This is a genomic window from Methylobacterium sp. J-070 (assembly GCF_022829385.1).
In the GTDB taxonomy this organism is placed as follows: Bacteria; Pseudomonadota; Alphaproteobacteria; order Rhizobiales; family Beijerinckiaceae; genus Methylobacterium.
On sequence record NZ_JAKSXX010000123.1, the window covers coordinates 166099 to 221597 of the forward strand.

At 64.2% G+C, this 55499-nt stretch carries 59 protein-coding genes and 1 pseudogene (2 of these 60 only partly in view); 37 read left to right on the top strand and 23 right to left on the bottom strand.

All coding sequences use genetic code 11. From position 1 onward, the window contains the following. Positions 1-33, bottom strand: partial view of a nucleoid-associated protein gene (locus tag MKL01_RS11260; RefSeq protein WP_243905297.1) — the beginning only. The gene continues 963 nt to the left of window position 1, outside the view; 33 of the gene's 996 nt are visible here — the first part of the coding sequence; its start codon is at positions 31-33; its stop codon lies beyond the left edge, outside the window. Positions 34-549: 516 nt separating this feature from the next. Next, entirely contained in the window at positions 550-1650 is a 1101-nt protein-coding gene (locus MKL01_RS11265) for a DNA-binding protein (protein WP_243905298.1), read from the bottom strand. 481 nt (positions 1651-2131) lie between these two features. Between MKL01_RS11265 and MKL01_RS11270 the strand changes: the two genes are divergently transcribed. The 3 genes from MKL01_RS11270 to MKL01_RS11280 are packed head-to-tail and all read left to right on the top strand — an operon-like array spanning position 2132 to position 4335. Further along, positions 2132-3091: an ATP-binding protein gene (locus MKL01_RS11270; protein WP_243905299.1), complete on the top strand. Its 960-nt coding sequence runs from the start codon at positions 2132-2134 to the stop codon at positions 3089-3091. Continuing rightward, a complete protein-coding gene (locus tag MKL01_RS11275) occupies positions 3039-4100 on the top strand; it encodes an AAA family ATPase (RefSeq protein WP_243905300.1) in 1062 nt (353 codons plus the stop codon). The genes MKL01_RS11270 and MKL01_RS11275 overlap by 53 nt, the downstream gene beginning before the upstream one ends. Next, positions 4093-4335 carry a hypothetical protein gene (locus tag MKL01_RS11280; RefSeq protein WP_243905301.1) on the top strand — a complete coding sequence of 81 codons (243 nt, stop codon included), beginning with the start codon at positions 4093-4095 and terminating at the stop codon, positions 4333-4335. Before MKL01_RS11275 ends, MKL01_RS11280 begins: the two co-directional genes overlap by 8 nt. A gap of 1554 nt (positions 4336-5889) precedes the next feature. On the opposite strand, the gene MKL01_RS11285 is transcribed toward MKL01_RS11280, so the two are convergent. Further along, complete coding sequence (locus MKL01_RS11285; protein ID WP_243905302.1) at positions 5890-6363, bottom strand: Rrf2 family transcriptional regulator; 474 nt, start codon at positions 6361-6363, stop codon at positions 5890-5892. A gap of 94 nt (positions 6364-6457) precedes the next feature. On the opposite strand from MKL01_RS11285, the gene hmpA reads away from it, so the two are divergent. The 11 genes from hmpA (at position 6458) to MKL01_RS11335 (ending at position 16064) form a co-directional block, all read left to right on the top strand. Then, positions 6458-7669, top strand: coding sequence for an NO-inducible flavohemoprotein (hmpA, locus tag MKL01_RS11290; RefSeq protein WP_243905303.1), 1212 nt, complete (start codon positions 6458-6460; stop codon positions 7667-7669). A 16-nt stretch (positions 7670-7685) separates the two neighbouring features. After that, positions 7686-8105, top strand: coding sequence for a group III truncated hemoglobin (locus MKL01_RS11295; RefSeq protein ID WP_243905304.1), 420 nt, complete (start codon positions 7686-7688; stop codon positions 8103-8105). Between the two features lie 69 nt (positions 8106-8174). After that, positions 8175-8483, top strand: coding sequence for a DUF1971 domain-containing protein (locus MKL01_RS36185; protein WP_409566239.1), 309 nt, complete (start codon positions 8175-8177; stop codon positions 8481-8483). A 393-nt stretch (positions 8484-8876) separates the two neighbouring features. Then, positions 8877-9656, top strand: coding sequence for a helix-turn-helix domain-containing protein (locus MKL01_RS11300; protein WP_243905305.1), 780 nt, complete (start codon positions 8877-8879; stop codon positions 9654-9656). Between the two features lie 268 nt (positions 9657-9924). Then, positions 9925-11079 (top strand): hypothetical protein, encoded by a 1155-nt coding sequence (locus tag MKL01_RS11305; protein ID WP_243905306.1) that lies wholly within the window; start codon positions 9925-9927, stop codon positions 11077-11079. Positions 11080-11199: 120 nt separating this feature from the next. Continuing rightward, entirely contained in the window at positions 11200-11427 is a 228-nt protein-coding gene (locus MKL01_RS11310; RefSeq protein ID WP_243905307.1) for a hexameric tyrosine-coordinated heme protein, read from the top strand. Positions 11428-11528: 101 nt separating this feature from the next. Further along, positions 11529-12659 (top strand): cytochrome-c peroxidase, encoded by a 1131-nt coding sequence (locus tag MKL01_RS11315; protein WP_243905308.1) that lies wholly within the window; start codon positions 11529-11531, stop codon positions 12657-12659. Positions 12660-12712: 53 nt separating this feature from the next. Continuing rightward, a complete protein-coding gene (locus MKL01_RS11320) occupies positions 12713-12928 on the top strand; it encodes a ferredoxin (protein ID WP_243905309.1) in 216 nt (71 codons plus the stop codon). Further along, the gene (locus tag MKL01_RS11325) at positions 12925-14271 is read left to right on the top strand and encodes an NAD(P)/FAD-dependent oxidoreductase (RefSeq protein ID WP_243905310.1); all 1347 of its coding nucleotides are present in this window, start codon (positions 12925-12927) and stop codon (positions 14269-14271) included. The genes MKL01_RS11320 and MKL01_RS11325 overlap by 4 nt, the downstream gene beginning before the upstream one ends. After that, entirely contained in the window at positions 14264-15535 is a 1272-nt protein-coding gene (locus tag MKL01_RS11330; RefSeq protein ID WP_243905311.1) for a cytochrome P450, read from the top strand. The genes MKL01_RS11325 and MKL01_RS11330 overlap by 8 nt, the downstream gene beginning before the upstream one ends. Before the next feature lie 139 nt (positions 15536-15674). Beyond that, the gene (locus MKL01_RS11335; RefSeq protein WP_279604562.1) at positions 15675-16064 is read left to right on the top strand and encodes a cupin domain-containing protein; all 390 of its coding nucleotides are present in this window, start codon (positions 15675-15677) and stop codon (positions 16062-16064) included. Positions 16065-16103: 39 nt separating this feature from the next. On the opposite strand, the gene MKL01_RS11340 is transcribed toward MKL01_RS11335, so the two are convergent. Beyond that, positions 16104-17018: a LysR family transcriptional regulator gene (locus MKL01_RS11340; protein ID WP_243905313.1), complete on the bottom strand. Its 915-nt coding sequence runs from the start codon at positions 17016-17018 to the stop codon at positions 16104-16106. A 144-nt stretch (positions 17019-17162) separates the two neighbouring features. Here MKL01_RS11340 and MKL01_RS11345 point away from each other — a divergent pair, with 144 nt between their 5' ends. The 9 genes from MKL01_RS11345 (at position 17163) to MKL01_RS11385 (ending at position 26446) form a co-directional block, all read left to right on the top strand. Then, positions 17163-18317 carry an HlyD family secretion protein gene (locus MKL01_RS11345; protein ID WP_243905314.1) on the top strand — a complete coding sequence of 385 codons (1155 nt, stop codon included), beginning with the start codon at positions 17163-17165 and terminating at the stop codon, positions 18315-18317. A 108-nt stretch (positions 18318-18425) separates the two neighbouring features. Beyond that, a complete protein-coding gene (locus MKL01_RS11350) occupies positions 18426-20057 on the top strand; it encodes an MDR family MFS transporter (protein ID WP_409566240.1) in 1632 nt (543 codons plus the stop codon). A 73-nt stretch (positions 20058-20130) separates the two neighbouring features. After that, positions 20131-21117, top strand: a complete 987-nt coding sequence (locus MKL01_RS11355) for an NADP-dependent oxidoreductase (protein WP_243905315.1) — start codon at positions 20131-20133, stop codon at positions 21115-21117. 1315 nt (positions 21118-22432) lie between these two features. Continuing rightward, positions 22433-23170, top strand: coding sequence for a LuxR family transcriptional regulator (locus MKL01_RS11360; protein WP_243905316.1), 738 nt, complete (start codon positions 22433-22435; stop codon positions 23168-23170). Positions 23171-23260: 90 nt separating this feature from the next. Continuing rightward, positions 23261-23920 carry an acyl-homoserine-lactone synthase gene (locus MKL01_RS11365; protein WP_243905317.1) on the top strand — a complete coding sequence of 220 codons (660 nt, stop codon included), beginning with the start codon at positions 23261-23263 and terminating at the stop codon, positions 23918-23920. Positions 23921-23945: 25 nt separating this feature from the next. Continuing rightward, the gene (locus tag MKL01_RS11370) at positions 23946-24347 is read left to right on the top strand and encodes a hypothetical protein (protein ID WP_243905318.1); all 402 of its coding nucleotides are present in this window, start codon (positions 23946-23948) and stop codon (positions 24345-24347) included. 585 nt (positions 24348-24932) lie between these two features. Next, the gene (locus MKL01_RS11375) at positions 24933-25133 is read left to right on the top strand and encodes a hypothetical protein (protein ID WP_243905319.1); all 201 of its coding nucleotides are present in this window, start codon (positions 24933-24935) and stop codon (positions 25131-25133) included. A gap of 33 nt (positions 25134-25166) precedes the next feature. Continuing rightward, entirely contained in the window at positions 25167-25766 is a 600-nt protein-coding gene (locus MKL01_RS11380; protein WP_243905320.1) for a GIY-YIG nuclease family protein, read from the top strand. Continuing rightward, positions 25763-26446, top strand: a complete 684-nt coding sequence (locus MKL01_RS11385; RefSeq protein ID WP_243905321.1) for a hypothetical protein — start codon at positions 25763-25765, stop codon at positions 26444-26446. Before MKL01_RS11380 ends, MKL01_RS11385 begins: the two co-directional genes overlap by 4 nt. On the opposite strand, the gene MKL01_RS11390 is transcribed toward MKL01_RS11385, so the two are convergent. From MKL01_RS11390 to MKL01_RS11435, 10 genes are all read right to left on the bottom strand, one after another. Beyond that, entirely contained in the window at positions 26421-26861 is a 441-nt protein-coding gene (locus MKL01_RS11390) for a very short patch repair endonuclease (RefSeq protein ID WP_243905322.1), read from the bottom strand. The two genes, MKL01_RS11385 and MKL01_RS11390, sit on opposite strands and share 26 nt — an antisense overlap. Next, positions 26862-27608, bottom strand: coding sequence for a hypothetical protein (locus tag MKL01_RS11395; RefSeq protein ID WP_243905323.1), 747 nt, complete (start codon positions 27606-27608; stop codon positions 26862-26864). Between the two features lie 104 nt (positions 27609-27712). After that, positions 27713-28042 carry an FmdB family zinc ribbon protein gene (locus MKL01_RS11400; RefSeq protein WP_279604544.1) on the bottom strand — a complete coding sequence of 110 codons (330 nt, stop codon included), beginning with the start codon at positions 28040-28042 and terminating at the stop codon, positions 27713-27715. A gap of 68 nt (positions 28043-28110) precedes the next feature. Continuing rightward, entirely contained in the window at positions 28111-29265 is a 1155-nt protein-coding gene (locus MKL01_RS11405) for a glutathione-independent formaldehyde dehydrogenase (protein WP_243905324.1), read from the bottom strand. Between the two features lie 163 nt (positions 29266-29428). Then, complete coding sequence (locus MKL01_RS11410; protein WP_243905325.1) at positions 29429-30598, bottom strand: zinc-dependent alcohol dehydrogenase; 1170 nt, start codon at positions 30596-30598, stop codon at positions 29429-29431. 11 nt (positions 30599-30609) lie between these two features. Then, positions 30610-31206 (bottom strand): SRPBCC family protein, encoded by a 597-nt coding sequence (locus tag MKL01_RS11415; protein WP_243905326.1) that lies wholly within the window; start codon positions 31204-31206, stop codon positions 30610-30612. A gap of 814 nt (positions 31207-32020) precedes the next feature. Continuing rightward, positions 32021-33718, bottom strand: a complete 1698-nt coding sequence (locus MKL01_RS11420; protein ID WP_243905327.1) for a sensor histidine kinase — start codon at positions 33716-33718, stop codon at positions 32021-32023. A 330-nt stretch (positions 33719-34048) separates the two neighbouring features. Continuing rightward, positions 34049-35452, bottom strand: a complete 1404-nt coding sequence (locus MKL01_RS11425; protein WP_243905328.1) for an adenylate/guanylate cyclase domain-containing protein — start codon at positions 35450-35452, stop codon at positions 34049-34051. A gap of 244 nt (positions 35453-35696) precedes the next feature. Further along, positions 35697-36383 (bottom strand): antibiotic biosynthesis monooxygenase family protein, encoded by a 687-nt coding sequence (locus MKL01_RS11430; protein ID WP_243905329.1) that lies wholly within the window; start codon positions 36381-36383, stop codon positions 35697-35699. A 106-nt stretch (positions 36384-36489) separates the two neighbouring features. Further along, positions 36490-36882 carry a RidA family protein gene (locus MKL01_RS11435; RefSeq protein WP_243905330.1) on the bottom strand — a complete coding sequence of 131 codons (393 nt, stop codon included), beginning with the start codon at positions 36880-36882 and terminating at the stop codon, positions 36490-36492. Positions 36883-37038: 156 nt separating this feature from the next. On the opposite strand from MKL01_RS11435, the gene MKL01_RS11440 reads away from it, so the two are divergent. Further along, positions 37039-37725, top strand: a complete 687-nt coding sequence (locus MKL01_RS11440) for an ArsR/SmtB family transcription factor (protein WP_243905331.1) — start codon at positions 37039-37041, stop codon at positions 37723-37725. Between the two features lie 457 nt (positions 37726-38182). On the opposite strand, the gene MKL01_RS11445 is transcribed toward MKL01_RS11440, so the two are convergent. From MKL01_RS11445 to MKL01_RS11480, 8 genes are all read right to left on the bottom strand, one after another. Continuing rightward, positions 38183-38377 (bottom strand): hypothetical protein, encoded by a 195-nt coding sequence (locus MKL01_RS11445; RefSeq protein WP_243905332.1) that lies wholly within the window; start codon positions 38375-38377, stop codon positions 38183-38185. A gap of 996 nt (positions 38378-39373) precedes the next feature. After that, positions 39374-39655 carry a hypothetical protein gene (locus tag MKL01_RS11450; RefSeq protein ID WP_243905333.1) on the bottom strand — a complete coding sequence of 94 codons (282 nt, stop codon included), beginning with the start codon at positions 39653-39655 and terminating at the stop codon, positions 39374-39376. Positions 39656-39995: 340 nt separating this feature from the next. Further along, complete coding sequence (locus MKL01_RS11455) at positions 39996-40256, bottom strand: hypothetical protein (RefSeq protein WP_243905334.1); 261 nt, start codon at positions 40254-40256, stop codon at positions 39996-39998. A gap of 221 nt (positions 40257-40477) precedes the next feature. Then, positions 40478-40720: a hypothetical protein gene (locus tag MKL01_RS11460; RefSeq protein WP_243905335.1), complete on the bottom strand. Its 243-nt coding sequence runs from the start codon at positions 40718-40720 to the stop codon at positions 40478-40480. 51 nt (positions 40721-40771) lie between these two features. After that, complete coding sequence (locus MKL01_RS11465) at positions 40772-41341, bottom strand: hypothetical protein (protein ID WP_243905336.1); 570 nt, start codon at positions 41339-41341, stop codon at positions 40772-40774. 61 nt (positions 41342-41402) lie between these two features. After that, positions 41403-42284, bottom strand: coding sequence for a PRC-barrel domain-containing protein (locus tag MKL01_RS11470; protein WP_243905337.1), 882 nt, complete (start codon positions 42282-42284; stop codon positions 41403-41405). 40 nt (positions 42285-42324) lie between these two features. Continuing rightward, positions 42325-42975 carry a BON domain-containing protein gene (locus MKL01_RS11475; protein ID WP_243905338.1) on the bottom strand — a complete coding sequence of 217 codons (651 nt, stop codon included), beginning with the start codon at positions 42973-42975 and terminating at the stop codon, positions 42325-42327. A gap of 239 nt (positions 42976-43214) precedes the next feature. Then, a complete protein-coding gene (locus MKL01_RS11480) occupies positions 43215-44144 on the bottom strand; it encodes a LysR family transcriptional regulator (protein WP_243905339.1) in 930 nt (309 codons plus the stop codon). A 172-nt stretch (positions 44145-44316) separates the two neighbouring features. On the opposite strand from MKL01_RS11480, the gene MKL01_RS11485 reads away from it, so the two are divergent. The 8 genes from MKL01_RS11485 to MKL01_RS11520 all read left to right on the top strand — a co-directional run bounded on the left by MKL01_RS11485 (position 44317) and on the right by MKL01_RS11520 (position 51078). Then, positions 44317-44868 (top strand): OsmC family protein, encoded by a 552-nt coding sequence (locus MKL01_RS11485; protein WP_243905340.1) that lies wholly within the window; start codon positions 44317-44319, stop codon positions 44866-44868. A gap of 142 nt (positions 44869-45010) precedes the next feature. Beyond that, complete coding sequence (locus MKL01_RS11490) at positions 45011-45754, top strand: Crp/Fnr family transcriptional regulator (protein ID WP_279604546.1); 744 nt, start codon at positions 45011-45013, stop codon at positions 45752-45754. Between the two features lie 105 nt (positions 45755-45859). Continuing rightward, entirely contained in the window at positions 45860-46054 is a 195-nt protein-coding gene (locus MKL01_RS11495; RefSeq protein WP_243905341.1) for a hypothetical protein, read from the top strand. 383 nt (positions 46055-46437) lie between these two features. Further along, on the top strand, positions 46438-47085 hold the full coding sequence (locus MKL01_RS11500; RefSeq protein ID WP_243905342.1) for a BON domain-containing protein: 648 nt from the start codon (positions 46438-46440) through the stop codon (positions 47083-47085). An 82-nt stretch (positions 47086-47167) separates the two neighbouring features. Beyond that, positions 47168-47878: a hypothetical protein gene (locus MKL01_RS11505; RefSeq protein WP_243905343.1), complete on the top strand. Its 711-nt coding sequence runs from the start codon at positions 47168-47170 to the stop codon at positions 47876-47878. Further along, the gene (locus MKL01_RS11510; protein ID WP_243905344.1) at positions 47875-48333 is read left to right on the top strand and encodes a GlcG/HbpS family heme-binding protein; all 459 of its coding nucleotides are present in this window, start codon (positions 47875-47877) and stop codon (positions 48331-48333) included. Before MKL01_RS11505 ends, MKL01_RS11510 begins: the two co-directional genes overlap by 4 nt. A 394-nt stretch (positions 48334-48727) precedes the next feature. After that, positions 48728-50017 (top strand): NRAMP family divalent metal transporter, encoded by a 1290-nt coding sequence (locus MKL01_RS11515; protein WP_243905345.1) that lies wholly within the window; start codon positions 48728-48730, stop codon positions 50015-50017. Positions 50018-50427: 410 nt separating this feature from the next. Further along, positions 50428-51078 carry a BON domain-containing protein gene (locus tag MKL01_RS11520; protein ID WP_243905346.1) on the top strand — a complete coding sequence of 217 codons (651 nt, stop codon included), beginning with the start codon at positions 50428-50430 and terminating at the stop codon, positions 51076-51078. 62 nt (positions 51079-51140) lie between these two features. On the opposite strand, the gene MKL01_RS11525 is transcribed toward MKL01_RS11520, so the two are convergent. Next, positions 51141-51551, bottom strand: coding sequence for a hypothetical protein (locus MKL01_RS11525; RefSeq protein WP_243905347.1), 411 nt, complete (start codon positions 51549-51551; stop codon positions 51141-51143). A 597-nt stretch (positions 51552-52148) separates the two neighbouring features. On the opposite strand from MKL01_RS11525, the pseudogene MKL01_RS11530 reads away from it, so the two are divergent. From MKL01_RS11530 to MKL01_RS11550, 5 genes and pseudogenes are all read left to right on the top strand, one after another. Next, positions 52149-53420 (top strand): annotated as a pseudogene (locus MKL01_RS11530) (IS3 family transposase). Positions 53421-53747: 327 nt separating this feature from the next. Further along, entirely contained in the window at positions 53748-54200 is a 453-nt protein-coding gene (locus MKL01_RS11535; RefSeq protein ID WP_243905488.1) for a cupredoxin domain-containing protein, read from the top strand. Between the two features lie 22 nt (positions 54201-54222). Next, a complete protein-coding gene (locus tag MKL01_RS11540; protein WP_243905348.1) occupies positions 54223-54633 on the top strand; it encodes a thiol-disulfide oxidoreductase DCC family protein in 411 nt (136 codons plus the stop codon). 168 nt (positions 54634-54801) lie between these two features. Continuing rightward, positions 54802-55113, top strand: a complete 312-nt coding sequence (locus MKL01_RS11545) for a hypothetical protein (RefSeq protein WP_243905349.1) — start codon at positions 54802-54804, stop codon at positions 55111-55113. Between the two features lie 112 nt (positions 55114-55225). Beyond that, positions 55226-55499, top strand: the start of a protein-coding gene (locus tag MKL01_RS11550) for a TadE/TadG family type IV pilus assembly protein (protein WP_243905350.1). The gene runs 1145 nt beyond the window's last position; the window shows 274 of its 1419 coding nt (coding positions 1-274); its start codon is at positions 55226-55228; the stop codon falls past the right edge of the window.

The window sequence follows — 55499 nt, forward strand, 5'->3', positions numbered from 1 at the left end:
TTCGAGCGATTTCCCGACCACGTGGAAGATCATGCGTTTGATCGAAAGCGCATCCTTTTCCGCGTCCGTCAAAAAACTCATTGCGTCCTGCCGAACCCGCTGCTGGACTGGGAAAACCGAACCTTGGCTTTATAACACCAGCGAAAGCGTTTCCGATAAGCGCAACCTAGAGCGAACCCACCGAAAATGCCCACCCGCCAATCGCGGACTGCGGAAGGTAGGCCCACCAGCAGCAGTCTAGTCCCCGTGCCAGGTGCGTCAAGAACGAATCATGAACATTCGTGTGTCGTCTCGTCAATTCAGCCTGAGGCCAGGGCAGCCAACCTCGGACGCGTCGGCCTCCAAGTAGGCTCTGATGCGGTCTGCGACGACGGACACAAGGTGGCTTGAGACCACTTCGTCGTCGACGAACACGTAACTGGCGGCGCCCGTCTGCGGCATGGCTCACCGCACGTTGTCGTGCAGGCCGGCTAGGCAGAAGATCGGCAACCCACGAACCTGGCGATCGGGGCGCCCCGATTTCGAAATCGTAACTCGGTTGTCCCGCCGTTACGCCAACGGGGGCCGTATCCTTAAGATCGCTTTCCCGGCACCCAGCAAGCCGAACCGTCCTTCCCCGACCTCAACGAAGTGCTTCCCGGCCTTGATCCGGACCCGCATCTTCTCGGCAAGCTTGCCAGGCCTGATCTCCTCGAACCTCCGGGCCTCGGCGACTGTTTCTGGGGACAGCAGGTCGACGATCCCACGTGCCGTCAGCGGTCCCGTGCGTTCCAGGATCCCGGAGATCTCGATCATCACGCGCCGCCAGAATGCCGTTCCTTCCACGTTGCGACCGGACGACGGCTCAGCTTCCAGGGAACTGGGTTCCTCGGCAACCCAAGCGGTCCCGCCGGCGACTTGCGGGAGGAAGAGGCCTTCCTTGACCGTGCTGCCCATGCCGCCGGTGGCGGGATGGCGGAGACGGTGACTGAGCATCCCTTGTGTGATCGGGGGACCGACGCGGACGGCACTCTTGCGTATGGCCTCCGGCAAGGCGGACAGCAGCGCATCCGCACTCATCGGACCACGCTCGGCGAGGATGGCCTGCACCTCGACGGACACGGATGCCCAAAACGCGTCTGAGGGATCTTCAAGGACGGGTCCGGCCCCTGTTGCGAGAGGGAGCGTGTCCTCCACCTGCCGGTCCGACGGTATGCCCCTGGTCACTTCCTCGGTACCTAGGAGATTTCTCAGGAAGGCGACCTCAGCCTGGAGTTCGGCCACACGGGCTTCCAGCCTGTCCACGGTGGCGGATGCCTCCGCCGCCACCTCGCGGTAGGCACGGCGCTCCGCCTCGATGTTCCCCCGCTCGACGTCGACGGCTGCGGCCTCCTCGGCGCGAACCATCTCCAGCACCGAGGCGCCGAAGTCGATCAGGCGTTTCTGGAGCGTCTCCGGCAGCCCGGACAACTCGACGGTCGGACGGTAATCTTTCTTCGCCTTCCAGGCTGCGACCATCGGTGCGAGGTCCTCGAACGAACCTTTGCTTCCGAGCCCCCGCCAGACCGAACGAACCGTCACGGCGCCCGCCTTCGCCGCCCTTTGTTCATCGGCAATCTCCCAAACCCTTGCTACGTCCACCATCGATGCCCCCGTGCGCTTCGACGGCATGATGCTGTCCAGGGAATGAAGAAGGTCTCACTTCGTGCGCCCATTCCCGCCGGAAAGAGCGTCGCTGCCGCGTTGTCCCCCCAAGGCATCGACGAGCCGGCCCGTCGTTAACCGTCGCCGCCATTATCCACCGCTTCCGATCCGGCACTACTTGCGAAATCCTGCTTTCACCTTCAGTTAGACTTCCATGTTCGCCTCCTGGAAATATCCCGTGAGCCGGACGGGCGACGCCCGTTCGGTCTGCACTGATTCCTCCCACGGGTAGCCGACGCGTACCAACGCGCGACGCCGGGAGGACCCTTTTGATGGAACCCTCCCAATGACCGAACCGCATCGAGCTCTTCGAAAATCGACTGTCGTCAGCGCGGCGGGCCTTGCCTTGGCCGCGAGAAGTCACCGGCGCGCACAGCGCCGTCCCGACACCCGCGAGGGCTGACCCGGCGCCACGGAGCGCGCCCGGCTGCCTCGTGAGGAGGCAGTCATGATCAAGAACTTGAGGAAGACGACCGCGGCCGAGGCCTATCTCGCCGGTGACGACGGCAACGAGGAGGCGCACGCCTCCGGCGGAAGCCGGCAATCCCCGGCACAGGCCCTCGGCCGGCTCCTGCTGGAAGGGGCGCTGACGAACGCGACGCGGCGTCGCCTCGCAGGCAGGAACGGCCTGGCAATGCTGCTAGAAGCGCCCACCCCGGCCTGGGTCGCCCCGCTCAGGCATGCCCTGAATTCCTTGGGCTCCTGGTATCACCTGGAGAGCCGGGACGGGACGACGCGGCACAAGCGCAAGCCGGACGACGGAGGCGACGAACTCACGGCGATGCTGGCCGCGGGCAAGCGGGTCGCCGTGATCTGCCACGCGCCGGACCAGCACGTGCCGCCAGCGTTCATCGCCGCGGCGGAAATGCGGCTTCGGCCAGGCTCGCCGACGGACGAGATCGTCCGCGACGCCATCGAGGCGGTCACGGGCAAGGCGCCTCGAAAGCTGCCGGACGGTGTGGCACGCCTTGACCTGGGAGACCTGCAGGCGGCAATCCGCCAGGGCAGCACGGCCGCCCAATGCGTCCGGAGGCTCGCGTCCGCCTGCGCGTACAGGTTCGGCGCGCAGGCGGACGTCGGCAACGTGCCGGACGTTCGTGACCTCCATGGCTACGGCGCCGCAGGCGAGTGGGCCGGGCGCCTCGTGGATGACGTGAATGCCTGGCGCGCGGATCCCTTGACGACACCCTGGGCGGATATCGACGCCGCTGTTGTGTGGAGCGGACCACCCGGTGTAGGCAAGACCTCCCTTGCCGCAAGCGTGGCAAAGTCCTGTCAATTAAAGCTGATTTCGACATCCGTCACGGATTGGTTCTCCGGTACAGGCTATCTCGATAGCGTTATCAAGAATATGCATGCGGCTTTTGACGAAGCAAAGGCATTTGCACCGTGTGTTCTATTTTTTTAACGAAGCGGATGCCATTCCTAATCGTGCGAATATGGACGCACGGCACGTTGATTACTGGAGCCCTTTGATGGGCGCCCTGTTGGAACGTCTTTCGGATGCAGCTTCCGGCAACTCTCGTCTCGTCTTGATCGCCGCGACCAACCATCCCAGGCGGCTCGACCGCGCGCTCGTCCGTCCGGGGCGCTTCGGTCGGATCATCGAGATCGAGCCCCCGGATGCCGCCGGCCTGGAAGGCATCCTCAGGCAACACCTCGACGGCGACCTCGTCGATGCCGACCTTGGCGGCGTCGCCGCCGCGGGTGTCGGCGCGACCGGGGCGGTGGCCACGGTATGGGTCAAGGCGGCGCGGCGGACGGCACGGATGGCCGCGCGGCCCATGGAGCTCTCCGACCTCCTGGATCAGGTGCTGCCGCGTGACGACCGCTCTGAGGAGGCCCGATGGCGATGCGCGGTTCATGAGGCTGGGCACGCAGCGATCAGCCACGTCCTCGACGCGGGCGCCGTCCGCCGCGTCAGCATCGTGAGCGCGGGCCGGACAGGTGGGTACACCGTGACCGCGCCCCCCGCCGATGCGGTCATGTCGAAGGCGGACATGCAGGGCCTCGTCATGGTGGCCCTGGGGGGTCGCGCCGCCGAGGAGGTTCTCGGACTGGGGCACTCCACCGGCGCCCACCACGACCTGTCGCAGGCGACGGCAATCGCGGCGGCGATCCGGGCAAGCTTCGGGCTTTCGGGCTCCCTCCTGCATCGTGCGCCGATGGATAGGGCGGCGGAACTGCTTTCGGGAGACGAGGAACTGCGCAAGTCGGTCGAGCGGGACCTCGCTCGCCTTTACGAACGAACGCTCACGCTGGCACGTCGCCACGTGTCGCTGATCGAGGCCCTGGCCCGCCTTCTCGTCGAGGTGCGCGTCGTCGATGGCCCGGACTTCCTGCTCCTCGCCCAGGCCCACGAGCGGGCGGCCGTCGAGGCCGCCGCCAGGGATGCGGGAGGGCTCCATCATGGATGAGCGCATCCTCGCCCTTCTGGGGTCGTTTGCCGAGATCGAACGAGAGCTCGGCGCCGATGTCCTCGACAGCGCAATCGAGCGCGCCCGTTTGGCGGTGGCCGCCGAAGTCATGGTGAAGGCCGAGAGGCGCGCCCTGAAGACGCGTAGGGAGTTTGCTCGGACGGCACATAGCGACGGAAATGTCGTCCAGTTTCCAACCGTCCTTCGGAACTACCCGGATGGCGGATGCGCCTAGGCCCATGCCGCCATATGGCTTTATCGCACAAACGAAAGAAGTTATTTCTGATGCACTAATTTTTTGCAGGCAAATTTAGCAACACTACTCAAGTAAATGCGACTCTGAATCGACCGAGTTCGAAGAAACGAATCTTCGTCCTGGACGGCGAACAAAAACTGGGAGAAGCTGCACCTCATGAGCAACGTCATGCAACATCAGGCCGCCGCGGAGCGGGCCGAACGTCTGGCTGGATCCAAAGCCTGAGGTCGTTGCAGACCTTCGGCCAGGATCACTGGCCGACTTACGTCCCCCACGTCGGCCAACTTGGCCAAGTACCCCGCGGACTGGCGGGTCGGGAGGCGCACATGCTCTTAAATGCCCAAATAGAGTGATCAAAACGGTCACGCATTCCGTTGCGACGAGATGCGGACCCTAATCTTTCGATTTCCCACACAGCTCTGCGGGGCTGCATCTTTATGCCCACTCTGCACGCCTGGAGATATCCATGCCCGCTTCGCTGAACATGCATCTCACGAAAGGCCGCCGCACTTTCGCATCCGCTCGACCTTGCCCGTCGCCCCCTCGCGCGACAGGGCCGCCGAACCTGGGAGGCCGCTCCAATGGATACATTTCTTCCAAAGCGCCGAAAGTCGACTCTCGTTCAAGAGGTCGCCACGGCCAGATCAGTTCACTACACTTCCGTCGATCCTATTCCCTGCGACGCTACGTTCAACGTTGTGCGCTCCGCCCGCTCGTATTTGGTGAGCAGCAGGCACTTTCTGTCGAGTTGCGACGAGCATGGACGTTTCGGTTCAGCGGCAGTCGCGCTTCTTTGTTCGCTCGCCTTCAGCCCTCACGCTGAGGTCGCAAGCGGGACACAATATTCTGACCTGAGCCACCCTGAGCCAGGCCAGGCGCCCGTCACGGCACCTGACAGCGTCCGAGATTTCATTACGCGTCCGCTTCTCTCTGCGACGGTTCGTTCTCGTCCCGTTTGGAGCGGACGAATCAGGGAATTTTCAGCCTCGTTTGGGGGATTTTAGGCACCATTATGCGACCGCCATCAACGCACCCAGACCGTTCGCCGAACCTTGGCGTCTTCGACGACATTGGCTGCATTGACCGCGGGTAAGTGGACACGGTGCGCTGGTTCAGCGCGCCGAAATTGGTTAGCGGCGGCGTCAGCGTGAGAACCGAAACCACCCGGTCCGGCTCGTCTAGCAACACGTCGGTAGGTACGATGATGTCGAGATCAAGAGCTCGGCATGTCCAGCGAGACAACTATCTCGATAGTCGGATCGTGACGCGCCACCGACCAAGCCAGGGCAGCCGCGACAATGTCCAGGCCTTCCTTAAGGCCCTGGAAAACGACCTACGCCGGTTAACTCGACCAATGTAACGGGATACCAATTGCGTTACGACCAGTTAAACCTCGGACTGCTTAGCCAGGAGTTGCAGGGGTTGCTCTCCTCGTAGTGTGAGCGCCTGAGACTTTCGAACTCGGCTGACGTTGCGCGGTGACAGCCTATGCTGAGGATTGAACACCGGATGCAATTGGCATATGGCGCGAAGCTATGCCGATGGGAGGCTCTCAGTCTCCCCAACCTTTGGCGCAGGGAGATCCAGCAGCCTCGCGATCTCGACGCCTTCACGGCCAGCGATGAGATCCGCCAACGTGTAGCGGTCGAGCACAGCGAGGAATGCTCCTAACGCTTCTGACAGCGCGCGGCGCAGCTGACACGGCGCGGTGATCGCGCACGCATTACCAGCGAAGCACTCGACGAGCGCCAAGTCGTCCTCGGTCTGGCGCACCACTGCGCCCACGACGATGTCCGCGGGCGGCTTGGCCAGGCGTAGCCCACCCCCGCGACCGCGGATCGTCCGGATCAGCCCAAGGCGCCCCAGCTGATGCACGACCTTAGTCAGGTGGCTCTCCGAGATGCCGTAGGCGCGCGCTATCTCGGCGATGGAGCTCTGCCGAGGCTCGTGCAGCCCCACGTAAATCAGCACGCGTAGGGTGTAGTCGGTGTAGCGGGTCAGACGCATGAGGGCTCCACTCAGACAGAAGGTATATCAGGCTTGCATCTTTATGTCCTCCGGTTCATAAGATGCATTCTCGATGAACCTTTAAGGGTGCGCCATGCCAACCTCCCTCTCTCCGGCAACCATCGCTTTAGTGAAAGCCACAGCGCCGGCTCTCGTCGAACACGGGAAGGCGATCACTCTGGCCATGTATGCCCGGCTGTTCGAAGACGATGAAGTTGCAGCTCTATTTAATCATTCCAACCAAGGAGAGCATGGCGCCCAGGTCAACGCCCTTTCAGCTGCGATCCTCAGCTATGCGCAGAACATCGACAACTTAGGTGCTTTAACATCGGTCGTCGAACGCATCGCACAGAAGCATATCGGCTACCACATTCTGCCCGAGCACTACCCGCACGTGGCCGCAGCGCTCCTCGGCGCCATAAAAGATGTCCTCGCCGACGTGGCCACAGACGAGATCCTCGTCGCATGGGGCGAAGCCTACTGGTTCCTGGCTGGTATTATGACGGCCCGTGAGACCGCGATCAGGGGAGAGATCGAGAATGATCCAGGTGGCTGGCGCGGCTGGCGTCCGTTCGTTGTTGCAAAAAAAGTTCGAGAAAGTGCAATTATCACCTCGTTCCTCCTCCGCCCGCAGAATGGGGGCACAGTAGCGCCTCACAAAGCTGGCCAGTACCTGACTTTCCGCTTTGACGTGCCTGGTCAGGGGCCACTCAAACGCACATACAGCATATCCTCGGCTGCGAACGGTCGGACATACCGTATATCAGTGAAGCGAGAGACGTATGGGTTAGGCTCCGGCTGGCTACATGACAATATTACCGAGGGAGATGTCGTTCTAGCTACACCGCCGGCTGGCGACTTCTTCCTGCCCAAAAGCCCGGCGCGTCCAATAATACTCCTTAGCGGCGGAGTCGGATTGACCCCAATGGTGAGCATGTTGGAAACGATTGCGGAACTTCATCCTGGATTAGAAACACATTACGTACACGGCACGCTAAACAGCACCACTCACGCGATGAGCGCACACGTTCGTGAAGTGGCTGCACGTCATGGCACAGCGCGAGTCTCAACGTTTTATGAGGATCCCTGTGAAGCTGATGAGGAGGGACACACCCACGACGTGACTGGTCGGATCAGCCTCGAATGGCTCCGCAGACACACGTCGCTCGATGCGGCTGACGTTTACCTCTGCGGCCCAACGCCCTTTCTGCGCTTCTTCGTGAATGAACTCATAAAGGCGGGCGTCCCACAAGCACGGATCCACTACGAGTTCTTCGGACCGGCCGACTCGCTTCTCGCCGCATGATTGAGGGGAGGATATCATGAGCTTGAACGATCAGATTCGCCTCGCTCGCGCCAGTCCCGGCGAACTGGTCGGTGTCGATGAGGCGATGATACATGATGTCGTACACGCCTTCTACATACGCATCCGAGATGATCCATTATTAGCACCAGTATTCAAGCAAGTGATCGTCGCAGGCTGGAACCCACATCTCGCTCGCATGTGCGATTTCTGGTCTGCAGTTACATTGACGACTGGACGCTTCAAGGGATCACCGATTGAAGCGCACGCACGCATTTCTGAGATCAGCAGCGAACACTTCCGCCGTTGGCTATTACTCTTCAGTGAGACTGTGACCGAGATATGTCCTCCGGCAGCTGCCAGCCTCTTCGTCGCCAAATCCCAGGTCATAGCGCGCAGCCTTATGCTCGGTATAAAACTTGAGACTGACACAAACTGAGGGCTGCACCCGGAGTTGTTCGTTCCGAGAACGGCAACCGGTTAACTAGATAACACAGGAGAATCTCCGATGTTGAAAGTTTTGCCTGAGGGATTACAGTCGTACTTCAAATCCCCTGTCTTTACGGAAAGATCAATCCCGCCCGGGCTGTGCCGTGCTCATAAGACAAAGCCGTATGTTTGGGCTCTAATTCACGTTATAGAGGGGGAGTTAATATATCGAATTACAGATAAAAGTCAGGAAAAATCAGAGATCAGGTTGTTACCTGATCGGCCGCCAGGCCTCGTTGAGCCAACAATCCTGCACGAGGTCGAAGCTCGACAAGCAGTCAAATTCTATGTTGAGTTCTTTCGTTCGCACACATTGGAAAACGTCTAGGAGACCGAGTGATAATATTTCTGTCAGCGAGCAGGTCATTTTGTGAGTTTCAGAATTGATGGCGAGACTATATTTTCGCTATACCATTGCTTCCCGACACGACGACGTTAAATCATCTGCAGCGTTCATGGTAGCAATTGATGCCATGGCCGATCCGGCGCAGGCGAGGGTCAAATGGGTTGCCTATTAAATAGCTGGTCCCTCTTTGAAAGCGTATCAGCTACGAAGGGTAACTATTAAGGAGCCGAGTCAATGCGAGATAAATCTAGCGACTTGATCGGAGATGGACGGTGGAAGCTTCCGCAGGGCAATCTCCTGGTCTCATCGAACGGCAGGCGGTGGTCCGGAATAGCTGCGGAAAAACGTCGACATTCTGCCGGGGAGGTCCCGGAGATGATTTCGGACCGGACAGTAATCGCCCTTACCCTGCGTGGGACCTCCGAAGCGGTTATCCATCGCCGCGGAAACGGAGAGCGGCAGTCAGCCACGGCCGTCACGGGAACCTTCTGGCTTTGTCCTGAGGGTGTCGCAGAGGACTCGATCCGGATCACGGCCGACATCCCTGAAATGCTACACATTTACCTGCCGCGAAATCCATTCACTCAACTATCGCAGGAAGACAGCTACCCTGATCTCGACGCAACAACCATCTCGTATCACGCTGGTGCGTATGACACCTTGATTGCTGAAATCGGGCACATCATCGCCTCGGAGTTAACGCGGGAAACGTCATCGGGCAAGCTCTTAGTCGAGGCCGCGGGTGTAACCTTGGCGGCATTTCTTGCTCATGCATATTCGTGTATCGATTTACCTTACGGATGCCATGCGCAAGCCATTCATGCGCTCGACAAAAAGCGGCTGGATCGCGTCCGGGAATTTATAGACGCCAACTTAGACAACGACATCAGCGTCGACGAACTGGCTGGGGCCGCCTGCTTGAGCAAGTTTCATTTTATCAGGGCCTTCAAGGCAGCAACCGGGATATCGCCTCATAGTTACGTGAGTCATCTTCGTCTTGAGAGAGCCAAAATTCTCTTGAGGCTTGGGCAAATGTCGCTGCAAGATATAGCTGTAACGTGCAGATTTTCTTCACAGTCCAATTTTACGAAAGCGTTTAGGCGCGTGGTCGGGGTATCGCCCGGTCAATACCGTCAAAGGCGAGATAATCATTAACTAGCCCCGATAAGGAGGCCAGCAATTTTGGAGCTTAAAACCGCAATTTTGGAAAATACACAGCGTCCTCAATCGATCAAAGTTTTTACTGAGATGGACGCATCTGACCACGGCTTAAAATATATAATTGTAGGTAGCAAAATTGGTCGCTGTATTCCATTCTACTCAGGTTACGCATTTTATCTCCCAGGCAGACATTGAACAGTGCCGAAATCTCAAGCAGGTGAGTCGTGCTAGTTTACGCGAGAATTCTAAGGCGGGAATGAAGATGTCTTCTAGCCTGATTTCTCTCCCTGCATTCATGCTGGTTTTGTTCGGGTCAATAAGGCCCGCCACCGCTCACGTTAAATGGTTTGCTCCATACATCGTAGGCGCGCCTCCGAAGCCTATTAGCTATACGATAGCTGACGCTTGGTTCTGGTTCGGCATTTGTCTGGTCAGTGCTTTTTTTGCTGCGGCGAGAGCTCTTGAGGCAAGTGCCTATGGCCCGGTGGCGCTCGACAACCTTGATCGCTTGACACGACCACTTTGGGACCGCCTCGATGATTATATCAGGGCAATCGTCGCAGCTTTCTTCGTTGCGATATTTTCAGTTGGCGGCATTTATTTGACGCCTGACTTGAAAACGCCCGCAGAATGGGTTTCCTGGATGCAACTGGTTATCGCGGGCGCGATATTCTGGAAGCGTACGATGCCAATCGCTGCCGTCGGTATCGTGGCTCTCTGGCTATTGGCCCTGCGCGATTACGACCTTTTCCATCTTTTTGATTACCTCGCCTTAGGACTGGGCGTGGCTCTTTATCTCCTGCTTGCCTCTTCGGAACGCGAAAGTTGGCGAGTCCATCGCTTCGAGGCGCTGCGTTGGGGGCTTGCAATAGCCCTGATGTGGTCGAGCCTTGAAAAATTTGCCTACCCAGAGTGGTTCTATCCCCTTGTCGAGGAGAAGCCCTTCCTCACCTTCGGTCTGCCGCGCGATGGGTTCATACCGATGGCCGGCGTTGCCGAATTCACCATGGGGTTTGGCCTGATTTGGACGCCGCTCATCAGACGGCTCTCCGCACTTGCCCTGTTGGTGATCTTTACGTCCGCAGTCTGGCCGTTTGGTCGCATTGAGATCATTGGTCATGGGCTGATTATGGCCATCGTTTTAGCAGTGGCCGCAGATCACAGTCGTTCCTCGCATCTGTTTGCAAATTTCAAGGCGCGCTTATCAAATATTCCGATTGGATTGGGCGCGGCATTGACACTATTCGTAACAGGATACTGGAGTTTACATCTCGCGTTCTACGGCTTCGAGGGTTACGTCGGTCCGGCAACACAGGAGCGGGCGACGCACTCGCACAATCCTGATCAGCCGCATGGCCCGCAGGCGCCTGGCGGGATAGGTGCACCGCCGACACGCGGCCAAGAGGTAATTCAGTAGAATTCCGGACATCATCACGAAGAGTATTTCTATTTTGATGGAGGTTGGTTTCTATTCCAGGCCTATCGGCGCGATGCACTATGAACAGTAGTCGACTTCTAACATTCGAGGAGCATTTCAATGAGTGAACTTTGGCTGTCAACTTTGATCACCGCCACTCCTCAAGCGGGGTTCGATCTAGCCGTCAAACTTTCCCGGGTCGGCGTAAAAGTCACGCAGCCATCCGACGAAATTCGAACGCATCTACGCACGGTCTATGAGCGGGACAGCGAGCAACTCATCGCCACTTCTCAGGTCATCGCCCTTAACTTCCAGACGGTCGCAGCAGCCAACAATTGGTGGCGCTGACAGCTTCCGTTTTCATGTTGCTTCATTGCTTCAGTCAGGTCAAGGCTACTTAGATGCGCATGCGAACGGCTCTAACGTATCTACCGCGGACCGTAAGGATTATGCTCGCTGTCGGTTCGCTGGTCGTCGAATCGTTCCCGTTACAAATAGGCACGAAAGCTCTGGCGGCCGAACAATCCATCACCCTGAGCGATGGCGACACCTTGAATCTGTTTAACGCGGCCAACGAGACGTTCAAACCCATTCCATCCATCGTGCCTTCCGTAAAAGGTAATCCGATTACGCGGGAGAAAGTAGATCTCGGGCGGATGCTGTGGTTCGACTGGCGCCTCTCAGCCAGCGGGGTCATCAGTTGCAATTCCTGCCACAGCCTCGCGGCCGGTGGCAGCGACAACGTCGAGACCTCCATAGGACATGGCTGGCAAAAAGGTCCTCGAAACTCGCCTACAGTGCTCAACGCGATCTTCAATGCGGCGCAATTTTGGGATGGACGAGCCGATGATCTGCGTTCCCAGGCCCGTGGTCCGATTCAGGCCGCTGTGGAAATGGCTTCTACCCCGGACCACGTCATCGATGTACTAAAGAGCATCCCAGAGTACAGGGATAAGTTTGCGACCGCGTTCCCTGGAGAGCCGGACGCCGTCACGTTCGACAATGTCACCCGAGCCCTTGAAGATTTTGAGGCGACGCTGATCACGCCGGCTTCTCGCTTTGACCAATTCCTGGAGGGAAATCTCAATATCCTCACAGCGCAAGAAAAACGAGGCCTGAGGCTGTTCATGGATACCGGATGCTCAGGCTGCCACAACGGTGTCAATGTCGGCGGTCAGGATTATTTCCCGTTCGGAGTTGTAGAAAGACCGGGCAGTGATGTCCTCCCGCCGGAAGACAAGGGCCGTTTCGCGGTGACCAAGACTGCCACCGACGAGTATGTTTTCCGAGCTGTCCCCCTTCGCAACGTCGCGCTGACTGCCCCGTATTTCCATTCCGGCAAAGTTTGGAGCCTAGAACAGGCTGTTGCCATAATGGGTACGGCACAGCTCGGGAAGGAACTGACCGCTGTGGAGACGAGCGCCATCGCCGCATTTCTGAGGACACTTACCGGCCAGGCGCCTCGGATCGAGTTGCCGATCCTGCCGCCAAGTACAGCGCAAACCCCGCGACCGGAAACATTTTCCAGAAACGCCTTAAGAGCAGGCGACGCGTCTGAAAAAATCGAAATGAACAGATGAATCAGCAGGCCATTCGCGGCTCGGTTTAATTAACATCCGTGAGTTTTAGTCCCATGCGCGTCGTCGTTGATCTCAACCGTTGCCAAGGTTACGCGCAGTGCTGTTACGCGTCGCCCGAACATTTTGTTCTGCGCGGGCATGAGGTCCTTTTTTACGATCCGGAGCCGCCCCTGGAGAAAGCCGGAGAGATTGAGCGTGCCCTGCAAGCCTGTCCGGTCCGGGCAATCAGCGCTGAGTTCTCGGACACGACGGATGGAAGGGTGCCGTGAACGCCGCGGACGCGCCGAGGAGAATCGTCATTGTCGGCGCCTCGCTGGCAGGTTTGAGGGGCGCCGAGGCCTTGAGGCGCGAAGGCTTTATGGGTTCGCTCACCATCGTTGGAGACGAGCCGCACAGACCCTACGACCGGCCACCGCTGTCGAAGCATGTCCTGACCGGTGAATTGCGTGCAGGGGCCACTGGGCTGCCGAACCTCGTCCCGCTTCGGGCAGAATGGCGCCTGGGCCACGCTGCCGTCGCCCTCGACCGCGCTAGTCGGACCCTCCGGCTCGCCGATGGTGCTATCATACCATACGACCGCCTGCTGATTGCCACCGGTGCTCAGGCGCGCCCATGGCTGGATGGCGAGAGTTCCGGACCGTCCGGCGTGTTCACGTTGCGCGGTCGCGAAGACGCCGCAGCGCTGCGGGCGGCTCTGGCCGATGGCTTGCCCCGAGTGCTGATCGTCGGCGCTGGCCTCATCGGCTGCGAGGCGGCCTCGTGCTGCCGCGACATCGGCCTACCCGTTACGCTGGTCGATCCGAACCCGACCCCGCTCGCCCGAATCTTCGGCACTTTGGTCGGTGGCGCCATCACCGAGCGGCTCGGGCGCGCCGGAGTTGATTTCCGGCCGAGCGCGCAAGTCTCCGCCCTTGAAGGTGACAAGCGTGGGCGAGTACGGCGTGCCATCTTAGCGGACGGCAGCATGATCGATGCCGACGTCGTGATTGCTGCGCTCGGAGCCGTGCGCAACACAAGCTGGTTGAAGGGAGGCGGCCTTATGGCCGACGCCGGCGGCGTGACCTGCGACAGCGCCTGCCGGGCGCTCAGTACCGACGGGGTGCCAGCCTCCGGGATCTACGCCGCGGGCGATGTCGCGCGCTGGCCGAACCTGATCTTCGACGGACGCCTGATGTCCGTCGAGCACTGGGGCAACGCCGTTCAGCAGGCGGCGCATGCAGCACGCAACATGCTCGCCGGCCTTGGTGACCAGAGGTCCTACACCCATCTGCCGGCCTTTTGGTCGAGCCAGTTCGGCGTCAACATCAAGGCAGTCGGGCTGACCGAGGGGGCAGATGCGGTGGCGGTCGTGCAAGGCGCGCGCGCCTCGCACCGCTTCCTGGCGGTCTATGGCCTGGCCGGGCGCACGGTAGCGGCGGTCTCTTTCGACCAGGCACGCTGGTTGCCCGCATATGCGGACCGCATCCGTGCGCATGCGCCTTTTCCACCGATTCACGATGGCAGCGACCAAGGCAGGATCGAGTTGGCCCGGCCCGGCTTCCCGGAGCGACGCGGTGCGAGTGTACGACCGGAGCGTATGCACTCGAAAGGTGCGGGAGGCGTCTATGCTTGACCAGGTTTCCCGCGGCGTCCCGAGGCCGGACGACACCCTGTTCTCGCAGGTTATGGAGCCGGCCAACCGGGCCAACCCATACCCACTCTACGCGCGGCTTCGCGAGACGCCGATAGCCCGTCAACACGATGACGTTTACGTGGTGAGCAGTCACGCGGCGATCCGTAGCTTGATCTTCGATCCGCGCCTGAGTTCCGAGGACCTTCCGGCATCGCATCGCCCACGAACTGGCAACCCCCTCAAGGACTGGATCCTGAACCCGATCAAGGATCGGGTCGCCACTGCGCACCGTCCCTTCATCTTCCGCGATCCGCCCGATCACGACACCCTGCGGCGCTTCGTGATGGAGCAGTTCACGATAGCTAGGGTGCGTGGGGTACATGGGCGCATCAGCAGCATCGTGGATACCCTGATCGAGGCTTGCCGCGGCCGGGACACGGTCTGCCTCGTTGGTGATCTCTCCTATCCGCTTCCAGTCACCGTGATCTGCGATCTCCTCGGCGTACCGGAGGCTGACGAGCCACGCTTTCGTCATTGGTCGACGCAACTTGCCACCGCACTCGAACCGGACGCGCGACGAGACCAGCGTACCCGCCGTGCAAACGCTGCGAACTTCGATGCCATATCGAAGTACATGCGAGCCCTCATCAAGGAAAAGAAGCGTCATCCGGCCGACGACATGCTGAGTGGGCTCGCCAACCATGCCGACCCGACCACGCCGAAGATGGGCAATTACGACCTGATCTCGACGGCGATACTGCTCCTCGTCGCCGGCCACGAGACCACCGTGAACCTTATCACGAACGGTATGCTGACGCTGCTGCGTCACCCCGACGAGCTGGAGCGACTGCGCGAAGACCCAGAGCGAGCCCCGAGGGTGGTCGAGGAGGTTCTCCGCTATGAGCCGCCGGTACATTTCCGAAGCCGCAAGGCGCTCGGGGACATCTCGATTGGGGACGTGACAATCCCCAAGGGAAGTGCCGTAGTCTTACTTCTAGCTGCAGGCAGCCGCGATCCGGAACGCTTCACTGATCCTGAGCGGTTCGATCCTGACCGTGAGGATAACGAACACTTCGGTTTCGGCGGCGGTCTACACTATTGCGTCGGAGCTCCTCTAGCGCGCATCGAGGCGGAGGTTGCACTCGTTGCCCTATGCCAACGCCTCGTGGCGCCTCGGCTGATCGTCGATCCGCCCCCGTACAGGCATGGTGCCGCCTTGCGGGGTCCGGACAAACTTGAGATCGCCATCGCAGGGATAGAGTGACGGCGTACATTGTCAGATCTGATGCACCGCCGAGGTGCCCTGGCATATCTGCGGCCATCAGGCAGAACTTCAGTTCATCCTGGTGAATTTCGAAGGATCGATGATGAGGAACCAACGAGCGGTGTACTGGATCAAAGCCATGATAATAGCCGCACTTTTTCATGGTGCGCCGCTTCACGCGGAAACCTCGCAACACGAAACGGTGGCTCCCGCCTTCCAGAGCGCGATTCCGAATATCCCAGGCAAAAGCCTCGTCAGCGCCGTAGTCGAGTACCCACCGGGAGCCAAGTCGCCGAGCCACCATCACGCCTCGTCAGCCTTCGTATACGCCTACGTGCTCTCGGGTGCGGTTCGCAGTCAGGTCAACGAGGAGCCGGCGCGGGTTTATCGAGCCGGCGAGAGCTTCTCTGAGGCTCCCGGCGCTCATCACGTTATCAGTGAAAATGCGAGCGACACGGAGCCGGCGCGACTGTTGGCAGTGTTCATTCTCGACACCGGGGACCACCCCCTGACCACGCCCGACCGATAGCCTCGCATCTTGATCGTGTCGGATCAGCTCGGTTTAGGCCTACGTTGCAGCCGCATCGATCCAGCGGCGGTGTTCGGCGAAGCACTCCGCCAACAGGTCGAGAAAGCTTCGCACCTTCGTCGAGAGATGGCGCCGGTGCGGGTAGATTGCGTTGATGGCGAACTCGACCGGCCGGTGCTCCGGTAAGAGCCGCACCAAGCTCCCGGTCTCCAAATCCTGGCCAACCAGGAACATCGGGGCCAGGAAGACGCCGCCACCATCGAGCGTGAGCGCACGAAGGAGCGCGGCGCTGTTGCTGACCATGTTGCCGGCAACCTTGACCGACGCGGCCTTACCTTCCGGCGTCTCGAACCGCCACTCGTCGCCATAGGGGTAGAAGGCGTAACGGAGGCAATTGTGGTGCGCCAAGTCGCTGAGTTGCACCGGAGCTGGATGGGTATCGAGATAGGCTGGGGCACAGGTCAAGACGTGACGCCACGGTGTCAGCCGTCTCACGATCAGACCGGAGTCCGGCGGCGGCGTTGCTCGGATCGCGAGATCGTACCCATCCTCGATAAGGTCGACCATTCTGTCCCCGACGGTCAGATCGACCGTCACCGCCGGGTACAGCGTGAGGTACTCCCGCAGGACCGGCGCCATGAACGTCGAGATGTGGCCGGCTATGTGAAGCCTCAGCTGCCCACGCGGCGTTGCATGCAAGGCGCTCGCTACGCGATCCGCCTCGTCGAGCTCAGCCAGGATCTGGCTGGACCGCTCGTAGTAAGCGTGTCCGATTTCCGTAACACTGACCTTGCGGGTGGTGCGGTTCAGGAGCCGCGCGCCAAGACGGTCCTCCAGGGCCTGTACATGCTTGCTGACCATCGTGACGGACATGTTCAGGCGCCGTGCGGCCGCGGAGAAACCGCCGCCTTCGACGACCCGTCCGAAGACGATGAGGCTCGTCAGCCGATCCATTGGCGGTCGGACATTATCCGCTCCCGGTTTACAGTCCTTCCCATAGTCACAGGATTATCACTTCGGCATCGAAGTCGCACTCTCACGTCATGCAGAGAAGCCGTTCCTCAACAGGGAAGGGGCTTCGCAAGACAGGAGGATGTCATGTCCGAGATGCCCCGCTCCGAGACCTTTCAAAAGGCAGTCGACGCGGCCGAACGGACGCAGCCGGAAGGCGATACGTTAAGCCGAGTTCCGTCCCTGCGACGCGCGTTCAAGCGCATTGCACTCGTTCTCGCGTTGCTCGCGGGCACGGGCGCCGGAACGCTCTACGGCTACGATTATTGGACGACAGGGCAGTATCTCGTCTCAACCGACGACGCCTACGTGAAGGCGGATTACACGACGATTGCCCCGAAGGTGTCCGGCTACATCGCCGATGTGCTGGTCGTCGATAACCAGCCCGTCAGGATCGGGCAGGTCCTCGCCCGCATCGACGACCGCGACTTACGTACGTCGCTTGCGCAAGCGCAGGCCGATGTCACTGCAGCCGAGGCCACGGTCCGCAACCTCGGAGCCCAGATTGTCCTTCAGCGCGCGTTCGTTGACCAACAGGATGCGCAGATCGCCCTGACGCAGGCCTCGCTCAAGTTCGCTAACGAAGAGGCCGAGCGCTATCAAACGCTCGTCAAAACCGGATCCGGTACGCTCCAGCGGGCACAGGCGACCGAGGCCGGCCTGAGCGAGAAGACCGCACAGCTACGCCGCGACCGCGCTGCCAAGCTCGCCGCGGAACAGCAGGTCGAGGTTTTGACCACCGAGGTCGGTCGGGCTGAGGCCCAGCGTGACCACGCCCGTGCGCTGGCCCGGCAGGCTGAGCTCAACCTGTCTTACACGGTCGTCACCGCGCCTGTGGACGGGACGGTAGGCTCACGCACCCTCCGCGTCGGGCAATATGTGCAAGCCGGCACCCAGCTCATGGCGGTGGTGCCGCTCGACGCCACATACATCGTGGCGAACTACAAAGAGACACAACTCACCGACGTTCGTCCGGGCCAACCCGTCGAGGTCGAGGTCGATACCTTCGCTGGACATACGCTCAAGGGCCACGTTGACAGCTTGTCTCCGGCAAGTGGCCTGGAGTTCGCTCTGCTGCCGCCCGACAACGCCACCGGCAACTTCACGAAGATCGTCCAGCGCATCCCGGTCAAGATCGTGCTGGAGGACCGGGCCGCGTCCGGAACGCTGCGCGCTGGCATGTCGGTCGAAACTACTATCGATATCAAAATCACCCGGTCCAACATCGATAACCGGCCGTGAACCGGCGCCATCTTCAACTCTAGCTGGATAGTCCTTCCCACAATACCTGTATTCTCGCCGGCGCGCCGGCAGCGCATCCTGCTTCACCAGAGCAGGAAGGAGCTCCCTATGGCCTCCCTCGTCACCGCCGCTTCGACCCAATCCGCCGACTCCACTGTTGCAAAACGCAGCGAAGCCAACGTTGAGCGGACCCAGGCGCCTTCCAGTCTGAAGATGTGGTCCGCCGTGATCGGCGCCACGCTCGGTGCCTTCATGGCGGTCTTGAACATCCAGATCGTCAACGCCTCGCTCGCCGACATTCAGGGAGCGATCGGCGCCGGCACGGACGACGGCGGGTGGATCTCGACCTCCTACCTCATCGCCGAGATCGTCGTGATCCCCCTCTCAGGCTGGCTCGCGCAGGTGTTCTCCTTGCGCCGCTACCTGCTCGTCAATGCAATCCTGTTCCTGGTTTTCTCGGTGGCCTGTGCCTTCGCGACTAACCTCTCACAGATGATCGTACTCCGCGCGATCCAGGGCTTCTCCGGTGGCGTTCTAATCCCGATGGCCTTCACCATCATCATCACGCTCCTGCCCAAGGCCAAACAGCCGGTCGGCCTGGCGCTGTTTGCGCTCTCGGCCACCTTCGCACCCGCCATCGGTCCGACCATCGGCGGCTACCTGACCGAGACCTACAGCTGGAAGTACATCTTCTACGTCAATCTCGTGCCCGGCGCCTTGATGGTCGCCCTGCTTTGGCTCTCCCTCGACCGCACGCCGATGAAGCTGGCCCTCCTGCGTCAGGGTGACTGGGCCGGCATCGTCACCATGGCGGTCGGTCTGGCCGCACTCCAGACCGCGCTGGAGGAGGGCAACAAGGACGATTGGTTCGGCTCGCCCTTCATCGTGCGCCTGTCCGTCGTCGCGGCGGTCTCGCTGACGCTTTTCGTCCTGATCGAGCTGACCACGACGCGGCCGCTGTTGAACCTCCGCCTGCTCGGCCGCCGCAACTTCGGCTTTGGCATCCTGGCGAACTTCCTGCTGGGGGTCGCGCTTTACGGCTCAGTCTTCATCCTGCCGGTCTACCTCTCGCGCATCCAAGGTTACAACGCCGAGCAGATCGGCTTCGTGCTGGCCTGGACCGGCTTCCCGCAGCTCCTACTGATCCCGCTCGTGCCGCGGCTGATGCGGCGCTTCGATGCGCGCTGGGTGATCGGGACCGGATTTGCCCTGTTCGCAGCGTCCAACTTCATGAACATCTACATGACGGTCGACACGGCGGCAGACCAGTTGTTCTGGCCCAACGTGGTGCGGGCCCTCGGTCAGGCATTGGTGTTTGCACCGCTCTCCGCCGTGGCGACTGCGGGCATTGAGAAGGAGAACGCGGGTTCAGCCTCCGCCCTCTTCAACATGATGCGCAATCTAGGCGGCGCCATAGGCATCGCCATGCTCCAGACCTTCCTGTCCAAGCGCGAGCAGTTCCACTCGAACATCCTGACGCATCATGTGTCCTTGTTCGAGGAAGCGACCCGCGCACGCTTGATGGTGCTGACCCGCTACTTCCTCGACCACGGCGTCTCGGACCCGACCGTGGCCGGCCACAAGGCGGCCGTCGCCATCGCTCTTAGAGTGCGGCAGCAAGCCAACGTCATGGCCTTCGGAGACACCTTCTTCCTGCTTGGCGCCGCTCTCGTCGTGGCGCTCCTAGCAAGCCTTCTCCTCAGAAAACCCGATCACCTCGATGCAGGCGGCGCACATTGAGCCTGTCTCACCCCGTCCCACCCTGGCTAGCCCGAAGCACGCTCCGCGCAAAAACAAACTAAGGAGACACGTCATGACGATACCGGTTTTCGCCCAGGCTCAAGAGACCAGCCATGCGTCGCATCTGATGAAGGCGTGCCGTGTCCACGAATTCGGGCCGCCAAGCGTCATAACCCTGGAGGACGTTCCTCGTCCTGAACCGGGCGAGGGCGAGGTCCTCGTGAAGGTTCATGCAGCGGGGGTCGGGCCATGGGATGCCTGGATCCGGGCCGGGCGGAGCTTGCTGCCACAGCCTTTGCCGCTGACACTCGGCTCCGACGTGTCGGGTACCGTTGCGGCGCTGGGCTCGGGCGTTTCCAAGTTCAGTCCGGGCGATGCGGTCTTTGGCGTCCCTAACAAGCGCTTCACGGACGGTTACGCCGAGTACGCCATCGCGTCGGCGGCCATGCTCGCGATAAAGCCCGACCGCCTCGCGCATGTGGATGCCGCGTCCTTGCCGGTTGTCGCTGTGACGGCGTGGCAAGCACTCTTCGATCAGGCTCATGTCAGCAACGGCCGAACGGTCCTGATCCTGGGCGCTGCCGGCAATGTCGGAACCTACGCCGTGCAATTCGCCCGTGCGGCAGGCGCCCGAGTGATCGCTGCGGCGAGCACTGCCGATCACGCTTACCTGCGCAGCATGGGTGCGAGTGACGTCGTCGACGCCCGCGCGGGGCACTTCGAGGACAGGATAAAGTCCGTCGATGCGGTCATCGACCTTGTCGGAGGAGAGATCCAGGCACGGTCATTCTCGATTATCAAGCCGGGCGGGACGCTGGTCTCCGCCGTATCGAGGCCTGACCCTGCGTTGGCCGCTGCACACGATGTTAAGGCTAAGTTCTTCTTCGTGGACGTGACCACGGAACTCCTGGGTCAGATCGCAGCCGAGGTCGTCGCTGGTCGTATCGTAACGCAGATTGGCGCGATCCTTCCGCTGGCCGGCGCGCGCACGGCGCATGAGATCCTGGAAGGATCTCACCCCCGTCTTCGAGGAAAGATCGTTCTGCGGGTTGTAACCTGATCCATCTGCCTCTCACCAAGCTGGGCGGGTGTCGCAAAATCTTTTCTTGCGACACAAGGGGAGGGTGTTGCCTCAGTAGAACTTTATCAGTCAACGTTGGCTCTGAGGATGCCACCTCTTCCGTCTAAGCGTCACGGTATCAATGGGCGCAGAGTTCAATGCTCGGGTGAGATTGCGCCTACCCTGCAATGGGCGGTGCCAGTTCGCCCAACCTTGTCCGAACTCATCCCGCCATTCCCCCGAGTGGGGGGCTTATTACACTGCCGTTCAGCGGTGGGGAACCGAGCGCGTTGGCTAAGAAGCCGCGACGCGAAGATTGAGGCCGGCATCTTCCTCGCCGCGCTGAGCCCAGGCTGGTGTTTTCGCACCTACTGCAGCACTTGATACCCTACCGCCCCGGCATCTCTCTGCGTGGCCCTGAGCAACGCGGGATCGCTATCGCAGGAGTCGTATGAAGTAACTTTGGGCGCCAAGCGGGGATAGCAGGTAGGCCACCGAGTGAGTCCGGTGAGGCCTCCGACGCCTGCGCTTGCGCCGAGCCCTCAGCGCTTTGGCGCCGCCTTCGCGACCGTCCCCAGACCGATGTCCGGAAGAGCCTCGGGACCCTTGCCCGCAAGCATCCGATAGGCCATTGTGGTGGTACACACGATTTCAGGCCCGGTGGTCTAAGTCATTGCCTTAAAACGTCTTTCTGGAAGGATCGGGGGAATCCCCCCCTCTCCGCCAATTACCGTTGATTTTTAAGCGTTTTTCGCAAAATTCGGCCTGCTGCCCCACCATTGACCCCACCAGCAAGCTTGGCTCGCACACGCAGTTTGCGCACCGCAGGGACCTGCGGCAGCTCCGATACCACGGACCAGCGGTCGATATAGAGAGTCGGCATTTCGACCAGTCGGCCCAAGCCTCAGCGGCACGCCAGATCTGAAGGCGTGGCCTAGCTGCCGAGGTTTGGCGTCGTTTCGGTCAAGCTTTCAACCATCGCAATGGCCCGCATACGGCTGTCTCGGCAGGGCAGGGCGGCAAGCGCCGTCGGAAGGCGCTTCAATGGAGGAGATCGATGGTCCCAGCCTCTCCTCGCTTGCTCCTCAAGGTCCGCAGGCTCCTGTGAGGCAATGTAATCACTTACGTGCAAGCCCAGATCAGCCGAAATCTTTGTCAAAAACTGGAGAGTTGCTAGATCGTCCGGCGTTATTTTATTTGCCATTGATCCCTCTTTTGCCGGATAATCTTGAATAAAACTCAAAGCAATAAACGTTGTGTTGACGAATTATCTCTACCATTCTTTGCTACGAAACCTAGTTTAATTGCATGCCCGATGTCTGACATACGTCAAACCGCCTTCGAAATCGTCGATAGACTTCGATCCGCATCATCGATTTTAAACGTGTACTTCGAATTGGACGCAAGCAAGAATTATTTTGGATATGATGCGTTCCTGATCACGGGTTTGCCGAATTCACATCAGCAAAACCTCAGCGATTGCAAGATCATGTCGGGGTGGCCGGCCGAATGGGAGCGTCGCTATCAGGCCCGAAAATTCATCCACATCGATCCGGTCATCAACCAAATCCGACGCACGACCGATCCCTTTTTTTGGCAACAGGCGCTCGATGAAACCGGTACCGCGGCGGGCCAGGTCGTCTTCGAGGAAGCCCGAGCCTTCGGACTCAACGCCGGCCTCTGCATTCCCTTCCACCAGCTCGATGGGACGGAGGCGGGCGTCAGCTTTGGTGGGGAGCGATTCGGCCCCTCGCGCGATGAGAGTGCCGCGCTGCATCTCGTGGCCCTTTACGCCATGTCCGCCGCCAAGGCACTCGGCCGGAAGCAGCGGGATCGCGGCGAAAAGCCCAAACACAGAATTCCGCTCAGTCCTCGTGAAATCGAGTGCCTGAAATGGACGGCCGGCGGGAAGACGGCATGGGAAATATCCGTGATCCTTTCCCTGTCTTCCCGAACGGTCGAGAAATATCTCCATAGCGCTACGCAAAAGCTTGGTGCTGGAAATCGCACCCAATGCGTCGCGGAAGCGCTCCGGCGTGGCATCATACGGTAAGAATCAACATCGATCGATACCGCAGTTTTACGACTGACTGCGCCGGCAAAAACCTGGGAATGTTTAATCGTTCCCAGTGAGGCGCAAGCGATGTTCACACTAGTGACCGGAAACATCGAGAATTACGATAATATTCTTGCCGAAAGAATATACCGCTTTCGGCACGAATTCTTCGTCGAGCATCTCGGATGGGAGGCGTGTCGGAAGCCCGACGGCCGCGAGCGCGACCAATTCGACGGTCCAGCCTGCGTCCATGTCGTCGGCCAGGAGGGGGCAGAGATCGTATCCTACGGGCGCCTGCTGCCGACGACCCGGCCACACCTGCTGACCGACGTCTACCCGGAGATCCTCCGCGGCGCAGAGGCTCCCACAGGCCCCGCGATCTACGAATGGACACGTCACGGCGTCGCGCCGCGGATGCGGGAGGCGAAGGGGGCCGGTGTTTTTGCGCGCGCGGCTTTCGGCGTCGTTGCCTGTGCGGCCGAGGTCTTGAACCTGCAGGGCCTGCTCGTCGAGACCCACCCCGTCATCGTCGACCGCTTGATGGACATGGGGTGGGACATCGAGCCGTTGGCTCTGCCGAGTGACTACGAGGGCGCCCTGCTCCTCCCGATCTTCGCACGACTGACCTCCCGGACCATCGCCACCGGGCAGGCGGCCTTGGAGGCCATCGGGGGGGCGCGGCTTCACGTGCGGGAAGATGTCCGCCTGGGATCTCCGTCCGCACGGACGATGAGCGCAATCCATTAGTCAGTTCACAGAAGGGGTTGTTCCGATGAGCGTTTCTTCCGCCCCTACCGTCCTGTTCTTCCGCGTCTACCGAGAGATCTCACTGCCGCTCTACACCGCACTCGTGGAACAGCTGTGCCACTCGGCCGATCTTCCGTTTCAGCTGGCGACGGTGCTGGAGGACATCGGCCAGGGCTTCATTCGGCTCGGCGAGACGGTCAACGCGGCGCTCGCACGCCGCGGCCTGCTCGACCGCGAGGTCGACGCTGATCTCACGGTAGAGGCGCGGATCGAAGCCGTGATGGCTGACGGCACGCTGAGCGAGTTGATCAAGCGGCTCACTGCCGACGGTCACCGAGACTCGATGCTGACGGAAGAGAGCATCCGGCAGGCGTTTGGCGTCGGCTTCGTTCTGACGCACGACCTGCCGCTCGCTGGGAGGCTGTAGGCCTGCCGCAGTCCGTTCAGTGGTGGATGGGCCTGGTCCTGATCGAAGCGCCGCGATAGCCCGGGTCCATGCTGAAGATGCCCTCGCCGAGTGTTGCAAAGCCGCGTCGGGACATCCGCCCGCGCGTCCTCGCAGCTTTGACGCCCGAACCGGCCTCCGCAAGCGAACTCGCCGCGCGCGCTGGCCTGCCAGGTCGCGAGCGGACCTTGCATGCGACAAGTGCGCTCCTGCGGCAGGAGGCGGATGCACTCGCAGCAAGAACTGGGACGGAACCAGCGCCGCGTTGGCAGTTGGCAGCAGTCGGCCGAGCCGCATCACGATCTGACGGCGATCATGGAGCCTGAGTCGGTGCCGCGGACATTCCGCTTCCGATCCAGCCCGATCGTATAAACTGCTAATAGGGCGGCTAGAAAGCGGACGTAGGCGCGGGTTCGCTTCGACGACGAAAATGACCCATGGCGCGCATTCGAGAAGTCTGCTTCCGTGCGTCTTCGTCACGAGAAATTCATTCGCGAGCGGCCGCTATCAGCCAATTACTAGGACCTTTCGTCGCTTTGGAGGCTGGAACCTCTATCGGAGATCGATGTGACGAGCTTCAATATCGGTGGCCGCTATACCCGCGATCAAGTTCGCGCAGAGCTCGGGCTGCCGCCGATGACTGGCGGGGATTGGGCGACAGGGTATGCGCGGTATCGAAGCGAGATCTTCGTCTTCTGCAACATCGGCATCGCCGGTCGCACCGGCCACGACTATCCCAACCGGTGGGTTGACGACGCCCTCGACTGATTCGGAAGGATTGGATCAACGCCGAATCAACCAATGATCAAGGCGATGATAATGGGCACGGTCACGACCCATGTGTTCTGGCGCGGCCGCGACCGAGCGGCGTTCACCTACGCGGGAGTTGGCGTCGTCGATGGCCTGTGGGGCGAGAAGCCAGTCGAGGTGCTCTGGCGGTTCAAAGCGCCCGGTGCGCAGTCTGATCCGACTGCGTCCACCTTGCCGATATCAGCGGTAGCGGAGCCTGCTTCTCTGGCGTTCCGACATGGGCCAGCCCCGAGCGTTGGGTTCAAGCAATTCCTGGCCGAGGATGGGGAATGCTGGCTCTATCTAATGGCGCTGGGTGGAGCTGTCGATGCCCTCTTCCCTCACCTTACCCCGCGGGCAACCGGACGCACGATCGTGAAAATCGGCATTTCGGGCAATCCACCGCGCCGCGAGCGGGAGCTGAATGTGGGCTTTCCCATAGGTGCGGACGCACGGTGGTTGATCCGAGAAACGCGGAAGTTCGACACATCACGGGCTGCGTATGAGGCCGAGGGCATCCTGCTTCAACGCTTGGCCGATGACGGCCGCTGGCTGAATGGAGAATTCGCCGTTGTGCGAGACCAGGAACTCGCCGGGTTGCTCGGGCCATGACGGAGACGGTGGGGACCGAGTTGGCAGACGCCGCGATGATCGCGTCCATTCAAGCCAAGCTGGACCGCCTCACGGAAGCGGTCAATGCCGGTCTGAACCGTACGCGCTGCTTGCGGCGGTGGAGCGAATTTATCCGCGAGCGCGATGGACACCGGTGCGTCGATTGCCATTCGACCCGGCGCTTGGCGGCACACCATGTCTTCCGCAAGGTGCTGCTGCCGGAAGCCGAGTACCAGACAGGTAACGGCATCACGCTCTGTCGGGAGTGTCACCGGGAGGTACATGTCGGCTTTAACGGCCGGCCGGACCTATCCAAACCCCTGGATGCACAAGGTGGAGAGAAGCTTCCGCTTATCGAGCGCCTCTATTGCATCCTGGATCAGGACGCCGTCGAACGCGGGCTGCTGCTACCCGGGTTCTACGAGCTCGACGAGCAGGTCTTGGCCAAATTCAAGCTTTTCCAGGGATTTGCCCACGATACTCCATTTCCTGGTCCGCCGGTGCGCCAGGCCTATCTGATATGGGCGCAGGCCAACCTCGCGGTACGCCGGGCGCTCGCCGAGGCGAACGGCTTTCCGATGACCGACCAGCCGATCCTGCCCGGTGAGGCCTACGTCGTTTGGGGCAGCGAGACCGGGCAGCCGTCGGCCGGCATCATCCGTAATCCACGCTGGTACTGAGCGGCGGCAGCCCGCGCGTCGAGGCGAGTAGCCGTTGGGCGACGGAAGCCTGATCCTTCAGCTCGCACTCCCACACCGTCATGACCTGCCAGCCTAGGCCTTCAAGCGCAGCCGCGGCCTGTTGGTCACGTTCGACGTTTCGCACGAGCTTCGCTTCCCAGAAATCCTGCCGCGTCTTTGGCGTCGTCGCACGCTTGCATCCAGAATGGCGGTGCCAGAAACAACCGTGGACGAACACAGCAAGCCGGTATCGGGGAAACACAAGGTCGGGTGTCCCGGGAAGATCGCGCCGATTCACCCGGAAGCGCAGGCCCTGCGCGTGAGCCAGCTTCCGTACAGCAAGCTCAGGGGACGTATCCCTATTGCGGACCCGCGCCATGAGGGCGCTGCGGTCCTCCGGGCTCCAACGGTCCATCTACTTCGCCGGCATGTCCAAAAAGTCCAACCCAATGCGCGACAGGTGCTGCCCCGCCAGTTGCAGGACGCGTGTCGCGTTCAGGCCGCGCAGCTGGTCGACGATAAGGAACATATCAGACTTCAGTGCCCGGTTTGGCGGCTCACCGTCAGGGACCATGCGTGAAGCCGTGAAAACTGTGTTTGCGCCTTCCGTCCGCACACGCCCCTCGTTTTCCGCAAACAAGATCTCGTACGGCGGTTGGCCATTATCCCCGACGATCCGAAGGGTCTTCTTCCCGGTAGGCGTCTCCAAGAACACGAACTTGCCCTGCGACGCACTGCTCAGAGCTGCTTCCACGTTATCGTGGTTCTGAAGTTCGATCACTACGACCGCAGTCATTGGGTGGAGCGCGTGGGACCAGATTTGCTGCTCACTTGGCTTGCGGGCCACGAGATCGCAGGCGGGCGAGGCCACGACCCACAACTTGGTCCCGTCCATCGTGCTGAAGATTGTGCCCGTGGTGATGTGGGCGCGCCGGAACCGCTCCGTGGACAGGAAGCTGTTAAGCCGGAACATGACGTTCGGCTTCGTGACGTTCCGCTCGGGTCGCGCCAATTGCTGGGCGCCGGTGAAGAGGGTCTGGGTCCCACGCGCAGGCCAACCTGCGTCTGGCCAACCGAGCTGGGTGATTTCTTCGGCGAGCGCCGAGCTCGCCAGGGTCAGGAGTTCGGGGTCGGCCGAAAGCTTGCGACGGATCCCGTCCACGATCGTTCGAGGATGAGGACTTTTCGTTCCAGCCCCGGCGTTGGCCGCCCCCCAAAGCGAAGGCGACGACCAACGTTAGGACTTCCCCGGCGGAATTGGACGGCTCACCGCCCGCTCCGGGGCAGCGGGCCGCTCGACGAGAAAACACGGCCGGTCGAAGACAGTGCGCTTGGGATCGGCGACCGGCGCATGCAACAGCCGCAGCCGGCGGGATGGGCCGCCTTCGCGAGGCCTCGGCCATTCGCATCCCGCTCGTGCGAGGCGAGGACGCTACGCCGGGTCGGGTCCATTCCGGCGATAGCGGGGGCGCTGAGGAATGTCCGCGACGCACCGCTGCCGCATTCCGGGCAAGCGCATGGGTCCCGGAATTGCACCATCGGCCTCATCGCCGTGAACGGCCCGCACGCGGCGCATTCGTAGTCGTAGATCGGCATGACATCCTCGATGCGCGAGGGCGGTGAAGAGACGGCCGAGCGAACGGCCGCCCGCCTGGATCGATCAGTCACGCGGCGGGCTTGAGGATCACCTTGGTCCAGCCCTCGTCGCGCGCGTCGAAGTGCTGGTAGGCCTTCGGCGCCTCTCCCAGCGGAAGCTCGTGCGAGACGATGAAGGACGGCTTCGCGCGGCCGGTCGAGATGAGGTCGCGCAGTTGCCGGTTATAGGCTTTCACGTTGCACTGGCCGACGCCGATCGTCTGACCCTTGAACCAGAAGAGGCCGTGGTCGAACACGATCTCGCCCTGCTTGTACAGCGGGTCCTGCGGGGCCGGATCCTGGGGCGTGAAGACGCCGACCACGCCGATGCCGCCGGTGAATTTCACCGACTTGACCAAGTCGTTCATGGTCATGTTGGGATGCTCGTGACCTTGCGGATCATGCGCCTGATAGCCGACGCACTCGCAGCCACGGTCGGCCCCGACGCCCTTCGTCTCTGCGAGCACTTGGTCCACCGGGGAGCCCTTCGAGTCGTCGATGGGCAGGGCGCCGATCGAACCCGCGAGGCGCAGGCGGTCGGGATGGCGGTCGACGACCATCACCACGCTGGCACCCTTGATCATCGCCGAGAGGGCCGCCATCAGGCCCACCGGGCCGGCCCCGTAGATGACGATCGACTCGCCGGGACGCAGGCCCGCGAGCTCGGTGGCGTGCCAGCCGGTCGGGAAGATGTCGGCCAGCATCACGTAGTCGTTCTGCCGCTCCTCCGCATCCGGCGGCAGCGTCAGGCAATTGTAGTCCCCGTAAGGAACGCGCAGCAGGTCGGCCTGGCCGCCCCGGTACGGCCCCATATCGGCGAAGCCATACGCGGCGCCGGCCATGTTCGGCATGACGCTGCGATCGGCCGTGGTCAGGCAGAACGCGCTCAAGCCGCGCTCGCAGTTCTTGCAGAAGCCGCAGCCGATGTTGAACGGGATGGCGACCCAGTCCCCGACCTTCACCCGATCGACGGCTTTGCCGACTTCGGCCACCTGACCGAGGTTCTCGTGCCCGAACACGCCCCCGCGCGGGAAGTCGGTCCGGCCCTCGTACATGTGCAGGTCGGAGCCGCAGATGTTGGTGCTGGTGATCCGCACCAGCACGTCGGTCGGCCGCTCGATCCGCGCGTCGGGCACGTCCTTCACGGCGACATCGCGTGGGCCATTGTAGACGACTGCTCTCATAACACCCTCCTCGGGTTGATTACCTGAACCGTTTTTCTACCGGCGCTGCGGGCAGCCGAACGGGACTCGCGCTACCTCTGTTTCACGGTCTTGGTGGACGCGGCGGCTGCGACGTTGGTCACGGTCACCTCATTGGTACTGGCAGGCTTGCGACGAGCGGCTTCTACGGCGCGAACACCGCGCGCACGCAGCCGTCCGTCTTGTGCTTGAACATGTCGTAGCCACGCGGTCCGTCCTCGAGCGAGAAGCGATGGGTGGCGAGGTAGGCCGTGTTAAGCTCGCCCTTCGCGGCATGCGCGAGCAGCCGGTCCATGTAGGCCTGCCCGTGCTGTTGGGCGGTGCGCACCGTCATGCCCTTGTTCATGATGACGCCCATCGGGAACTTGTCGATCATCCCGTAGACGCCGATCACCGACAGCGTGCCACCCTTGCGACAGGCCATGGCGGCCTCGCGCAACGCCTGGCCGCGGTCCGTCTCCAGGCGCAGCGCCTGCTTCACGCGGTCATAGGCGTATTGGGGTCCGGTGCCGTGCGCCTCCATCCCGACGGCGTCGATGCAGGCATCGGGCCCGCGCCCGCCGGTCATCTCCTTCAAGGCTTCCAAGACGCTGTGCACCTGCGTGTAGTCGATCGTTTCGGAGCCGGCGTGCTCGCGTGCTATCTTGAGCCGCTCGGGGAAGCGGTCGATCGCGATGACCCGCTCGGCGCCCATCAGCCGCGCACTCTGCTGCGCCATCAGGCCCACGCCGCCGCAGCCCCAAACCGCGACCGTGTCGCCCGGCCGGATGCCGCAGAAATCGGCGCCCATGTAGCCCGTCGGTGCGGCATCAGAGAGAAACAAAGCCGTCTCGTCCGCGACGCCTTCGGGCACCTTGAAGCAATCCACGTCGGCATGCGGCACGCGGATGTACTCGGCGTGGGATCCCGCATACCCCCCAAAGGCGTGTGTGTACCCGTAGATGCCGGCGGTCGGGTATCCCAGCAGCGGTTCCTGCAGTTCCGGCTTAGGGTGCGTGCAGTCGCAGAGCGAAAAGAGCTGCTCCTGACAGTACCAGCATTCACCGCAGGCGATGAATGAGGGGACGACGACCCGGTCGCCTTTCTTCACCCGCTTCACCTCTGGCCCGACCTCGACGATCTCGCCCATGAACTCGTGGCCAATGACGTCGCCGGCCTTCATGGTCGGGATGTAGCCGTCGATGAAGTGCAGGTCCGAGCCGCAGGTGGTCGATAACTTCACCTTCAAGATGGCGTCGCGTGGGTTGACGATTTCGGGGTCCTTGACGGTTCCGACCCGCAGGTCGTTGACGCCGTTCCAGTAGAGAGCGCGCAAGATCAAACTCCTCAGCGGGGGTCGCGCCGGGCCGCCGGCTGACGGTCGGTAGTGGGGATCTCGCCTGTCAGAACGAGGCTCTTGAAGTAGTGTAGCGCTTTCGATGCGAGTTCCTTCGGCCCGACGCCGTCGAAGAAGCGGGCGGCCACGTCGCCGATCATGCCCCCGGGCGGATCGAATCGGACGCGCAACGTGGCGACCGTGCCGCGAGCGCCCGGCGCCGCGCGGAAGCGGACCTCGCTTTCAGTCACAAGGGCGCCGCTGCCGTTCGAGCTTGCGCGGATCAGCTCGCCAGGCCGTTCGTCGGTGATCTGCATGGCCCAGGCATGGCTTTGGCCTAGCGGCCCGTCGGTGCGCCACTCACTCCGTCCGTCTCCGGTCGCGCGAATATCGGCCAAGAACGCCAGGATACGCGGGATGGTCGCCGGATCGAGCCAAGCGCGGTAGAGTTCGTCAGCTGGGCGCTCGATGGGGATGGAATATTCGACCTCGGGCTCCGCGCTCCAGCCGTTTGTAGCTTCGGAGTCGCGCGTGCCCCCCCGACCCGGCTGAGCGAGCTGCTGGGCGCCGAGGACGGCAAGAGCAGCGACTCCTGCTGCGCCGGCCAACGCCCATCCGACTCCGCCAAAACCGGGCCCAGCGTACTCACGCGAGCCAGCCGAAGCGCGATATCACTCCATTTGGTCGCGCGTTCTGCCATTGGCAGTTTGATTGGCCATGGGTCACCCCCTTGGTCAGGTTGTTGCGACGCGCAGGCTCGCGTGATGGTCAGGCGGCGTGTTGGGATGCGGAGCGATCAGCTCTGAACAGCCCGCCCCTTTCTCGATTGGGGAATGTCGGCTTGGGCGCTGTTGTTCGATTGGGGGAGTTCCTAAGGATGTTCCCGGTGTTTGCGCGCGCCGGCAAGCTTCGGTGCAGCGCCGACGTCATCCGCTCGATCTCTCACGCTTCGCGGGGCGATCAGGCAGGCACGTCAACCTGACGACCTCAATCCGGCGGTAGCCATCTCCATACGCTCGGACAGCGTCTTGGCACCGACCCGAAGCGCCAAACCGGCCCGGCTCGATTTGAGTATGCTCCGCCAGCACTGGCTGCTCACCGAGCTGCCGATCTGGTCCGACCGTTCAAACTGACCGCTGTGGGATTGCCCCGGTTTGGTGGACACCGAGAACGCTTTCGCGTGAAGTGTTTGATGCGGTATATAGAACTTCCCGAAAACAACCTCGGTAGTGCCGGAAGAGACATCCAGACCGCGCCAGGATCGTCCTCCACGGGAGCTGCATGTGTGCCGCGTAGAGGTTTGTTCTACAATTTTGGGGCGCTTCCGTTTGCACACAGCCTGCACCCCGAGCGGCCACGGGGTGTAGTCGCTACCGCTTGCGGATGCCTCCGACGACAAGACGCACCGGGCGCCCTGATGCGTTACGCCACGTTCTGCCGAGGCTGGGCGCGCGGAAGCGGCAAGGCCAACCTGCAGACGAGACCCGAAGGTTGGAAGTCGAGCTCCGCCGAACCGTCGAGTTCGCGCATGATGGCACCCGTGATCAGGCGCGTTCCAAATCCGCGGCGGGTCGGCGGCGTCACCGGTGGGCCGCCGCTCTCGCGCCACAGGATCTCGACGCGGGCTGCGCCCTCACCGGGAAGGATCCTCCATTTCACAGCGATCCGCCCGGTAGGACCTGACAGTGCCCCGTACTTGGCGGCGTTCGTCGTCAACTCATGGATGGCCATGCCTATCGCGAGCACACAGCGCGGAGGCAGGTTGAGAGGTGGCCCCGCGATGTCGAAATGGTCGACGCTGTTGCGATAGGGCCCCAGCTCATTCTCGGCGACCTCCGATAGCGACGCGCCGGTCCACTCGTCGCGCGTGAGCAGGTCGTGGGTCTTCGACAGCGCCAAGATACGGGCCTCAAGCTGCGCCGCCTGTTCCTCGCCCCCACGCGACTGACGCGCGAGGGATTGGACCGTGGCCAGCGTGTTCTTCACGCGATGATTGAGTTCGTGAAGCAGGGTCGTCTGCTGTGCTCGAAGTGCGTGGCTACAGGCGATCTCGTTGCGCAGGTTGCTCTCATGTCGCCCCAGCGACGCGGCCATTTCGTCGAAAGCTGTGCCGAGGCGGCCAAACTCGGTATTGCCCGATACTCCGGTGCGCGCGGTCAGGTCGCCCCTGCGCCACGCGGTTGCAGCGCGGACGAGACGCTCGACCGGCTGCCGGATGAAGTAGCGGCCGGCCAGAAAGGCTCCGATCACGGCGAGGAGGAGGCTAGCCGCGATGAGTTCGAGGCCGCGGCGCATGGCCGTGTCGACGTCCGCGAACGCCAGTTCGCGATCGATGCCGACGGTGACGGTCAGGCTCTTGAGGGCCCCCGTCGGCGTCCGGATGCCGAGGATGCGCTGTCTGCCGTCGAGGGCTGCCGACTCGCGCACGTCGTTCGTCAGAGGGGCATCCCGCAGCGCCGCGAGGCGTTCGGGCGGCAACTTGCGACCGACCCAGGCAGATGCGTCGGGCACGCGCACGAGAACCACCCCGTCGCGGTCCGAAACGGTGAGCGTCGCACTCTGCGGAAGGCCCCCGTCAACGAAGCGTTGCGCGAGCCAGTCGAGGTCGATGCTGGCCAGGACGATGCCCGAGGGCCGGCCATCGTCGTCACGCAGCGCCGTCGCAAACTGTATGGTCGGCCGCCGCGTCAGCATTCCAAGAACGAAGTCGCCGACCGCGAAGCCGCCAGTGCGCATCGCTTCCTGAAAATAGCCGCGCTTGGCGAGGGAATAGGCGCCGGGCGCCGATCCGAGCGTGTTGCACACGACCTGACCGTCGGCCCGCGCCACTGCGAGCGCGAACGCGCCGGGCAGCTTGTCGGAGACGGAATGCAGGTAGGCCGTGCAGCCCTTCGCGTCCTGCCTCTGAATGGACGGATCCTCGGCCAGGATGGCGAGCATCTGGCGCATGCCCTCGCCGAACTGCCCGAGATCGGCGGCGATGGCTTGGCTCTGCTGAAGGGCCGTGGTGCGCACGGCTGCGGCCCGTGCACCGTGAAGTTCGTAGAGGTTGTAGGTTTGCAGGGCGATGGCAGGGGCCAGCGCCAGCGCAATCAGCGCGGAGATACGTGCGGTTAGCACGGCGGGTTGACCCGGCAACGAGCGGCGTAGGTTCGGCCTTGGGTTGGGATTTGCGCGCGCATGGAAGTCGCTCCACAATCCAGCGTTGAGGGAGCGACAGCAATGGTTAACAAAGCGTTTACGCCGTCATACGCGGCAGCGTCGTTCGCAAACGCCCGACCGGCTCGCCCGCGTGGTAGGGGCAAAGCGTCCTGCCGCCAAAATCGAATGTAGAAGACTGATTGTGAAAGGTTGCAGCCTACGGTGACCTTTCCGAGCGAAGGGCCACCCGGGGATATCTACAGCCGCTTTTTTGGTAGGGCCTACCGTACGGCCAATGCAGCGGCAGGGTCAGGCGATCTCGTAGACCGTGACGCCTTCGCCGACGCCGCGCAGGCTGCGCCGCTCGGAATGAACCCGCCGCGTCGACAGCAGTCTGGCTGAACCGGCGTGACGCACGACCGGCTCGGTGGCAAACACCGCGTCGGATCCGGCCAATTCCTGCACCCGCGCGGCGATGTTGACCGACTGCCCGAAGTAGTCCTGCCGATCATTGGAGTTGACCGCGAGGCATGGTCCCTCATGGATACCGATCTTGAGGATCAGCTCGTCCGTGCCACGCTCTGCATTGAATCGGTCCATTGCCTCGCGCATGGCGAGAGCGGCGGCGAGCGCGCGGTCCGGCGTAGGGAAAGTCGCCATCACCGCATCGCCGATCGTCTTGACCACCGCGCCGGATCTGACAGCGACGATCTCATTGAGGATGCGGAAATGTGCCCGCACCAAGTCGTAGGCCACGAGGTCGCCGACCCGCTCGTAGAGGGCAGTGGATCCCTTGAGGTCGGTGAACAGGAAGGTGAGGTTCGTCACCTTCAGGCGCTGGTCGATCTCCAAGGTGTCGGTGCGGTAGAGGTCCCGGAACGTCTGGATGCTCAGGAGGCGCTTGGCGCTGAGGAACGGCCGCCGCCCGCCGATCAGCGCCTGGAGTGCCTCACCGGCCGAGAACACACCGGGCAAAACGCGCGCGGCCGTACGGTTATCCAGCGTCAGTCGCACCGGGCCGGGCCGAAGCACGCTGCCCGTTGCGCAGCCGCGCCGGTCGCTGAAGACCAAGGTCAGCTCCTGGCGCTCATCCGTGGGCTCGCCGTCGAGCCCGATGGTGTGCGTGGCGTGTGTCACCGGATCAAGCACGATCGCCGGCTCCGACAGCCGTAAGGCTAGGATGATGCGCTCGCCTGCCCCCAACTCCGCCGATTCGATGAGGGCGCGGCCGGCGAGACCAGCGAAGGCTGCAGCGTCGGGGAAGTCGACGGCCGAGCCGAAGAACACCTGCCGGTGGTAGTCCCAGAAAGCCAGCCCGTCGGGATCGTGGACGGAGACGCGGCGTACCCGTGGACTGACACGGAAGCTCACCTCGACGGTATCGTCCAGCGTCGGCTCGGCGTCGAGCGCGCAGAACGCGCAGTGGTAGGCATCCTGCCGCACTTCCTTCAGTGTGGCGTTGGCGTCGAGGATGCCGCCGCAGCTCGGGCAGACCACGTTCCAGATCATCTCGAACAGGCCGAGGCGCGCGGCATGCAAAAGTGCGCCGATCACCGCTTCCTCGGGCAGCCCACGCTCGGCGGCGAAGGCGAGCGCGTTGACGGCGGCGAGTTCCGCGTCGCTCCCGGTCCGGATCAGCTGCGCGACTGCGGCGGCCGCCGCCGGCTCGGCCGAGCGGGAGAGGCCATCGATGAGTGCATCCTGGTCCTGCATAGTCGAAGCCTAGGACAGATCGCGGACCTGCGCATCCGAATGGATGGGCAAGAGAGGTCCCACCGGCTCAGGCGCCGGCCGGTAGGACAGGTGTAATCGTTCCTTCCGGCATCGTAGACGAAGTCCTAGTCCGTTGGGAGGCCGCGCCTCGCGTCGCCTGGTGCGCGACGATCATGCGTGTCTCCTTGAGCCCGTGATGCATCGCGCCGGAACGGCGTTCGGGTCGAATTGGCGAAACCGGTCGTCAGGCGTGGATCGTCACGGCGCCCTTGGCGTCTGGGTAGAACTGTGGCGCCTCCCGCCGGTCGAACATGCCGTAGTCGCGCACCACGCGGACACGCCGCAGCCGACCTCCCTCGGGCAGCGACGCTTTCACCTCAAACGCCTCCGCGGCCTCTCGGTCGCGCCAGGTGAGCAACAGGATGACATCGCCGGGCGTGAGGACAGCGTCGAAAGCATCCCATGCGACCAGACCCGAGACTCCATCTTCGTAGCCGAGCCATTTGGCGACTTGGTCCGGGCCCGCCCGCCTCACCCAGTCCGGGGGACGCTGGCCGTCGATCAAGGTTACGGTCGTGCCCGCGCCGACTTCGGTCTCGTCCAGGCGCTGCTCCGTCAGTACCTGGCCTTCGGGAGGGTGAGTGTCCTGTGTGATCTGCCCGACCCGCAGGTGATAGTCGCGCAGGATTTCGGAGCGGCCCTTCTCCTGCGTCTCGTGGTGCCGCACCTTCGTCCGCCAGCGCACAACAGCTTTCTCATCGCGCCAGCCCGAGAGGGACAGGATCCACCCCTCGCGGGTCAGACTTTGATAGCGGACGTTGTCGACGAAGCCATCGATGCGCTCCAGTTCGGGCCTGAGCATCTTGGCGTGGCCAAGGTAGTGGTCCCACTGCTCGGCCTGCGGATGGACCTCGAAGATCACTGAGAACATACGAGCCTCCCTCGCTATCGATGTGTCCAGCGCCCCCTGTGCAGAGCGTTTCGAGCGCTTCCACGTAATTCATTCCGACGCTTTGGCCTGGCCGGATCCGGCGCGATCACACGGCCGCGATGCAGTCGATCTCGATGTCGAACCCGCCAGCCCATGCTGGGACGTTGATGAAGATCCGCGCGGGCCAGTTCTCGGGGAAATAGCGACGGTAGACTTCATTCACGGCCGGGAACATGTCGACCGAGGTGACGTACACGTTGACCTTGAGGACATCCGCCATCGATGATCCGGCGGTCTCCACACAGAGCTTCAGTTGATCGAGAACGAGTTCGGTCTGACGCTCGATGGGGCCGGTAAAGATCTCGCCCGTCGCCGGGTCGAAGGGCGGTGCGCCCGTGACGTAGATCGTATCGCCGTGCTTAGTCACGGTCGAGGTCGGTGCCTTGTACCGCTCTAGGTAAGTCGCCAATGGTTCGACGCGGATGATCTCCTTTCTCATGCCCCTCTCCTTATCGCGCCTTGCATCCGCCGATGCGAGGCCTCTGCGGTCCGCTCTTGATATGCGCTCCGCCATGTCGATGTCTTGCGGGATCGCTTCGGCTGCGGCCGAAGTGTTCGGCCTTGCCGGTGGGCATAGCCGGTCTACAATCATCAGATGCACACCGGTCCCAAAATCGCCCAGGTCGCCGCGCTGATCGGCGACCCGTCGCGCGCCAACATCCTCGTCGGCCTGATGAACGGGCAGGCGCTCACCGCGTCCGAACTCGCCTACATTTCCGGCGTGACTCCACAGACCGCGAGCGGGCACCTCGCCAAGCTGAAGGAGGCTGGGCTGCTCGCGGGCGAGAAGCAGGGGCGGCACCGCTACTTCCGCCTCGCCTCACCGCAGGTCAGCCGGCTGCTGGAGGGATTGATGATCGTGGCGCAGGCAGGCCCGGCACGCGCTGCGCCCACCTGGCGCGGCGGTGATGAGCTTCGGAACGCCCGCACCTGCTACGACCACATGGCGGGCCGGGTCGCAGTTGCGATCGCCGATCGACTGATTGCAGACGGGCGCGTCGAACTGGACGATGACGGAGGCCAAGTCACGCAAGCAGGTTACGAGTTCCTCGCTGGGCTCGGCATCGACCTGTCGGGAAGGGCGAGACGGCGTGTGTTCTGCCGCCCATGCTTGGATTGGAGCGAGCGGCGTCCGCACTTGGCGGGCGTGGTGGGAGCAGCGCTGCTCGATCACGCGCTGGAGCAAGGCTGGGTCGAGCGGGTACGGGACAGTCGCGCGCTCACCGTGACGCCGTCTGGCGTGGCTGGTCTCGCGGCGTTCAGCGTTGAAGTGGCCTTATAAGGTTGCTGGAACGGTCAAGGCCGTCACCCTCTTGGTACATGCAGGTGCGTTGACACACACGATTTGCTGCATGGCGACTCCTGCTGCCAAGACACGATGATCTGAAGTGATGTTGCACGTCGAGGGTCGGCATCCGTCGCAAAGCGACGTCCGGTTCGCTCTTACCGCTCGCCTGGAAGTAGTCGGGCTGCTTCCCACCCATCTGAGACACTCACACGGGCCCAAGGCATGACAGAAACTGGCCGAAAGCGGCAAGTCCGCTTCGGAGCAGGTCAGCCGCAAAAGCGGATCGACGCTTACCAACCCGAAGCCGGCCGTCCCCGTCTACCAGCGGCGCCGCCAACCTTGCCGAACTCTTGGTAACGCCGTTGATGCAGTTCCCGTCCATCAGATGCCGCCGTTAGGTGGTCGGGCGCGCAAGAAGCTCGCCCGACCGATTACTGATGGGGGTTCCCGATCAGCGGCCGCCGGCGCTCTTGCCGTGAGCCTTGGTCGAGCTCTCGTGCGCCTTGGCGGAGTGGCCGTGCGCCTCTTCGGCGTGCTTCGCGGCTGCCTTGGCATCGCCCTTCCCATGGAGCTCGGCGGCCATCTTGTGCGACTTGGCGGCTGCCTCGTGGTGCTTGGACGCTTCAGTGTGGGATGCCTGGGCCATGGCTGGTTTCCTTAAGGGGCACCAGTCAGCGGTGCTCGTTGCGGTCGTCGTGACCGGCGCCGTCCGGGCGAGCTTTCTCGACCGGCGTGCGAGGTGTCCTCGGGCGCGGCACGGATCAGTGCGCGGGCACCCGGCCGTTGGGGTGTAGCGGTCCCCCACCGAGGGAAGCTCCTGGTAGAGCCTGGAAATTCGGTTGTCGTGCGAAGGGCCGCTCTGCCGGGACAGGGCATCTAGGCCGTATGGACCGCTGGCCTGTCGAAGATGAAAGGCTGCGATGTCATGGCCCTGCGGCCGTGGTCGGAAGCCGCTGCCTATTTCCGCGACCTCTCGGTGAGTAGCTCGGTAGGGAGCCAGAGTTGTTCCAGAGGTCCACCGAGACGATCTCGGCGCCAAGTTCGATGTCACTCCGGGTCCTGTACCCGAGGACTTCCATATCCGCGTCGGCGGTACGCTTCGGCGGCTCTATCACGCAAGCGGCCAAACTGATGAATTGACTCGGATGTCACTTCCGGCAAATCCTGTTGCTGTCTTTACGTTCAGAAAGACGTCGTCCTGCGCCACTTCGATCACTGAGATCAGCGTCACGTCGCAACACGCGCTCTTGAATGTCCCCGGAATCTGCGTCTCACTATATCGCCGGCTTCGTCGCTGTGACGTCGGGGACGGCAGTACGGAGCGCCGATGCGCTTGCAGACCGAGCGAGTTCATCCCGCACCGGCCCGGATGCTAACCGGCCATCCGACGAATGAAGTGTAACGACAGAAGGTTCTGGCTGCGCGCACTATTTTCGACGCTCGGATCCGCGAATATGATGCTGCCGGCACTTCTTGGCCGAGATCCGGTACGGTATCCTCCGTCATCCGCTCGTCGCCTTGACAATGTTGCTTGCCGGTATGGCGCTGGGAATATGTGAGGGTCGATCGCCGTCCCCTGAGGACGAGCATGACGCAGATCAGGCATCTGCGCCGGGCGTCGTGGACGATCGATCCATCCGGATCAGCCCTCTGACCGTGGCATGGGCCTCGCCTGAAGAACGGCGGCTCGCACGAAAGGGCGCTTCAGTCCGATCCCGACCTTCGGACGACCGACGAATTCCTGGGCGCCTGGGTGGCTCCGCACCGCTTTGACGAGGTTCAGTCGATAGCCTGCCCGGAAGAGGAACACGCTGGCGGCCGAGCCCGACAGGAAGGCTTCGACTGCCGTGTCGACCTCGTCTTCCGAGACAAGTCCCCGTTCGCACAACGTCCCGATCGTTTGAAAATCAATCATCTTATGCATGTAGGGCGCGGGCAGACGACGCCGAGCGGATCGTCACGATCGAACCACGCATCGCCTGCGCCGATGCGTTCGAGATTGCCTCGCTTCCGCCTGACCCTGTCGCTCGGCTTGGTTTGCTTCGGAGGGCGATGGCTCCGGCCCAGACAACAAGCGATGCCGTCGCGATGCCGACGTCGGACCATAATTGCCGAAGCACGCGGCCCGTTCAACACGTGGTCAACGAAGACCGATGCCGGGAGGATGATCCGCGCCTTCCCACAGGCGCAACCATCGCGCCCTCGTACCCCACCGCGGAGTCCGAGGGGTGAAGTTGAGATCGGTCCTGCAGCGCGAACGGAACTCAGCTTCCGATTGAAGGCCTGTCGGCCCGGGCCGTCATGATCGCCTGAGCACAGGTGAGCACACATTCCCGACTGCTGTGGTCTCCCAGGGCAGTCCAGAGGCGGAGCATTTCGAGCGCGTCGTCGAGTTCGCGGATGGCCTTCGGATCGTCGCAGAAATCACTCGGCAGAAAGCCGAGGGCATCTGCCACGCGCTCGCAAGTCCTGAGAGCGATCCGCTCGTCGTTCCCTTGCGTGAAAGCGGTCAGAATATCGCGCATCGCCGATCTCATTCTGAAGCGGAGGATGGCTGCGGCGGCGGGGCGGATTGCGGTGGCACGCATCCCAAAACGTTGATCCCGCCCGACGGCGTCCGGTCAGGGTTCGGGGGGTGCGCCGGCGACGGATCTGGGAATGTCGCGTCGGGCCGCTCAGGACCCATGGGGTTTGTCATGAGGGGGCTCCTCGTCACGGGAGTCGGGCGGACTGGGGGAGCGGACCCTCAATCCATGAAGTGCCAGGCGGCCTCGGCCGCCTGGCGGTCGTGAACGATGCCGTCTGGTCGAAGGGCGACTTCCTCGATCCGGGCCTTCTCGGAATGGTCCAGAGCCAGATCCCGCTCCTTCGCGGCGGCGGCGTGCTCACCGTTGGCCAGATGCCGCGCGGAATGCCGGTAGTGGGCGGCCGCCCGGTCGTGCTGATGCGCGGCCTCCTCGCAGGTCCGTGCCATCTCGGTCATCGCCATCGCCGGTCGTCCTCGCGGTTCTGGTTCGGAGATGTGTCCACCCGCAACCCCTCAATGGCGGATCTGGGTCTGCGCCATGTCGCGGTCCCAGGTGGTCCGGGCCGCCGCGCGGGCGGCGCGGGCGGCGTTCGCGGTGGCCGTGGCGGCCCGGACGATGGAGGCCCGCGCGGCCGTCGTCGCCTGACGCATCGCCGTCATATTCGAACGGACCGAGGCTTCGGCGGCGTCCCTGGAGGTCTGCACCGCCAGTCGCGTCGCCTCCACGGATGTCCGCGCGGCATCAGCAGCCTTCCGCATCGAGGCGTTCGCCGCGACGCCCGCCGCGGTGTTGGCCTCGGTGATCTTGGTCTCGGCGCGTGTCGCCGCCTCCGCGGCGTCGGTGGCGAGCTTGCCGATCATAGCGGCGGATTGCTTCGGGGCATCCGTCACCGCCGCCTTCGAGGCCTGCAGCGCGAGCCGGGCCGCCTCACGGGCCGCATCGGCGGCTTGGCTGGCCGCGCGCCCCGCCTCGCGCATCGTCGACGCCGGATTCGCCGCGGTGGTGGCCGGCTGCTGCGCCTGGGCCGCGGTCATGGTCGACAGGACGAGGAAAGTCGTCGTCAGGACGGTCATCGTTCGCATGGGAGATTCCAATCGTGTGTCGAGGCGTGGAAGGCTGGCCTTCGGCCGGCCGAGGCGCGGCTCAGTCCGTCCGCGGGGTCTTCACGGCGGCCTTCCAGTAGGCGTCCGCCTTCGCGGTCTGCTGGGCGAACGGCTCCGCCTTCGTGAAGCGGCCCTCGATGATCCGCGGGGCCTGATCCATGCCGTCCTTACTCGTATCGAGGACGAGGATGTTCAGGTTCGGCGTGACCTTGAACTGGCCCCAGGGAACCGCGACGTGGCGCTCGCCGAGGCCGAAGACGCCGCCGCGGGCGACGACGAGGTAGGCGATCGTGCCGCCCTGTGGACCCATGACGATGTCGTCGACGCTGCCGAGCGCCACGTTGCCCGGCGTGCGCACCTCGCTCCCGAGCAGGTCGTCCGAGCGGAATGCCGTCGCGTGTGAGGCGACCGGCTTCGCGAGCGCGAGTTCCTGCGTGCGGAAGCCCAGGGCGTTCGCGACCCGAAGGTCGCGGCCCTGCATGTCCGCCTTGTAGGCGTCGTAGCTCGCCCGGATCTGGACCAGCACGTCCTCGCAGGCCTGCTGCTGGCCATGGCGCGCCAGGATGTCGGCGCCCCCGAGCAGGACGCGGACCTCGTATCCGGGGCGGACGTTCGCGTACCGCAGCATCGCGGACGCGGCGCCCATCGCCAGGCCGGCATCGGACCCTGCCGTTCCGAACCAGTACCCGCCGAGCGGATACCCGTAGCCGTAGCCCGAGCCGCCCAGCCAGTACCCGTCCGTCTCCATCTGCGCGTCGAAGGTTTTGAGGTGGCCGAGGCAGGCCTGGGCCGGCTTGGCATCCGCGTCTGGTGGGATCGCCACCGCCGGATCGGCCCCCGGTACGCCGGCGGCGCGGAGCGGCGTCGACAGCATCAGGGCGGTGCAGACGCCGAGCGACAGGGGGCGGATGAGACGGCGCATGGCAGGTTCCTCGACGGGAAGCTCAGAAGACCGACGTCGGTCAGACGATGGCGAGGTCGTTCTCGACGATGGCGACCCCCGGGGAGCCCCAGGCCGTAACGGCGGCGAGTCGGCGTTCGTGCTCGGTATGGACGCTGCCCGTCAGCCGGACGCGGTCGCCCTCGACGTCGACGCCGACGCGCTTCGGATCGAAGAACCACGACCGCCCGAGCGCACCCTTGATGCCCTCGGCGATGTCACGGGCGTTCGCGCGCGGCTTGATCGTGATCCGGTTCGAGAGACCGACGACGCCCAGCAGCGAGCGGATGTCGAGAGCGGCAGCCTCCTTCTGGAAGTTCCAGTCGACGGCCCCGTTCAGGGTCACCCAGCCATCCTGGACCTCTGCCGTGACCGTGTCAGGGCGGATCGCGGCGTCCCAGTCCAGACGGTTGACGACGGCGGCCGCGATATCCGCGTCGGTGCGACGATGATCGAAGGCGAGGTCCACCGCGATATCCCCGGCGACGGCCTTCACCCCTTTGACCCGGCGGGCGGCGGCCTCGGCGGCGTGCTTCTGCGCGAAGCTGTCGACGTGGCCGGTCAACGTGACGATCCCGTCCCGCGCGGTCGCCCCGAGATCCGTGGCAGTCACGCTCGGATCCCAGGACAGCGCAGCGAGCACGTCCTGCGTGAGTCTTGCATCGGCGATCATGACGGCATGCTTTCGTCGCTGAGACCCTCTTGGCGATCTGATCACCGGATCTTCTGGACGGCATCTTAGCGTCTCTGCCCAATACATGGCCCAAGCATTTTCGACATTTGGCTATGCAGGGATGGATACGTCGCGGTCGAACGAAACATGCCCCCGGGCGACGCTTCGACCCCGTAACGGGGGAGGCAGGACGTCCGGTGCGGGGAAGCGATCCGCGGAGGGCGGCCGTGCCCGAGCTGTCAGCCGGCCACCGCCTGGTCGGGTTGCCCGCTCGCATCGGCGGGTTGAAGGACTGCCGTGAGCGCGTGAATGCAGTCCGTAATGTGGGTCAGGACCACCCGGATCCGCGGGGTGTCGCGGTTGTCCTTGTGAACCAGCAGCAGGATGTCGGCGCTGGGGGGCTCGGTCGGGACCGGGAGGCGCGTCAACCGCGTCTCCCGGTCGCCGCGGAAGCGTGCCAGGCAGGCCAGGCCGCCCCCGCCGGCTGCGGCGAGCACGGCGGCCTCGTGGCTGCTGGTCTGAAGAACCACGGTGGCACGGGACGCCAGCTCGGTCAGCCACGCGGACTGGGTCATCTCCTGCGTGTCTTCGAGCTGCGTGATCAGACGATGGCCGGTGCAACCGTCGTCGATGTCCAGACCGCCATGGGTCCGGAGGTAATCCGGCGTCGCGTAGATCCCGAAGGCGATGCTCCCGATACGCCGCACGACAAGGTCGTGCTGCTCGGGCGGGCGCATGCGCAGGGAGATGTCGGCCTCGCGCATCGCCAGGCTCAGCTCCCGCGGGTTGGGAATGAGCTCGATCATGATGTCGGGGTGCTGCTCGTGAAGCTGGGCGAAGCTCGGCGCGAGGATGTGGGCGGCCAGCGTCTCGGCGCAGGTCACCCGAACCAGGCCGCGCAGGCGGGTGTCGCGCCCGGTGACGTCGCGTTCGAGGGCGATGGCTTCCGCCTCCAGCCGCTCGGCCTTCTCGCGAACGTCGACACCCGCCAAGGTCGGAACGTAGCCGTCCGGCGTCCGGTTGAGCAGGCGCACCGCGAGCGTCGCTTCCAACGAGTTCAGGCGCCGCCCGACGGTCGATTGCGAGACATGCAGCACCTTGGCGGCGGCCGAGAGCGAGCCGTGCCGGGAGAGCGCCAGGAAAAACCGCAGGTCGTCCCAGTCAAGCATGCGCCGCCCGCGATCCGTTTTTGCATTCCCCGTCGTCGACTTTGGTGGCCGACTTCGTCGCCGGGAAGCCTATACTTAATCACGGGATATAACCACGGCGTGGATTTCTTCGGGGTTCGAGAATTTCAAAGCCGGCTATCCGCGCGAAGGTAACTTCATGGCACGAACACCGATGACCCCGCCCGCCGTGGTTCCCGCGCCCATCGATGAACGCGAGTTCCAGGCGACCATCGCCAGAGGCAGGGCGGACCCGACTGCCGTCCGGACCCTCCGGTGCCGGACGGTGGCGCAGGGACGCCTGAGCCAGCTGAACTACATCCGGAACCTGCCGCCGCAGCCCGTCATGGAGGACGAGCCCGAGGGCCTGCTCGGCGACAGCACCGCGCCGAACGCCTCGGAAGCCCTGCTCGCCGCGTTGGGCTCGTGCCTGTCCATCGGGATCCATGCCAACGCCCTCGGTCGGGGCATCCCGATCCGTTCGCTCGAGCTGAGCGTCGAGGCCGACATCAACACGACCTCGGTCTGGGGGAGCGGGGACCTCCACCCGAAGACGATCGGCTTCGAGACGATCCGCGTCGCGGTGAACATCGACGCGGATGCATCGCGAAAAACCCTGGCGGCCCTGATCAAGCACACGGTTCTCTGGTCCCCGGTCGCGAATACGCTCCACAACCCGGTTCACCTCGACGTGGCCCTCGCACCGGCCGCAGCTGCCGCAGCCTGATGCGGGCCGGATCAGAGGCTTATCACACCCATCCTTACGACCGGTCCGCGAGCGGCGTAACGGTGGCGGTCTTCATACTCAACGGGGTCAGCACAATCGCCGATCGGCAGACGCGGCCGTTTCCAGCGGGAAGGACAAGCTCATGTCGATCCATTCGTCGCTGGCCGCAGCGACCACCAAGCTGCCCATTCCTGTTCTTTCCACCTATTCGGTCGGACACTTCGAAAAGCTCCGTCTCATCAGCCTGTCGACCGCCCTGCCGCTGGCGGAGCGCGACACGCTGGAGCCGTTGAGCCGGCGGGTCTCGCTCGACCGGAAGGAAAACCTCTTCCGTCAGGACGAGCCCGCGGGATCGGTCTACAATGTCAGCTCGGGGGCGCTGCGCCTGTATCGCATCCTGCCGGACGGACGTCGTCAGGTCACGGGCTTCGCCTTCCCGGGCGACTTCCTCGGGCTGTCGCTCCTCGACCGGTTCAACGTCTCCGCGGATGCGCTCGGACCGGTGACCGCCTGCCGCTTCGATCGGCGGGCCTTCATGGAGCTGGTCCGGTCCCAGCCGAACCTGATGATGCACCTGCACGAGATCACGGGCCATGAGCTGTCCCGGGCCAAGGACATGATGGTGCTGCTCGGCCGGCGCACCGCCGACGAGAAGATCGCCGCCTTCCTGATGGGTTTGCGGGCGCGCTACGCGCAGATCGGATGGAGCGCGGTCACCCTCGAACTCCCGATGAACCGCCTCGACATCGCCGACCATCTCGGCCTGACCATCGAGACCGTCAGCCGGACTTTGTCGCGCCTCGACCGGGAGGGCTGCATCCTGATCGTGCCGGGGGGCGTGCGCCTCGTCGACCACGCCAGACTCGACCGGCTGTCGGCGCACTGACCCTCGGGACCGCGCCGAGCCGTCTTCCACGCCCGCTCTCCCGCAGGGTGGCGACGAACGAAGCCGGCACGGGGGGCCAGCCGCGTCCCGTCCGAGATGCCCGCGATGGGATGGCGTCATAAGCCCGGCGGCCGGATCGGCGGACGGACCGGCGGCCGCTTCAGGTCATGCCGCCGGGAGCGGGAACCGGGCTCGGCGGGCACCGGCATGCTCCCCGTCACCGCCGGTTCCTGCGACCGGATCTCGCTCGGAACGACGTCCCGCACCGGCGGCATGTTCGGTCCGCTGGAGCCGGCGTGAGGCTCTTCCGCGGGTGCGGCCTGCGCCATGGTCGCGACGAGGAGTGCTCCGAGCACGGCGAACGTGGACGTCGGTGATCTGGCCATGGCTCGGTCGTCCGATTCCGGGGCGTGGGTCTTTGTCTTCCAGCCCCGATGACGGCCATCATGGGCTCGGCGGCGGCCCGGGACTTTGTGGTGGATCAAAGACTGTGCCCGGCCAGGGCCTAGGGTCGGGACATCGGCACTGGCGGCACGTCCCGATGCCGGGATGCGCCCGCAACGGCCTCTCGTGGTCCCCGATGTCGGCCGACTTCGCGTCGCGGTTCGGCCCGCCGAACACGCGCAATCCCGAACACCCCTCCGGCGACGGGTCGCACCTTCCTCCAATCCAGGACACGCGTCATGACCATGGACAAGACCTTGCAGACCGACGTCATCGCCGAGCTCGGCTGGGAGCCGAGCGTCACCGCCGCCCATATCGGCGTCACCGCCAAAGACGGGGTCGTGACCCTGACCGGCCATGTCCAGAGCTACAGGGAGAAGTATGCCGCGGAGCGGGCGGCCGGGCGGGTGAAGGGCGTTCGCGCCGTCGCCGAGGAGATCGAGGTCCGCCTGCCGGATCATGCCAGGAGGAACGACGACGAGATTGCGGTCGCCCTGTTGCAGCGTCTGGATTGGAACGTCTCGATCCCCAAGCAGGCGGTTCAGGCCAAGGTCGAGAAGGGCTGGGTCACCCTCACCGGCGAGCTCGACTGGCAGTACCAGAAGGAAGCCGCCCAGCACGACATCCGCGGGATGCTCGGCGTGGTCGGCATCTCCAACTGGATCACCATCAAGGCGCGGCCCAGCGCCGTGAGCATCGGCGCCGACATCACCCGGGCCCTGCACCGGGGCTGGTACGACCCGAAGACCATCACGGTCAGCGCCGAGGGCGGCGTGGTCCACCTGAGCGGCACGGTGGAGAGCTGGTACGACCGGCAGATGGCCGGATGGACCGCCTGGGGCGCGCCCGGCGCCACCATGGTCGAGAACGATATCCGGGTCGTCTGAGCGAGCCTCACACGCATCGACGCATCGCGCGATTCGGGGTCCCGGACCCGCGCGGTGCGGCCTCACGCAGGAGTTCCTCTCGATGATGCATCCCCGGATCCACGGCCACGACCGGACGACCCTTGCCCGGATTTTCAACCATCCGACCAGCAACAACCTCGAATGGCGGGAGGTCGTGGCCTTCGTCGAGCGGATCGGGAACGCCGAGGAGAAGGCGAACGGGAGCTGGAGCCTGAGCTTGGGCGGGCGCGAATGGACCTTCCCGCAGCCCCGGCACAAGGACATGGATCCCCGTGACGTCGAGCGGCTGCGGCACCTGATGGAAGGCGCGGGCCTGTCCGCGCATTCGACCGAGGTGCTGACGCTTTCGGAACATCCGACCGAGAGCGATGCCCTGATCGTCGTCGACCACCACGAGGCACGGATCTATCGCCTCGATCCCGAGATCGTCGGCGCGGCGACGGAGACCGCGTTGCGGCCCTACGATCCGCACGGTCACATCCACCATCTCGCCCGCAGGGATGGGGGCAGCGACCGCGGCCAGCGCGCCCCGGAGGTTGTGAGCTTCTACGAGGGGATCATCGGCTGCGTGAGGGACGCGCCGCGCATCGCCATTGTCGGGCACGGGACCGGCAAGAGCAGCGCGATGTCCGTACTCTCCCGCCGCCTCGGCGAGCATCATCACGAGACGAAGGGACGTGTCGTGGCGACGGCGAACGTCGACCTCTCCGCCGCGACGGACGTGCAGCTGCTCGCGCTCGGGCGCGAGATGCTGAGCCGGAACGCACGATGATGTCCGCCCCCATGCCCGGGATGGATCACCGAGACCCGACGCTGGCCGAGGCGACCGCCGTCGTCGGGCATGCCATTGCCGAGGCCCGACGCCTCGGCATCGCGGTGAGCGTCGCCGTCTGCGGCCGCGAGGGCCGGCTCGTGGCCTTCTCGAAGATGGACGGCGCGGGCTGCATGACGGCCCGTCGGGCCATCGGGAAGGCCGTCGCCTCGGCCATCTCGGGCGAGCCGAGTGAGGTCATGCATCCGGCGGGGGATGTGCTCTTCGGCTCCATCGTCGAAGGCGAAGGCACGGCGGCGTTCCACGCGCGCGGCCGCATCGCCTTGCGGCGTGACGGCGAACAGATCGGAGCGGTCGGGGTGTTCGGGGACGCGTCGAACGATCGACAGGACCTCGCCTGCGCGACCGCCGGGAGCGACGCCCTGCAGCCGCCAGTGTTTGCACCGTGTGCCTAGACAGTGATGGGGATGCAGTCCGGCAGGGCGAGAATGGCGCATCCGGTCGGGCTTCGGAATTCCATCCGTGTTCGACCTTAGCCCCGCGGCCGAGCGCCTGAGGCGGGTCGAGCCGGGGGCGCCCACAAACGCCTACGCCGACTGGCTCCCAGAACCGATGTCCCCTCTCCCCGACCTGTACAAGCTCTGCCCATCCGCGGGTGCCGGAGGGCCCGTCAGCCGACGGCCTGGACCTTCTCCGGACGCGTCCGGTGATAGGGCCGACCGCTCGGCCGCCGGAGCCGTCGACGGACCATGCGGCCCCGAACGCGGGGCGGCCACAGTTCACCGGGACGAGTCCGGTCCTTCCCGTTCCGGTCAGCACCCGTCGCACCGTGGCGGGCGGCCACCTCGGATGACGGCTTTGCCCGGCAGCGCCGTCGAAGCGCCGCGCACCGCACCCTCCGCCATCGGCATGGTCCGCCGGCTCGGGCCCGGCCTGATCACCGGGGCCGCCGACGACGACCCGAGCGGGATCGCCACCTATTCCCAGGTCGGCGCGCAGTTCGGCTACGGGCTCGCCTGGACCATGCTGTTCAGCCTGCCCTTCATGATCGTGATCCAGGAGATCAGCGGCCGCATCGGGTGCGTGACCGGGCGCGGCATCGCGGCGAACCTGCGTCGCCACTATCCGTCCTGGCTCGTGCGCTCCATCGTGACGCTGCTGCTCGTGGCCAACGTCGTCAATCTCGGTGCGGACCTCGGCGCCATGGGCGCCGCGCTCACCCTTCTCCTGGGCGGCAATCCCAAGCTCTACACCGTCGGCTTCGGCATCCTGTGTGTCGTCGCCGAGATCGTCATCCCCTACGCCCCCTATGCGGGCGTCCTCAAATGGCTGACGCTGTCGCTGTTCGCGTATGTCGCCGTGGTGTTCACCGTGCACGTGCCGTGGGACGAGGCCCTGCTGGCGACCCTCGTCCCGCACCTGCGCCTCGATGCCGTCAGCGCGACGGCTTTGGTGGCGGTCCTCGGCACCACGATCAGCCCTTACCTGTTCTTCTGGCAGTCGGCGCTGGAGGTCGAGGACCGGAACAGGCGCGGTGTCCGTCCGCTCTGTCGCACGCCTCGGGAGGCCGGCCCGCAATTCGCGCGCATCCGGACCGACACGGTGGTCGGGATGGGTGTTTCGAACGTCGTCGCCGTCTTCATCATCTTCGCGACCGCCGCCACGCTGCACGCCAACGGGGTCACGGACATCCAGACCTCGGCCCAGGCGGCCGAGGCCCTGCGGCCGATTGCCGGCGTCTTCACCTTCGCGCTGTTCGCACTCGGCATTCTTGGGACGGGACTCCTGGCGGTGCCGGTCCTGGCCGGATCGGCAGCCTACGCCCTCGCGGAGGCCTTCCAGTGGAGCGAGGGCCTCGACCGCCGTCTGCGGCAGGCCAAGGCTTTCTACGCGACGCTCTCGGTGGCGACCCTGGCCGGTGTCGGCCTCAACTTCACCGCGCTCGATCCGGTCAAGGCGCTGTACTGGGCCGCCGTCGTCAACGGCATCCTCGCGGCACCGGTCATGGCCGCGCTGATGCTCGTCGCCAGCAACGGCCGCATCATGGGGCGACTCAGCCTGTCGACGCCGATGCGCGTCGGCGGCTGGCTGGCCACCGCGATCATGATCGCCGCGAGCGTCGGCTTCTTCGCCCTGTGACCGCCACCCGGGCGAGGCACGAACTGTGCGGACAGGCAGGCGGCCTCCGGTTTGGGGCTCGTCTCCGCCCGACCCGCGGAGCGAACGCTTCGTGTACCCACGCGACGGTCGTCCTCGAAACCCCGGGGGTGAGATCGGGCCGCTTCGGCGTGCAGGGGCGGATCGCGCCGATGCTTGTCGTCCGCCCGACCGAAGAGCGCGCGGCGCTCGAGAGGCGCGATCGAACATTCCGCGCGATCTTTGCGGTCGATCAAGGATCGTGCGCGTCCGCGCCGCTAGCGTAAGCCGATACCAGAACCCCGCCCGCCTTCGTCGCACAGGCCTGCCGATCCCGATCCCACCGGCGCGACGACGGCATGGATGTCGGCCGCGCCGACAAGCCACGCTCCCCGGCACCACGGAGACCTTCGATGTCCCACGACAGCAGCCTGCAGCACGCCGTGCTGGCGGAATTGATCTGGGACCCGGAGGTAACCTCATCCGGCATCGGGGTGACGGCCAAGGACGGCGTTGTCGCCCTCACCGGCCAGGTCGAGAGCTACGGCGAGAAGCTCGCGGCCGAGGCGGCCGCTCGCCGTGTCAGGGGCGTCAAGGCCATCGTCGCGGAGATCGAGGTCCATGCGCCTCATGCGCAGCATCGCTGCGACGAGGACATCGCGGCGGCCGCCCTGGCGCGGCTCGCCTGGAGCGCGGCGGTGCCGCCCGGCAGCGTCTCGGTGCAGGTCGCGAAGGGCGGCATCACCCTGACCGGAGAGCTGGATCACAAGTTCCAGTCCGAGGCCGCCGAGCGCGAGATGGGACAGCTCTACGGCGTCGTGGCGGTGACCAACCGGATCACCATCAAACCTCAGGTCAACGCCACGGATGTCAGCACCGCCATCAGCGCCGCGCTGGATCGCTCGTGGCTGTTCGATCCGGAGACGGTAACCGTGAAGGCCGATGGCGGCACGGTCCATCTGGGCGGCACCGTTCGGACGATGCAGCAGCGCCGCCGGGCCGTCGGGGCCGCGTGGTCGACCGAGGGGACGACGGCGGTCGACGACCAGATCATGGTCGTCTGACCGCGGGCATCCAATCTCCCGGTGGGTCTTGGTACAGCGTCTTGCCTCCGCGACGCGAGACTTCAGGTGAGCTTGGTGGTGACGCCGGACAAATCCCAGGCTCGCCGCTCGTATCCGCCGGAGGCATGGGTCTCCCGGTGGGGAACGACCCGACCGGGGGAGAAAGGACCCAATTCCTCCGGTAGGGCGGAGCTTCCCGGCGCTTGAGGGCTCGGAAGCTTCGACGGATGGGACATCGCGGGGGCGAGCTGGGAGCCGGCGCCGATGCCGTCTTCGAGCTCCAGTTCGCCAGCGAGACGCGTGACGACATCGAGGGCGCTTCGTATCCGTTCGACCTGCACACAGACCTCGGCTTCTTCGAGGCGGCAGGCCTTGCCCGAGGACCACCACCGGCCGTCATCCATCTGCCGCAGCAGCGCCGTCAGGCGGTCGCGCTGCTCGGCCAGCGCCTCGATGGCATGGGGACGGATCATCTGCGAATTCCTGTCCAGAAGGATCGGGGCGACACGCAGGTCCCGGAGCACTGTCCCGAAGCGGGTTCCGGGGATCGGTCCAGGGCGACCGTCGTGGCATCGACCGTGACGGCCGGACGCCTACCGTAGGCCTTAGGAGACCGCGGTCCTTGCGGTGGATCAAGGACTTCACCGATGCGTACGTTCGCCAGGTGCTGGATCATCACCCTTTCGGTGTTGTGGCGACAGGCAACGGTACCTCCGCCGGGGCTCAGGATCACCCCGCCGGTCCCCGCATCGTCACCGAGACTACCATACCCCCGACATCACCCGGCAGCACGCTGTCCCGGCCGATCTCATCCGGGATCCCAGGGTCTGGCGCGAATGGCTGACCTAAGCCAGGAGCGTCTGCTTACGGGAAGTGTTCACCGCAAACGGAATGGCCGGGATGGGCGCGAAGCTGAAGGTCTGGTTTGAGGATAAGATCCGCGAGTTTCGCGCTGGTCACACGCGTCGCACCTAACCTGGATAGAGGACGCAGCCCAAGCCGCGGTGACCTGACCGGCTGGCTTTGGACCGGGCTGATTAGAGGATCAGCCAGGACCAGAGGAGTTGGGGATGAAGCGAGGACAGAGGCGGAGCGCGGAACAGGTCGTGCTGATGCTGCGCCAGATCGAGGTGCAGACGGCACAAGGCAAAAGCATCGCAGTCGCCTGCAAAGAAGCGGACGTCGCCGAGCAGAGTGACTCACGCTGGCGTAAGGAGTACGGCGGTCTGAAGGTTGATCGGGCCAGGAAGATGAAAGATCTGGAGCGCGAGAACGCTCGGCTTCGTCGGCTTGTGGCTGATCTATCTTTAGAGAAGCAGGTCCTGGCGGACGTCGCCTCGGGAAATTTGTAGCCCCCGAGCGACGCCGGCAGGCGGTCGATGGCATTCGGGAGAAGTACGGTCTCTCGGAACGTCACGCCTGCCGGATCGTCGGCCAGCACCGGGGCACGCAGCGCTACATGCCCACCGTGCCGGCCGACGCGGATGGGCTGACCCGAGCCATCGTTGTCCTGGCCTCCAAGTATGGGCGCTATGGCTACCGTCGTGTCACCGCGCTGCTGCAGACAGACGGCTGGCAGGTGGGCAAGGACCGGGTCCATCCTTCGAGAACCTCAGGATGAGGGCATCTGGCGTCGCGCGGGGCTGAAGGTCCCCAGCCGACATGAACCGCGCAGCCGCCTCTGGCTGAACGACGGCTCGTGCGTGCGGCTGCGGCCACTCCACTACAACCACGTCTGGCGCTTCGCCTTCGTGCAGGCGCAGACCCACGACGGGCGCAGCTTGCGTATCCTGACGCTGATCGATGAGCACAGCCGGGCGTGCCTCGCCTTGAAGGTGGCGCGGCGCATCAACGGCCTGGGTGTGATCGAGGCGCTGGCGGAGGCGATGTGCCTGCACGGCATCCCGGAGAACATCCGCTGCGACAACGGTCCCGAAATGATCTCAAAGGCGCTGCACAAGTGGGTCGCCAAAGCCGGCTCGCAGATCCAGTACAGCGCACCCGGCTCGCCGTGGGAGAACGGGTACTGTGAGAGCTTCAACGGCAAACTGCGCGACGAGTGCCTGAGGCAGGAGATCTTCTCCTCACTCGAGGAGGCACAGATCGTGATCGCCCTCTGGCAGAACACGTACAACCGCGTCCGGCCGCATTCGTCGCTGGGCTACCGACCGCCCGCGCCTGTCAGCTTCCCGGATCTGGCCTTCCGGCTACCCATGGGCGCGACCATGCAGTCGCCGCGCAACTGGCCCGGTCCAAAATACCGGTCAGGTCAGTTTATCCGACCAGATCCCTGTTCTTTCCCTGTTACCGGGACGGCACGCCACAGACTGGTTCGCACGTGACCGCGCCCACCGCCAGTCCGCTCATCGACCGGAACGGCCAAGCGGGAACCGTATCGGACCGGCCTCGGTGCCGGTCTGTCGCTGACCGTCGTCGGAATCTGACCCGGTCTGCGGTCCGCGACCTATGCGCGGTCTCGGGCTGCGACGGCCGGGTTCGCGAAGGCTCGGCGCTTGGCACCCGCCGCGCCCGGCGTCGGGGCGACCGACGGACCGCACGGCAGGCTCCCCGCATGCGGCGTTGCGCCGTGGAACGTCGCCGACCGCGCAGCCTTTCCTGACGACGCGCTCGGCCGCCATCGCCGAGCCTCGACCCGGAAAAGGCATCCCATGCTGAACGTCTCGCGCGCGCTGGCAACACTCGTCGCGCTCGTCATCGCCGGGCCGGCGTTGGCCCAGGGCAAGCCCCTGGCGCCGCCGGCCAGCGACGCGATGCCGCCGGTGGAGCTGACGATCAGCATGGCGGACGGCAAGCCGGTCTGCGAACCGGCCGAACTCCGTCTTCCGGCCGATACCAACGTCGCGCTGAGCATCGTCAGCCATGCCGATGCGCCCGTCACGATCACCGCGCCCGGGCAATTCGAGAACGGCCTGGTGCTGCATGCCGACGGCGATCTCGTGCATGTCGCCAGCGAGAAGGGCTACACCGTCAAGCAGAACGGCAAGGGCACGCTGCGCCTGCGGACCCTTAAGGCCGGGCAGGAGGAATACGCCTGCACCAGCACCCGCAACGCCGACGCGCCCTTCAAGGGCAAGCTGGTCCTGAGCCCGCCCGCGCAGTGAAGCCGCGGCTCAGGGTTCAGGCATGAGCGACGCCGTGTCCGGCAAGGATCTCAGCGTCTACTACGACGGCGGCTGCCCGCTTTGCCGCGCCGAGATCGACCATTATCGCCGGTGCGCGGGTGCCGATCGGGTGGCGTTCGTCGATGTGGGGCGCGATGTCCCGGCGCCGGACCTCGGGTCCGGTCTCGGCCGCGACGCCGCCCTGCGGCGCTTCCATGTGCGCTGCGCGAACGGCCGGCTGATCTCCGGCGCGGCCGCGTTCGCGCGGCTCTGGCGGACCTTGCCCGGCTGGCGCTGGCTCGGCCGACTGGTCGACCTGCGGGTGCTGGGCATCCGGCCCCTTCTGCCGATCGCCGAGCTGGCCTATCGCCTGTCCCTGCCGTTGCGCCCCCGTCTCGCCCGGCTGGTCTCACGCCGCCGGCCCGAGGCGTAGCGGCGGCGGCACCATGTGGCAGGTCGCGCTTGCCGGACCGCCTGAGCGGCCGGAGACGCGGCCGTCCCCGTCGAGCACGCACGGGCGCGAGAACGTGCGAACCGCGCCCCGGGACCAATGCCCGGCTCGCGCGTTGCCTGGACGGTTCGATCTCGCCAGGAGCGCCCGATGCTCGCCCGATCCGCGTTGCTGCTCGTCATCCTCACGTCGAGCGCCCAGGCCGCCGCCTTCGACGACCTGAAGGGCTATCTGGCCTCCTGCCTGCGGTTCGAGATGGGGGGCACCCAGGCGCAACGGGGTACGCCCCTGTCGTCCCGCGTGCACGATGCGCTGGATCGCTGCTCCGACGACGTCGCTCGGCTGGAGCGGGCGGACGGGCGTCGTCTGCGCGGCGACGGCGGGATCAGTCCGTCGACCAAGCAGGTGATCCAGGATGTCGTGGGCCGCGGCGGCGACGGCATCCGCGCCGTCCGGTACTGAGCCCGTCGACCGCGCCGCGCGGCGGAACGGCGATTTCGGCCCACATGCATCCTTAACGCCCGCGTGCTGAGGTGCGGAGGTTCGGGGGGACACGCGCGCGCACGGCATCAGAATGGCTCAGCAGGGCTGCACCCGCACGGATCTCGGACCTTTGCCGCGGCACCGGGTCCGCATCTGGCGGCGGTTCCGTGCCGATCGGCGCGGGGGCGTCGCCCTGATCTTCGCGCTGGGCAGCATCGTCCTCTTCGGCCTGGCCGGTGGCGGCATCGACTACGCCCGCATGGTCTATCGCCGCAGCCAGCTGCAGAACGCCGTCGATGCCGCCGTCCTCGCCGGGGGCAATACCCTGAAACTCTCGCCATCGAACTCGGATGCGGTGGCCAGCA

Bases quoted from the DNA above. Each gene is read 5' to 3' on its own strand.
- MKL01_RS11265 (WP_243905298.1), bottom strand. From the start codon at position 1,650: ATGCCGTCGAAGCGCACGGGGGCATCGATGGTGGACGTAGCAAGGGTT.
- MKL01_RS11270 (WP_243905299.1), top strand. From the start codon at position 2,132: ATGATCAAGAACTTGAGGAAGACGACCGCGGCCGAGGCCTATCTCGCC.
- MKL01_RS11275 (WP_243905300.1), top strand. From the start codon at position 3,039: ATGCGGCTTTTGACGAAGCAAAGGCATTTGCACCGTGTGTTCTATTTT.
- MKL01_RS11280 (WP_243905301.1), top strand. From the start codon at position 4,093: ATGGATGAGCGCATCCTCGCCCTTCTGGGGTCGTTTGCCGAGATCGAA.
- MKL01_RS11285 (WP_243905302.1), bottom strand. From the start codon at position 6,363: ATGCGTCTGACCCGCTACACCGACTACACCCTACGCGTGCTGATTTAC.
- hmpA (WP_243905303.1), top strand. From the start codon at position 6,458: ATGCCAACCTCCCTCTCTCCGGCAACCATCGCTTTAGTGAAAGCCACA.
- MKL01_RS11295 (WP_243905304.1), top strand. From the start codon at position 7,686: ATGAGCTTGAACGATCAGATTCGCCTCGCTCGCGCCAGTCCCGGCGAA.
- MKL01_RS36185 (WP_409566239.1), top strand. From the start codon at position 8,175: ATGTTGAAAGTTTTGCCTGAGGGATTACAGTCGTACTTCAAATCCCCT.
- MKL01_RS11300 (WP_243905305.1), top strand. From the start codon at position 8,877: ATGATTTCGGACCGGACAGTAATCGCCCTTACCCTGCGTGGGACCTCC.
- MKL01_RS11305 (WP_243905306.1), top strand. From the start codon at position 9,925: ATGTCTTCTAGCCTGATTTCTCTCCCTGCATTCATGCTGGTTTTGTTC.
- MKL01_RS11310 (WP_243905307.1), top strand. From the start codon at position 11,200: ATGAGTGAACTTTGGCTGTCAACTTTGATCACCGCCACTCCTCAAGCG.
- MKL01_RS11315 (WP_243905308.1), top strand. From the start codon at position 11,529: ATGCTCGCTGTCGGTTCGCTGGTCGTCGAATCGTTCCCGTTACAAATA.
- MKL01_RS11320 (WP_243905309.1), top strand. From the start codon at position 12,713: ATGCGCGTCGTCGTTGATCTCAACCGTTGCCAAGGTTACGCGCAGTGC.
- MKL01_RS11330 (WP_243905311.1), top strand. From the start codon at position 14,264: ATGCTTGACCAGGTTTCCCGCGGCGTCCCGAGGCCGGACGACACCCTG.
- MKL01_RS11335 (WP_279604562.1), top strand. From the start codon at position 15,675: ATGATAATAGCCGCACTTTTTCATGGTGCGCCGCTTCACGCGGAAACC.
- MKL01_RS11340 (WP_243905313.1), bottom strand. From the start codon at position 17,018: ATGGATCGGCTGACGAGCCTCATCGTCTTCGGACGGGTCGTCGAAGGC.
- MKL01_RS11345 (WP_243905314.1), top strand. From the start codon at position 17,163: ATGTCCGAGATGCCCCGCTCCGAGACCTTTCAAAAGGCAGTCGACGCG.
- MKL01_RS11350 (WP_409566240.1), top strand. From the start codon at position 18,426: ATGGCCTCCCTCGTCACCGCCGCTTCGACCCAATCCGCCGACTCCACT.
- MKL01_RS11355 (WP_243905315.1), top strand. From the start codon at position 20,131: ATGACGATACCGGTTTTCGCCCAGGCTCAAGAGACCAGCCATGCGTCG.
- MKL01_RS11360 (WP_243905316.1), top strand. From the start codon at position 22,433: ATGTCTGACATACGTCAAACCGCCTTCGAAATCGTCGATAGACTTCGA.
- MKL01_RS11365 (WP_243905317.1), top strand. From the start codon at position 23,261: ATGTTCACACTAGTGACCGGAAACATCGAGAATTACGATAATATTCTT.
- MKL01_RS11370 (WP_243905318.1), top strand. From the start codon at position 23,946: ATGAGCGTTTCTTCCGCCCCTACCGTCCTGTTCTTCCGCGTCTACCGA.
- MKL01_RS11380 (WP_243905320.1), top strand. From the start codon at position 25,167: ATGATCAAGGCGATGATAATGGGCACGGTCACGACCCATGTGTTCTGG.
- MKL01_RS11385 (WP_243905321.1), top strand. From the start codon at position 25,763: ATGACGGAGACGGTGGGGACCGAGTTGGCAGACGCCGCGATGATCGCG.
- MKL01_RS11390 (WP_243905322.1), bottom strand. From the start codon at position 26,861: ATGGACCGTTGGAGCCCGGAGGACCGCAGCGCCCTCATGGCGCGGGTC.
- MKL01_RS11400 (WP_279604544.1), bottom strand. From the start codon at position 28,042: ATGCCGATCTACGACTACGAATGCGCCGCGTGCGGGCCGTTCACGGCG.
- MKL01_RS11405 (WP_243905324.1), bottom strand. From the start codon at position 29,265: ATGAGAGCAGTCGTCTACAATGGCCCACGCGATGTCGCCGTGAAGGAC.
- MKL01_RS11425 (WP_243905328.1), bottom strand. From the start codon at position 35,452: ATGCAGGACCAGGATGCACTCATCGATGGCCTCTCCCGCTCGGCCGAG.
- MKL01_RS11430 (WP_243905329.1), bottom strand. From the start codon at position 36,383: ATGTTCTCAGTGATCTTCGAGGTCCATCCGCAGGCCGAGCAGTGGGAC.
- MKL01_RS11435 (WP_243905330.1), bottom strand. From the start codon at position 36,882: ATGAGAAAGGAGATCATCCGCGTCGAACCATTGGCGACTTACCTAGAG.
- MKL01_RS11440 (WP_243905331.1), top strand. From the start codon at position 37,039: ATGCACACCGGTCCCAAAATCGCCCAGGTCGCCGCGCTGATCGGCGAC.
- MKL01_RS11445 (WP_243905332.1), bottom strand. From the start codon at position 38,377: ATGGCCCAGGCATCCCACACTGAAGCGTCCAAGCACCACGAGGCAGCC.
- MKL01_RS11450 (WP_243905333.1), bottom strand. From the start codon at position 39,655: ATGCATAAGATGATTGATTTTCAAACGATCGGGACGTTGTGCGAACGG.
- MKL01_RS11455 (WP_243905334.1), bottom strand. From the start codon at position 40,256: ATGCGCGATATTCTGACCGCTTTCACGCAAGGGAACGACGAGCGGATC.
- MKL01_RS11460 (WP_243905335.1), bottom strand. From the start codon at position 40,720: ATGGCGATGACCGAGATGGCACGGACCTGCGAGGAGGCCGCGCATCAG.
- MKL01_RS11465 (WP_243905336.1), bottom strand. From the start codon at position 41,341: ATGCGAACGATGACCGTCCTGACGACGACTTTCCTCGTCCTGTCGACC.
- MKL01_RS11470 (WP_243905337.1), bottom strand. From the start codon at position 42,284: ATGCGCCGTCTCATCCGCCCCCTGTCGCTCGGCGTCTGCACCGCCCTG.
- MKL01_RS11475 (WP_243905338.1), bottom strand. From the start codon at position 42,975: ATGATCGCCGATGCAAGACTCACGCAGGACGTGCTCGCTGCGCTGTCC.
- MKL01_RS11480 (WP_243905339.1), bottom strand. From the start codon at position 44,144: ATGCTTGACTGGGACGACCTGCGGTTTTTCCTGGCGCTCTCCCGGCAC.
- MKL01_RS11485 (WP_243905340.1), top strand. From the start codon at position 44,317: ATGACCCCGCCCGCCGTGGTTCCCGCGCCCATCGATGAACGCGAGTTC.
- MKL01_RS11490 (WP_279604546.1), top strand. From the start codon at position 45,011: ATGTCGATCCATTCGTCGCTGGCCGCAGCGACCACCAAGCTGCCCATT.
- MKL01_RS11495 (WP_243905341.1), top strand. From the start codon at position 45,860: ATGGGATGGCGTCATAAGCCCGGCGGCCGGATCGGCGGACGGACCGGC.
- MKL01_RS11500 (WP_243905342.1), top strand. From the start codon at position 46,438: ATGACCATGGACAAGACCTTGCAGACCGACGTCATCGCCGAGCTCGGC.
- MKL01_RS11505 (WP_243905343.1), top strand. From the start codon at position 47,168: ATGATGCATCCCCGGATCCACGGCCACGACCGGACGACCCTTGCCCGG.
- MKL01_RS11510 (WP_243905344.1), top strand. From the start codon at position 47,875: ATGATGTCCGCCCCCATGCCCGGGATGGATCACCGAGACCCGACGCTG.
- MKL01_RS11515 (WP_243905345.1), top strand. From the start codon at position 48,728: ATGACGGCTTTGCCCGGCAGCGCCGTCGAAGCGCCGCGCACCGCACCC.
- MKL01_RS11520 (WP_243905346.1), top strand. From the start codon at position 50,428: ATGTCCCACGACAGCAGCCTGCAGCACGCCGTGCTGGCGGAATTGATC.
- MKL01_RS11525 (WP_243905347.1), bottom strand. From the start codon at position 51,551: ATGATCCGTCCCCATGCCATCGAGGCGCTGGCCGAGCAGCGCGACCGC.
- MKL01_RS11535 (WP_243905488.1), top strand. From the start codon at position 53,748: ATGCTGAACGTCTCGCGCGCGCTGGCAACACTCGTCGCGCTCGTCATC.
- MKL01_RS11540 (WP_243905348.1), top strand. From the start codon at position 54,223: ATGAGCGACGCCGTGTCCGGCAAGGATCTCAGCGTCTACTACGACGGC.
- MKL01_RS11545 (WP_243905349.1), top strand. From the start codon at position 54,802: ATGCTCGCCCGATCCGCGTTGCTGCTCGTCATCCTCACGTCGAGCGCC.